The 53,822-nt window shown below is 62.5% G+C and carries 53 protein-coding genes (1 of these 53 running past the window's edge); 29 read left to right on the top strand and 24 right to left on the bottom strand.

What is annotated here, in order from left to right; all coding sequences use genetic code 11:
* Positions 1–350 precede the first annotated feature (350 nt).
* Positions 351–500, top strand: coding sequence for a hypothetical protein (locus tag ACFVSJ_RS21315; protein ID WP_387439084.1), 150 nt, complete (start codon positions 351–353; stop codon positions 498–500).
* A gap of 15 nt (positions 501–515) precedes the next feature.
* On the opposite strand, the gene ACFVSJ_RS21310 is transcribed toward ACFVSJ_RS21315, so the two are convergent.
* From ACFVSJ_RS21310 to ACFVSJ_RS21300, 3 genes are read right to left on the bottom strand one after another with little or no spacing between them, the layout of a single operon-like run.
* Positions 516–1,349, bottom strand: a complete 834-nt coding sequence (locus ACFVSJ_RS21310) for an alpha/beta fold hydrolase (protein ID WP_387439083.1) — start codon at positions 1,347–1,349, stop codon at positions 516–518.
* 49 nt (positions 1,350–1,398) lie between these two features.
* Entirely contained in the window at positions 1,399–2,253 is an 855-nt protein-coding gene (locus tag ACFVSJ_RS21305) for an alpha/beta fold hydrolase (RefSeq protein WP_387439082.1), read from the bottom strand.
* Positions 2,254–2,262: 9 nt separating this feature from the next.
* Positions 2,263–3,153, bottom strand: coding sequence for an alpha/beta fold hydrolase (locus tag ACFVSJ_RS21300; RefSeq protein WP_387439081.1), 891 nt, complete (start codon positions 3,151–3,153; stop codon positions 2,263–2,265).
* A 56-nt stretch (positions 3,154–3,209) separates the two neighbouring features.
* On the opposite strand from ACFVSJ_RS21300, the gene lysS reads away from it, so the two are divergent.
* The 6 genes from lysS (at position 3,210) to ACFVSJ_RS21270 (ending at position 11,783) form a co-directional block, all read left to right on the top strand.
* Positions 3,210–4,739, top strand: a complete 1,530-nt coding sequence (lysS, locus tag ACFVSJ_RS21295; protein ID WP_387439080.1) for a lysine--tRNA ligase — start codon at positions 3,210–3,212, stop codon at positions 4,737–4,739.
* A 2-nt stretch (positions 4,740–4,741) separates the two neighbouring features.
* A complete protein-coding gene (locus tag ACFVSJ_RS21290; protein WP_387439079.1) occupies positions 4,742–4,915 on the top strand; it encodes a hypothetical protein in 174 nt (57 codons plus the stop codon).
* Between the two features lie 127 nt (positions 4,916–5,042).
* A complete protein-coding gene (locus ACFVSJ_RS21285; RefSeq protein WP_387439078.1) occupies positions 5,043–5,372 on the top strand; it encodes an Lsr2 family protein in 330 nt (109 codons plus the stop codon).
* Positions 5,373–5,766: 394 nt separating this feature from the next.
* A complete protein-coding gene (locus ACFVSJ_RS21280; protein ID WP_387439077.1) occupies positions 5,767–8,259 on the top strand; it encodes an ATP-dependent Clp protease ATP-binding subunit in 2,493 nt (830 codons plus the stop codon).
* A gap of 84 nt (positions 8,260–8,343) precedes the next feature.
* Positions 8,344–9,579, top strand: a complete 1,236-nt coding sequence (locus ACFVSJ_RS21275) for a glycosyltransferase (protein ID WP_387439076.1) — start codon at positions 8,344–8,346, stop codon at positions 9,577–9,579.
* A gap of 107 nt (positions 9,580–9,686) precedes the next feature.
* Positions 9,687–11,783: a S9 family peptidase gene (locus tag ACFVSJ_RS21270; RefSeq protein WP_387439075.1), complete on the top strand. Its 2,097-nt coding sequence runs from the start codon at positions 9,687–9,689 to the stop codon at positions 11,781–11,783.
* A 1-nt stretch (position 11,784) separates the two neighbouring features.
* On the opposite strand, the gene ACFVSJ_RS21265 is transcribed toward ACFVSJ_RS21270, so the two are convergent.
* The 3 genes from ACFVSJ_RS21265 to ACFVSJ_RS21255 all read right to left on the bottom strand — a co-directional run bounded on the left by ACFVSJ_RS21265 (position 11,785) and on the right by ACFVSJ_RS21255 (position 13,303).
* Positions 11,785–11,937 carry a hypothetical protein gene (locus tag ACFVSJ_RS21265; protein WP_387439074.1) on the bottom strand — a complete coding sequence of 51 codons (153 nt, stop codon included), beginning with the start codon at positions 11,935–11,937 and terminating at the stop codon, positions 11,785–11,787.
* A gap of 143 nt (positions 11,938–12,080) precedes the next feature.
* Complete coding sequence (locus ACFVSJ_RS21260; protein ID WP_387439073.1) at positions 12,081–12,659, bottom strand: hypothetical protein; 579 nt, start codon at positions 12,657–12,659, stop codon at positions 12,081–12,083.
* A complete protein-coding gene (locus ACFVSJ_RS21255; protein ID WP_387439072.1) occupies positions 12,656–13,303 on the bottom strand; it encodes a TetR/AcrR family transcriptional regulator in 648 nt (215 codons plus the stop codon). The genes ACFVSJ_RS21260 and ACFVSJ_RS21255 overlap by 4 nt, the downstream gene beginning before the upstream one ends.
* Positions 13,304–13,383: 80 nt before the next feature.
* Between ACFVSJ_RS21255 and ACFVSJ_RS21250 the strand changes: the two genes are divergently transcribed.
* A complete protein-coding gene (locus ACFVSJ_RS21250) occupies positions 13,384–14,421 on the top strand; it encodes an NAD(P)-dependent alcohol dehydrogenase (protein WP_387439070.1) in 1,038 nt (345 codons plus the stop codon).
* Positions 14,422–14,644: 223 nt separating this feature from the next.
* Here ACFVSJ_RS21250 and ACFVSJ_RS21245 read toward each other — a convergent pair whose 3' ends face one another.
* The 4 genes from ACFVSJ_RS21245 to ACFVSJ_RS21230 all read right to left on the bottom strand — a co-directional run bounded on the left by ACFVSJ_RS21245 (position 14,645) and on the right by ACFVSJ_RS21230 (position 17,870).
* On the bottom strand, positions 14,645–14,995 hold the full coding sequence (locus ACFVSJ_RS21245) for a hypothetical protein (RefSeq protein ID WP_387439069.1): 351 nt from the start codon (positions 14,993–14,995) through the stop codon (positions 14,645–14,647).
* A gap of 100 nt (positions 14,996–15,095) precedes the next feature.
* Positions 15,096–16,529, bottom strand: coding sequence for a sugar porter family MFS transporter (locus ACFVSJ_RS21240; RefSeq protein ID WP_387439068.1), 1,434 nt, complete (start codon positions 16,527–16,529; stop codon positions 15,096–15,098).
* A 199-nt stretch (positions 16,530–16,728) separates the two neighbouring features.
* The gene (locus tag ACFVSJ_RS21235) at positions 16,729–16,998 is read right to left on the bottom strand and encodes a hypothetical protein (protein WP_179015024.1); all 270 of its coding nucleotides are present in this window, start codon (positions 16,996–16,998) and stop codon (positions 16,729–16,731) included.
* Positions 16,999–17,042: 44 nt separating this feature from the next.
* Positions 17,043–17,870, bottom strand: a complete 828-nt coding sequence (locus tag ACFVSJ_RS21230; RefSeq protein WP_387439067.1) for a sugar phosphate isomerase/epimerase family protein — start codon at positions 17,868–17,870, stop codon at positions 17,043–17,045.
* A 307-nt stretch (positions 17,871–18,177) separates the two neighbouring features.
* Here ACFVSJ_RS21230 and ACFVSJ_RS21225 point away from each other — a divergent pair, with 307 nt between their 5' ends.
* The 15 genes from ACFVSJ_RS21225 (at position 18,178) to ACFVSJ_RS21155 (ending at position 34,938) form a co-directional block, all read left to right on the top strand.
* The gene (locus ACFVSJ_RS21225; RefSeq protein ID WP_387439066.1) at positions 18,178–19,176 is read left to right on the top strand and encodes a substrate-binding domain-containing protein; all 999 of its coding nucleotides are present in this window, start codon (positions 18,178–18,180) and stop codon (positions 19,174–19,176) included.
* 70 nt (positions 19,177–19,246) lie between these two features.
* Complete coding sequence (locus tag ACFVSJ_RS21220) at positions 19,247–20,299, top strand: ABC transporter permease (RefSeq protein WP_387439065.1); 1,053 nt, start codon at positions 19,247–19,249, stop codon at positions 20,297–20,299.
* A 12-nt stretch (positions 20,300–20,311) separates the two neighbouring features.
* Positions 20,312–21,238 (top strand): ATP-binding cassette domain-containing protein, encoded by a 927-nt coding sequence (locus ACFVSJ_RS21215; RefSeq protein WP_387439064.1) that lies wholly within the window; start codon positions 20,312–20,314, stop codon positions 21,236–21,238.
* Positions 21,239–21,268: 30 nt separating this feature from the next.
* Complete coding sequence (locus ACFVSJ_RS21210; RefSeq protein ID WP_387439063.1) at positions 21,269–22,699, top strand: aldehyde dehydrogenase family protein; 1,431 nt, start codon at positions 21,269–21,271, stop codon at positions 22,697–22,699.
* Between the two features lie 19 nt (positions 22,700–22,718).
* Positions 22,719–24,668: a 3D-(3,5/4)-trihydroxycyclohexane-1,2-dione acylhydrolase (decyclizing) gene (gene iolD / locus ACFVSJ_RS21205; RefSeq protein ID WP_387439062.1), complete on the top strand. Its 1,950-nt coding sequence runs from the start codon at positions 22,719–22,721 to the stop codon at positions 24,666–24,668.
* Entirely contained in the window at positions 24,665–25,438 is a 774-nt protein-coding gene (locus ACFVSJ_RS21200; RefSeq protein WP_387439060.1) for an HpcH/HpaI aldolase/citrate lyase family protein, read from the top strand. The genes iolD and ACFVSJ_RS21200 overlap by 4 nt, the downstream gene beginning before the upstream one ends.
* Positions 25,439–25,468: 30 nt before the next feature.
* The gene (locus tag ACFVSJ_RS21195) at positions 25,469–26,680 is read left to right on the top strand and encodes a Gfo/Idh/MocA family protein (RefSeq protein ID WP_387439059.1); all 1,212 of its coding nucleotides are present in this window, start codon (positions 25,469–25,471) and stop codon (positions 26,678–26,680) included.
* A gap of 2 nt (positions 26,681–26,682) precedes the next feature.
* A complete protein-coding gene (locus ACFVSJ_RS21190) occupies positions 26,683–27,702 on the top strand; it encodes a LacI family DNA-binding transcriptional regulator (RefSeq protein ID WP_387439058.1) in 1,020 nt (339 codons plus the stop codon).
* A gap of 62 nt (positions 27,703–27,764) precedes the next feature.
* Positions 27,765–28,697 (top strand): hydroxyacid dehydrogenase, encoded by a 933-nt coding sequence (locus ACFVSJ_RS21185; RefSeq protein WP_387439057.1) that lies wholly within the window; start codon positions 27,765–27,767, stop codon positions 28,695–28,697.
* Entirely contained in the window at positions 28,694–29,716 is a 1,023-nt protein-coding gene (locus tag ACFVSJ_RS21180; RefSeq protein ID WP_387439056.1) for a Gfo/Idh/MocA family protein, read from the top strand. The genes ACFVSJ_RS21185 and ACFVSJ_RS21180 overlap by 4 nt, the downstream gene beginning before the upstream one ends.
* 14 nt (positions 29,717–29,730) lie before the next feature.
* A complete protein-coding gene (gene iolG / locus ACFVSJ_RS21175; protein WP_387439055.1) occupies positions 29,731–30,744 on the top strand; it encodes an inositol 2-dehydrogenase in 1,014 nt (337 codons plus the stop codon).
* 3 nt (positions 30,745–30,747) lie between these two features.
* Positions 30,748–31,527 carry an SDR family oxidoreductase gene (locus ACFVSJ_RS21170; RefSeq protein WP_387439054.1) on the top strand — a complete coding sequence of 260 codons (780 nt, stop codon included), beginning with the start codon at positions 30,748–30,750 and terminating at the stop codon, positions 31,525–31,527.
* Positions 31,524–32,411 (top strand): sugar phosphate isomerase/epimerase family protein, encoded by an 888-nt coding sequence (locus tag ACFVSJ_RS21165; protein ID WP_387439053.1) that lies wholly within the window; start codon positions 31,524–31,526, stop codon positions 32,409–32,411. Before ACFVSJ_RS21170 ends, ACFVSJ_RS21165 begins: the two co-directional genes overlap by 4 nt.
* Positions 32,408–33,445: a Gfo/Idh/MocA family protein gene (locus ACFVSJ_RS21160; RefSeq protein ID WP_387439052.1), complete on the top strand. Its 1,038-nt coding sequence runs from the start codon at positions 32,408–32,410 to the stop codon at positions 33,443–33,445. Before ACFVSJ_RS21165 ends, ACFVSJ_RS21160 begins: the two co-directional genes overlap by 4 nt.
* Positions 33,445–34,938, top strand: a complete 1,494-nt coding sequence (locus ACFVSJ_RS21155) for a CoA-acylating methylmalonate-semialdehyde dehydrogenase (protein WP_387439051.1) — start codon at positions 33,445–33,447, stop codon at positions 34,936–34,938. Before ACFVSJ_RS21160 ends, ACFVSJ_RS21155 begins: the two co-directional genes overlap by 1 nt.
* Before the next feature lie 154 nt (positions 34,939–35,092).
* On the opposite strand, the gene ACFVSJ_RS21150 is transcribed toward ACFVSJ_RS21155, so the two are convergent.
* From ACFVSJ_RS21150 to ACFVSJ_RS21130, 5 genes are all read right to left on the bottom strand, one after another.
* Complete coding sequence (locus ACFVSJ_RS21150) at positions 35,093–36,109, bottom strand: zinc-binding dehydrogenase (RefSeq protein WP_387439049.1); 1,017 nt, start codon at positions 36,107–36,109, stop codon at positions 35,093–35,095.
* A gap of 303 nt (positions 36,110–36,412) precedes the next feature.
* Positions 36,413–36,739: a hypothetical protein gene (locus tag ACFVSJ_RS21145; protein ID WP_387439048.1), complete on the bottom strand. Its 327-nt coding sequence runs from the start codon at positions 36,737–36,739 to the stop codon at positions 36,413–36,415.
* Positions 36,740–36,771: 32 nt separating this feature from the next.
* Positions 36,772–38,226, bottom strand: a complete 1,455-nt coding sequence (locus ACFVSJ_RS21140) for an MFS transporter (protein WP_387439047.1) — start codon at positions 38,224–38,226, stop codon at positions 36,772–36,774.
* Positions 38,223–39,146 carry a hypothetical protein gene (locus tag ACFVSJ_RS21135; RefSeq protein WP_387439046.1) on the bottom strand — a complete coding sequence of 308 codons (924 nt, stop codon included), beginning with the start codon at positions 39,144–39,146 and terminating at the stop codon, positions 38,223–38,225. The genes ACFVSJ_RS21140 and ACFVSJ_RS21135 overlap by 4 nt, the downstream gene beginning before the upstream one ends.
* 38 nt (positions 39,147–39,184) lie before the next feature.
* Entirely contained in the window at positions 39,185–40,822 is a 1,638-nt protein-coding gene (locus ACFVSJ_RS21130; RefSeq protein WP_387439044.1) for a flavin-containing monooxygenase, read from the bottom strand.
* A 178-nt stretch (positions 40,823–41,000) separates the two neighbouring features.
* Here ACFVSJ_RS21130 and ACFVSJ_RS21125 point away from each other — a divergent pair, with 178 nt between their 5' ends.
* Positions 41,001–41,945, top strand: a complete 945-nt coding sequence (locus ACFVSJ_RS21125) for an SDR family NAD(P)-dependent oxidoreductase (RefSeq protein ID WP_387439043.1) — start codon at positions 41,001–41,003, stop codon at positions 41,943–41,945.
* A 248-nt stretch (positions 41,946–42,193) separates the two neighbouring features.
* Here ACFVSJ_RS21125 and ACFVSJ_RS21120 read toward each other — a convergent pair whose 3' ends face one another.
* From ACFVSJ_RS21120 to ACFVSJ_RS21105, 4 genes are read right to left on the bottom strand one after another with little or no spacing between them, the layout of a single operon-like run.
* On the bottom strand, positions 42,194–42,901 hold the full coding sequence (locus tag ACFVSJ_RS21120; protein WP_387439042.1) for a TetR/AcrR family transcriptional regulator: 708 nt from the start codon (positions 42,899–42,901) through the stop codon (positions 42,194–42,196).
* A gap of 2 nt (positions 42,902–42,903) precedes the next feature.
* Positions 42,904–43,386, bottom strand: coding sequence for an HtaA domain-containing protein (locus ACFVSJ_RS21115; protein WP_387439041.1), 483 nt, complete (start codon positions 43,384–43,386; stop codon positions 42,904–42,906).
* Positions 43,387–43,389: 3 nt separating this feature from the next.
* Entirely contained in the window at positions 43,390–43,998 is a 609-nt protein-coding gene (locus ACFVSJ_RS21110; protein ID WP_387439040.1) for a carboxymuconolactone decarboxylase family protein, read from the bottom strand.
* Complete coding sequence (locus ACFVSJ_RS21105) at positions 43,995–44,792, bottom strand: SDR family oxidoreductase (RefSeq protein WP_387439039.1); 798 nt, start codon at positions 44,790–44,792, stop codon at positions 43,995–43,997. The genes ACFVSJ_RS21110 and ACFVSJ_RS21105 overlap by 4 nt, the downstream gene beginning before the upstream one ends.
* Before the next feature lie 186 nt (positions 44,793–44,978).
* Here ACFVSJ_RS21105 and ACFVSJ_RS21100 point away from each other — a divergent pair, with 186 nt between their 5' ends.
* From ACFVSJ_RS21100 to ACFVSJ_RS21080, 5 genes are all read left to right on the top strand, one after another.
* Positions 44,979–45,809, top strand: a complete 831-nt coding sequence (locus tag ACFVSJ_RS21100; protein WP_387439038.1) for an IclR family transcriptional regulator — start codon at positions 44,979–44,981, stop codon at positions 45,807–45,809.
* Between the two features lie 158 nt (positions 45,810–45,967).
* Positions 45,968–47,194 (top strand): NAD(P)/FAD-dependent oxidoreductase, encoded by a 1,227-nt coding sequence (locus ACFVSJ_RS21095; protein ID WP_387439037.1) that lies wholly within the window; start codon positions 45,968–45,970, stop codon positions 47,192–47,194.
* Positions 47,195–47,229: 35 nt separating this feature from the next.
* Complete coding sequence (gene fdxA / locus ACFVSJ_RS21090; RefSeq protein WP_387439036.1) at positions 47,230–47,556, top strand: ferredoxin; 327 nt, start codon at positions 47,230–47,232, stop codon at positions 47,554–47,556.
* Entirely contained in the window at positions 47,556–48,902 is a 1,347-nt protein-coding gene (locus ACFVSJ_RS21085) for an FAD-dependent oxidoreductase (protein WP_387439035.1), read from the top strand. The genes fdxA and ACFVSJ_RS21085 overlap by 1 nt, the downstream gene beginning before the upstream one ends.
* Positions 48,899–50,071, top strand: coding sequence for a P-loop NTPase (locus ACFVSJ_RS21080; protein WP_387439034.1), 1,173 nt, complete (start codon positions 48,899–48,901; stop codon positions 50,069–50,071). Before ACFVSJ_RS21085 ends, ACFVSJ_RS21080 begins: the two co-directional genes overlap by 4 nt.
* A gap of 220 nt (positions 50,072–50,291) precedes the next feature.
* Here the strand turns inward: ACFVSJ_RS21080 and ACFVSJ_RS21075 are convergent, their stop codons facing one another.
* The 5 genes in view from ACFVSJ_RS21075 to ACFVSJ_RS21055 are tightly spaced (at most 4 nt apart) and all read right to left on the bottom strand, a layout consistent with a single transcriptional unit that may run on beyond the window.
* Complete coding sequence (locus ACFVSJ_RS21075) at positions 50,292–51,521, bottom strand: CaiB/BaiF CoA transferase family protein (protein WP_387439033.1); 1,230 nt, start codon at positions 51,519–51,521, stop codon at positions 50,292–50,294.
* Positions 51,518–52,669: a thiolase family protein gene (locus ACFVSJ_RS21070; RefSeq protein WP_387439032.1), complete on the bottom strand. Its 1,152-nt coding sequence runs from the start codon at positions 52,667–52,669 to the stop codon at positions 51,518–51,520. Before ACFVSJ_RS21070 ends, ACFVSJ_RS21075 begins: the two co-directional genes overlap by 4 nt.
* Positions 52,670–52,673: 4 nt before the next feature.
* Positions 52,674–53,075, bottom strand: coding sequence for a Zn-ribbon domain-containing OB-fold protein (locus ACFVSJ_RS21065; RefSeq protein WP_387439031.1), 402 nt, complete (start codon positions 53,073–53,075; stop codon positions 52,674–52,676).
* Positions 53,072–53,281 carry a ferredoxin gene (locus ACFVSJ_RS21060; protein WP_387439030.1) on the bottom strand — a complete coding sequence of 70 codons (210 nt, stop codon included), beginning with the start codon at positions 53,279–53,281 and terminating at the stop codon, positions 53,072–53,074. Before ACFVSJ_RS21060 ends, ACFVSJ_RS21065 begins: the two co-directional genes overlap by 4 nt.
* Positions 53,281–53,822: the 3' portion of a cytochrome P450 gene (locus ACFVSJ_RS21055; RefSeq protein ID WP_387439029.1), read on the bottom strand. It continues 751 nt past the right edge of the window; 542 of the gene's 1,293 nt are visible here — the last part of the coding sequence; its start codon lies beyond the right edge, outside the window; its stop codon occupies positions 53,281–53,283. Before ACFVSJ_RS21055 ends, ACFVSJ_RS21060 begins: the two co-directional genes overlap by 1 nt.

Genomic DNA, 53,822 nt, shown 5'->3' with positions numbered 1-53,822 from the left:
GTGTGGGAGAGTAGGACACCGCCGGACACTAATTACAACGGGAGCCCCGACCACGACGGTCGGGGCTCCCGCCATTTAACACCACAAACCACACCAAACGTCGGCCAACGCACCGTTGCGGGGCCCGCACAACGCCCCAAAACCACGAAATACAACGCAGAACAGGCCCCACAAACCGACCCGGGTGGGCGCACTCGGCTCCGCCCCGTTCAGCGCTCAGGGCATTCGAGTACGGCCTCCAGCCGCAAAGGCACCTTCTTCGCTGTCCTGACGGGTGCCTCCATCTCGGCCTACACCCTGGTTGACGGTATGGGCGTCAGGCTTTCCGATGCGCCGCTGGCCTACATAGCGTGGCTGTTCCTGCTCCAGGGCTTGTTGATCCCCGTGGTGTGCTGGCAGGCATCATCGGCGCTTTGTTCTTCAAGGAGAGGTTCAGCGGGCTCCGGCTTGGACTCACGGCAATAGCTGTTGCCGGAATCGTGGCCCTCCAGTTGGGCTAACCCGCGGTAGGGGAGTCAGCCGGAGAAGAACCCTGACAATTCCGCGATCAGCTTGTCCGGTGCCTTGTTGGGGCCATCGTGCCCAAAGCCGGGAAGGATGGTGTAGCTCGAGCCGGACAGGACATCGTGGATCTGCCCACAGGCCACCCCGAAGTAGGCCGGGCTCTTCTCGCCCACTACGATCAGCGTTTCCAGCGGCAGCGCGAGGAATGGCTCGGCGGGCATGTCGGCGGCAATCACGGCCTTGATCTCGCGGACGCCGCACGTCATCAGCTCGCGCATCTGCTTTCCCAAGGGCGTACCGGCCGCCAGTTTGGTGGCGAGCGTGAGCATGGACAGCGGCATGCGTGCGAAGGCGCCGCCCGTCTCGACGCCCTTGATCAGCACGGCGAGGCCGCGATCGTAGTCTCCTGCCGCCGTCGCGCGCTCGTAGTCGTCCGTCCAGTCCGCCTTGACGCTCTGGTTGACGGAGACGGCGGGGTCGTACACGGCGAGGCGTTCCACGGGCAGCGTACGAGCGGCGTGCAGGGCCACGGCACCGCCGAAGCTGTGCCCGAAAACGTCCGTGCTGGAGGTGTGCTGCATGACGGCATCGAGGTCGCGGATGTCGGCTTCCAGCGTGTAATCCTCGGCCTGCGGTGACGAGTCGCCGCGCCCGCGGCGGTTGAACGTGTGGACGGGCCGGCCCAGCGCTTCGCTGAGTTTCTGCGCGAAACGCGTGTAATCGGAGGCCGTCACCATGGAAGCAGGCACGACGACGACGCCGGAACCTGCCGCCTTCAGGTCACCTCCCGTGGTGAGTACTTCGAGGTGTCCGCCGTCCGCTGTGGTGATGATCTCGCGCGTCATGACTTGAGCCTAGCCGAGCCACCTGAACGGCGGCCGGATACTGCAGGGATCAGCGTTTAAAGTAATCCGAAATGTCATGGACCAGTTCTTTCACGGCTGCCGGTACGGAGCCGTGGAAGCCCCGCGGCGAGACTTCCAGGGTGCTGCCGGGAACGGCCCGGTTCAGCCTTGCCGCCGTGACCTTGTAGAACTGCGGACTCCGCTTGCCCACCATGAAATGCGTAGTGGGCGGCAGGACGGAAAAGTCCCGGGGTGTCGCGTCCGCTTCGAAAGCGGCTTTCAGCTCGCCCACTCCGGAGGGAAGCAGTTCGCGGAAGAGTTTGTTGACCTTGGTCCGTGACACCACGGCCATCAGCCCCGCGAGGATTGGCTCGGGAACGCGTGCCAAGGCCGTTCCGGGCTGCATGCCGCGCTTCATCTTAGCCAGCGCCCGGCTCACGTCACCAGCGTCCACGGCGTCGGCAAATCCAGCCAGCCAGTCGGTGTCCATGCTGCCGTCGATGTTGACGGCGGCATCGTAGACGGCCAGCTTGGCAGGCTCGTGTTCCGTTCCAGCAAAGGCGAGCCCTGCGTTGAGGGCCACGGATCCGCCGAGGCTGTGTCCGAGGACGTTCCGCCCATTCGTGGCATCCATGATGGTGCGGACGTCCGCGATCTCTGTTGCCATGGAGTAGTTGTGTGGCTGGTCGGTGGACTTGCCACGGCCCCGCCGATCGTAGACGTCCACGGCCCAACCGTCCCCGAGGCCCTTTGCCAACGCGATGGAGAAGGGACGGTAAATCAATGCGGTCAGGAAGGCTCCGCCGATGACGATCACCCGGCGTTCCCCGGGGGCGTCTTCGGTGCCGTACGTATATAAGGCGAGTGTGCCGCCGTCGTGCGTCTTGATGTCGCGTTCCCTCACCGGATCATCCTAGGTGGCGACGGCCGCGGAAACGGGGTCACCGGACAGGAAGCGCGCGATTCGCGTCGCGAGGCGTTTGCCGGGGCGCAGGGGGCCTTCGTGGAACTGCAGCGGCACAACGGCAAAGTCGATCGCCGGCACGGCGCCCGCCAGGACCCGGCCGGTTTCGGCGAAGTAGGACGGGCTCCAACCGCCGCTGAGCATGAGCGTCGGCGTCTGCAGGCCGGTGAAATCGCCCAGCTTGGCATCGACGGCGAGGACTGCCCGCATCTCCGTGACGGCAGTGGGCAGGAGTGAGCGCATCTCCAAACCCAGTCGCGTCTGGGCCGAAATGATGCTGAGCACGCGCAGGGCGCCCATGGGCAGGTAGGAGATTGGCCCTGCCGTACCCAGCCCCTGGACCAGGTGCGCCCAGGCGTGATCAAGTTGGCCGGCCGTGACTGCTTCCTCCAACTCCGGGCGCCAGCGGCCGTGAAGGTTCCCGGACAACGAGACGGCGGCGTCGTAGGTCACCAGGCGGTTGATGCTGGTTCCGCGAACGGCGTTGAGGGCAACGAACCCGCCATAACTGTGGGCAACGACGTCGGACGAGCCGGTCTCGCGCAGCACGGCAGCCAGATCCGATACTTCGGTCGCAACAGAATAGTCGGCGGGCTGGGGAGCGGAGTGTCCGCGTCCACGCCGGTTATAGCAGTGGACCGGCCGCCCCAACAGGCTGCTGAGGTTCCGCGCGAATGGCCAGTAGAGCGAATCGGTCACCAGGGTGCCGTGCACAATAACGACGCCGGCTGGTTCGGCAGGTGCCTTCGAGCCTGGAATCGAGGCCGCGGACACCGGACGGAAGGTGTGCACCTCAAGCTGGCCACCGCCGTCGTCTGTTTCAACAGTCCATGTCTCCACAGCCCGAGTCTATGACCGGAAGTAGCGGGCCGTAATCGGCGGTAAACTTAAGGATTGTGACTTCCGCAAACACCTCCGCCCCAAACACCTCCGCCGAGCCTGTCGATGCCAGCGAGCAGATGCGCATCCGTATGGACAAGCGTGCCAAGCTGATCGAGCGCGGCGTCGAGGCCTATCCGGTGGGCGTTGAACGGACGCATTCGCTGGCTGAAATCCGCGAGAAGTACGCGCACCTCGAAGCGGACCAGACCACGGGCGATGTTGTGGGCGTCACCGGTCGCGTCGTGTTCGTGCGCAACACCGGCAAGCTGTGCTTCGCGACGCTGCAGGAAGGCGGCGTGGACGGCAAGGGCGTCCGGCTGCAGGCAATGCTGAGCCTTGCCAACGTCGGCGAGGAAGCCCTGGCCGAGTGGAAGGCCCTGGTGGACCTTGGGGACCATGTGTTCATCAAGGGCGAGGTCATTTCCTCCCGCCGCGGTGAGCTCTCCGTCATGGCCGATTCGTGGTCCATGGCTTCCAAGGCGCTGCGTCCGCTCCCGGTGCTGCACGCCGAACTCAACGAGGAAACCCGCGTCCGCCAGCGGTACGTGGACCTCATGGTCCGCGACGAAGCCCGCGAAATGGTGTACAAGCGGGCGGCGATTACGCGCTCGGTCCGCGACACCCTGGACCGCCATGGCTACGTCGAGGTTGAAACCCCCATCCTGCAGCTGGTCCACGGTGGCGCCACGGCCCGTCCGTTCGAGACGCACATGAATGCCTTCGACCAGAAGATGACGTTGCGCATTGCCACGGAGCTCTTCCTGAAGCGCGCAGTGGTTGGCGGAATCGACCGTGTTTACGATATGGGCCGGGTGTTCCGCAACGAGGGCGTCGACTCAACCCACAGCCCTGAATTCACCACGCTTGAATGCTATGAGGCCTGGGCGGACCAGTTCGTTATGGCCGAGCGCATGAAGGAAATCATCCTGAATGTGGCCGACGTTGTGGGCACGCGCACCATCCAAACGGATGCGGGCGAGATTAACCTCGACGGCGAATGGGCTTGGATTGCGGTATATCCGGGGCTTTCCGAGGCTGTTGGTGTCGAAATTACGCCGGACACCACGGTGGACGAATTGCTGGCCATTGCCGCCAAGCACGAGGTCAAAGTGGATCCCAAGTGGGACGCCGAGAAGCTGGTTGTGGAATTGTTCGGCGAGATTGTGGAACCCACGCTGCTCAACCCGACTTTCGTCTACGACTACCCGCCGTCTGCGCAGCCGCTGGCCCGTCCCCACCGCGAGGACGGCCGGCTCATCGAGGCCTGGGACCTGATCATTGGCGGAATGGAGCGCGGTACGGCGTTCTCGGAGCTCATCGATCCCGTGATCCAGCGCGAACGGCTCACGGAACAGTCACGCCGCTCTGCTGCCGGCGACGTCGAAGCCATGCAGTTGGATGAGGACTTCCTCCGCGCCCTCGAATACGGTGCACCGCCCATGGGCGGTATTGGCCTGGGCATTGACCGTTTGGTCATGCTCTTTACCGGGGCCGGCATCCGCGAAACCATTTTGTTCCCCTTGCTGAAGCCTGAAGGTCACTGATCATGGAGTACATCGCCGTCCTGGCGCCATCAGTTGTTGTTGGTTTGATCTTCTGGTTTGCCATGAAGTCCATATTCAATGCGGACAAATCCGAGCGCCAGGCGGAAGCCCGTGCGCAAGCCGAAGCGAATCTGCGCAATTCCGGCTCCGATGACGGGGAAGCGGCCGCTAAATAGCCCGGGAATAGGCGGGTCAAGGCAGTAATCCACATATGCCTTTGACGTGCGCAGGTGCCGTGAACGATAATCAGGAATAGCAACATGGGGATTTCTGAATATCAACCCTCCAAAAGAGAGGCTACTCATGGCACAAAAAGTAAAAATCATCCTCGTTGACGACTTGGATGAAGGGGCAGCTGATGAAACTGTCCGTTTTGGCCTTGACGGTGTGAGCTACGAGATGGACTTGTCCACCGCAAACGCAGCTTCCCTGCGTCAGGCTCTGGAGCCATACGTCGCCAAGGCACGGAAGACGTCTTCTTCCGGTCGGGCAACCCGGGGTCGCGCTACGGCTGCGCGGAGCCAGGATTCGGCCCAGATCCGCCAGTGGGCGCGGGATAACGGTTACACGGTCAACAGCCGTGGACGTATTCAAGCTGAAATTCAGGAAGCGTACCAGAAGGCGAATTCCTGATTCACCGCCTCAAAGCCCCGGCATCAGTGCCGGGGCTTTGGTGTTTAACGAGGTGCACCGGCGGCTGGCCCTAAACCTCCGCGTGGGTATTTTGCGGAATCACACTTCTGAAGTGCTTGAATTTTTTCGCCCTCCCTTGGATTCCGGGAAAGTGGGCTGACTGGGGAGGCGTAATCGGCTGCGCCGGTTAATGCCGATCGAGCCGGCCGGGGTGCGTGTCCCGGGCGTCAGGGGGCATGGGCTTCCACGCCGGATGGGGGTGGGTCGGGGCGAAGGGGCTGCAGCACAAGTTTTATTCCGCAAGCCCGTCATGTTTCCCCTGTGGCGAACACGCTCCAAAAGTCCCGCCCCGGCACGTAGCATCAAAGTACGTCGTAGCTAGGAGTGTGGCGAAATGTTTGAGAGATTTACGGACCGTGCCCGTCGCGTGGTCGTCCTTGCCCAAGAAGAGGCACGGATGCTCAATCACAACTACATCGGTACAGAACACATCCTCTTGGGTCTGATCCACGAGGGTGAAGGCGTTGCCGCCAAGGCGCTTGAGTCCCTGAGCATCTCGCTCGACGGCGTCCGCGAACAGGTCCAGGAGATCATCGGCCAGGGCCAGCAGGCTCCGTCCGGTCACATCCCCTTTACCCCGCGCGCCAAGAAGGTACTTGAGCTTTCCCTTCGCGAAGCTCTTCAGCTCGGCCACAACTACATCGGCACTGAGCACATCCTTCTCGGCCTCATCCGCGAGGGCGAAGGTGTTGCAGCCCAGGTGCTGGTGAAGCTTGGCGCCGACCTCAACCGGGTCCGCCAGCAGGTCATCCAGTTGCTGTCCGGCTACCAGGGCAAGGAAACCGCGGGTTCGGGTTCCGGCCAGGGCCAGCAGGAAGGAACCCCTGCCGGTTCCGTGGTGCTGGACCAGTTCGGCCGCAACCTCACGCAGGCTGCCCGCGAGAACAAACTCGATCCTGTGATCGGCCGCGAGCAGGAGATGGAACGCGTCATGCAGGTCCTCTCCCGTCGCACCAAGAACAACCCCGTGCTGATCGGTGAGCCCGGCGTCGGCAAGACCGCCGTCGTCGAAGGCCTCGCCCAGGCGATCGTTCGTGGCGATGTCCCGGAGACCATCAAGGACAAGCAGCTGTACACGCTTGACCTCGGTTCCCTGGTTGCCGGCTCCCGCTACCGCGGTGACTTCGAAGAGCGCCTGAAGAAGGTCCTCAAGGAAATCCGTACGCGCGGTGACATCATCCTCTTCATCGACGAGATCCACACGTTGGTGGGTGCCGGTGCTGCCGAGGGCGCCATTGACGCCGCGTCGATCCTGAAGCCGATGCTGGCCCGTGGCGAGCTCCAGACCATCGGTGCCACCACGCTGGACGAGTACCGCAAGCACATCGAGAAGGACGCCGCCCTTGAGCGCCGCTTCCAGCCGATCCAGGTCAAGGAGCCTTCGGTTGCCCACGCGATCGAAATCCTGAAGGGCCTGCGGGACCGTTACGAGGCACACCACCGCGTGACGATCACCGACGGCGCCCTCGCCTCAGCCGCGCAGCTGGCCGAACGCTACATTTCGGACCGCTTCCTGCCGGACAAGGCGATCGACCTCATCGATGAAGCCGGCGCCCGCCTGCGCATCCGCCGCATGACCGCTCCGCCGGAGCTCAAGGCCATGGACGAGCGCATTGCGGACGTGAAGCTGGAGAAGGAATCGGCGATTGACGCCCAGGACTTCGAGGGTGCCGCTTCGCTGCGCGACAAGGAGCAGAAGCTCATTGCCGAGCGCGCAGAGAAGGAGCGCAACTGGAAGTCCGGCGGCATGGACGATATCTCCGAGGTTGACGAGGACCTGATCGCTGAAGTCCTCGCGAACTCCACGGGTATCCCGGTCTTCAAGCTCACCGAGGAAGAGTCCTCGCGCTTGCTCAAGATGGAAGACGAACTGCACAAGCGCGTCGTTGGCCAGGACGAGGCCATCAAGGCCCTGTCGCAGGCCATCCGCCGCACGCGTGCCGGCTTGAAGGACCCCAAGCGGCCGGGTGGCTCGTTCATCTTCGCTGGCCCCACCGGCGTTGGAAAGACCGAGCTTGCCAAGGCACTTGCCGAGTTCCTGTTCGGTGAAGAGGACGCCCTCATCACGCTGGACATGTCCGAGTACTCCGAGAAGCACACGGTTTCGCGTCTCTTCGGTGCTCCTCCGGGCTACGTTGGCTACGAAGAAGGCGGCCAGCTGACCGAGAAGGTCCGTCGTCGTCCGTTCTCCGTGGTGCTGTTCGACGAAGTTGAGAAGGCCCACGCCGATCTCTTCAACTCGCTGCTGCAGATCCTGGAAGACGGCCGCCTGACCGACTCCCAGGGCCGCGTGGTGGACTTCAAGAACACCGTGATCATCATGACCACCAACCTGGGTACCCGCGACATCTCCAAGAGCGTCGCTACCGGCTTCCAGTCCGGAACCGACACCCAGACTGGCTACAACCGGATGCGTGCCCGGGTTACGGAAGAGCTCAAGCAGCACTTCCGCCCCGAGTTCCTCAACCGTGTTGACGACGTCGTGGTGTTCCCGCAGCTGACGCAGGACGAGATCATCGAGATCGTGGACCTGTTCGTTACCCGCCTGGAGCGCCGCCTCAAGGACAAGGACATGGGAATCGAGCTCACCAAGGCCGCCAAGGTCCTGCTCGCCACCCGTGGTTACGACCCCGCAATGGGTGCCCGGCCGCTGCGCCGCACCATCCAGCGCGAGATCGAGGACCAGCTGTCCGAGAAGATCCTGTTCGGCGACATCCACACCGGCGACATCGTTGTGGTGGACGTCGAGGGTGAGGGTGACGAAGCCAAGTTCACCTTCGAAGGCAACGCCAAGCCGCGGATCCCGGAGATTGCTCCCACCGCGTAAGGCAGAAGCGACACAAGCAGAGTGCCCCGCACATTCTCCTAGGAGTGTGCGGGGCATTCGTGTTTCCAGGAAGTGGGTCTCTTGATGCGGGTTTTGATGGTGGCTCCGGGCACGCGCGGAGACGTGGCACCCATGGCCGGGTTGGGTTCGGCGCTGCAGGAACACGGTTTGGAGGTGGCCATCGCGGCCAACCCGGCCTATGCCCCGCTCGTTGTGTCATCCGGCTGCGAATACAGGGTGCTTCCGGGCGACCTGACCCGGATCATCCAACGAACGGACCCGGAGGAAAAGCCCTCCTTCAACGACATCCGGACATCATGGCAGGCCCTCGGTGGCTACATGGAGCAAGCTGCGAGCGGGACGCTTGCCGCGGCAGAGGCGGGTGCGGACGTCATCATGGCGAACTCCGTGGCGCCGTACGCCTACGATGTCGCGGAAGCACTGGGCATCCCGGCCATCGGAGCCCACTTGCAACCGGTGGAGCCGAGTTCGGCGTATCCGCCGGTGCTGCTCGGTTCTGCCCGCGACCTGGGTGCAGTGGGCAACAGGGTGATTGGCAAAAGGGTTCTTGCAGGACCGGCTCCTTACGATGCTCCGAGTGCCAGGCTTCGCCGTGGGCTCGGCCTGCCCAGGCTGTCCCGCCAGGCTGCCCACCGCCGTCGTACGCGTCACAACGCCACCATCCTCCATGGCATCAGCCCAGCGGTCCTGCCGCGTCCGGCGGATTGGCATCCGGGGCTGGTCATGGCAGGGTACTGGTGGCCTCCGGCCCGGCCCGGCTGGCAACCGGGCGGGGACCTGATGGATTTCCTTGCGGATGGTCCACCGCCTGTGTTCGTTGGATTCGGAAGCGGTGCCACGGTGGATGCCGGGCTCGTCGTCGAGGCGACACGTCGTGCGGGCGTGCGGGCTGTCCTCCAGGGCGCGGATGGCGTGTCCGGGGATGACGTCCTTGGCATTGGCGACGTCCCGCACGAGTGGCTCTTTCCCCGGATGGCTGCCGTGGTGCACCATGCTGGTGCGGGTACGACGGCGGTCGGCCTCCGGGCGGGGGTGCCAACAGTTTGCGTTCCGGTCTTCACGGACCAGCCGCTGTGGGCCTCGCGTGTGGCCGCCCTTGGAGCCGGACCGCAGCCCATCCCGTACAAGGAGCTCACGGCGGAGCGCCTGGGCGACGCCATCGCGGAGGCGGTCAGGTCGCCGTCGTACGCTTTCCGGTCGAAGCTCCTCGCGGCGCGCATCGCGAGCGAGGACGGAACCCGGCCGGTACTCCAAGCCCTGGCCCAACTAAGTCGCAATAGTGCGCGTTTACACGGCTGAAAACGCGCACTAATGCGACCCAGTTGGGCACGGGCAATCTGAAAGTAGTGTTTCACTCTTAGTGAACCACCCTGTGATCCCCGGCACATTCCGTGTTGAATCGGAGCATGGATTCGACTGGCTCCCACACCCCGCAACCCAAATCTCCTTTCCACGATCTTGACCACTACCTGGCCATCCCACGGGTCAGTGGACTCGCCCTGAGCCCTGACGGCACGCGCTTGGTTACCACCGTCACGACGCTGAACAGCAAGGGCACAGAGTTCAGGGCGGCACTCTGGGAGCTCGATCCCACTGGGCAGTCGCAGGCACGCCGGATTACGCGCAGCGCCAAGGGCGAGGCCGGCGCCGCCTTCGCGGCCAATGGCGATCTCTACTTCACCTCGGCCCGGCCGGATCCCGACAGTCCGGACGATGATCCAGTCAACGCCCTCTGGCTGCTGCCGGCCGCTGGGGGAGAAGCGCGGGTTGCCCACTCGCGCGCCGGCGGGGTCGGCTCCGTCCTGGCCGCCGCCGATGCGGACGCAGCCTTTGTTGTCGCCGAGGTCCTGGCCGGTTCCACTGATGAAGAAAACGATGAAGAGCGCCGCAAGGCCCGCAAAGACAACAAGGTCTCGGCCATCCTGCACAGCGGCTACCCGGTACGCTATTGGGACGCCGACCTTGGCCCTTCGCAGCCGCGGATCTTCGCCGTCGAAACCGGTCCCGTTAGTGAGCCCGGCAAGCCCGCTACCGTTGACGCCGAACCGCCGGTGTCGCTGCGGAACCTGACACCCGGCGTCGGGGGTTCGCTCCGGGAAGCGAAAACCGTGGTGAGTCCCGACGGGAAGACTATCTACACGAGCCTCAGCAAAGCGCTCGCGAAGGCCGACAGTCGTGAGGTGCTGGCCGCCGTCGACGTCGCGACCGGCGCGGTCAAAGTGCTGCTGGACCACCAGGGCATGAGCTACTTCCCCGGCCCGGTCAGCCCTGACAACCGCACGCTGGTGGTGCAAAGCGAGAGCGACACCACCCCCACGCAAGCTCCGCAGGTCAAGCTGCACCTCCTGGATGTCTCCGGCGGCGAAACCACGGACCTGATGCCGCTTGCCCATGACTGGGACCGATGGCCGACGCCGGTTGCCTGGCTCCCGGACGGCAGTGGCCTCCTGGTCACGGCGGACGACGACGGCGCGTCGCCGGTTTTCCGGGTGGACGTCGCTGACGGTGGGGTCACGCGGGTGACGAAAGACGCGGCGGCGTACACCGACGTCGTGGTTTCGCGGGACGGAAGCACAGCGTATGCGCTGCGGAGTTCCTATGAGTTCCCGGCGGAAGCCGTGCGGATCGATCTTTCCACCGGTGAGGTGGTTCGACTTCCGGCACCTGCGGAGCGGCCTGTTTTCGCGGGGCGGCTGGAGCGGGTAGAGACGACGACGGCCGATGGTTCGCGGGTTCCTGCGTACCTGGCTCTGCCTTCGGATGCCTCTGACGGGGCACGTGCACCGTTGTTGCTGTGGATCCATGGCGGTCCTTTGAGTTCCTGGAATGCGTGGACCTGGCGATGGAACCCCTGGCTGCTGGTGGCCAAGGGCTATGCCGTGCTGCTTCCCGACCCGGCGCTGTCCACGGGTTATGGGCAGGCGTTCATTCAGCGCGGCTGGGGTGAATGGGGCAAGAAGCCATTCTCGGACCTGATGGCAATTACTGATGCCGTGGTTGCGCGTGCGGACATTGATGAGACCCGGACCGCGGCCATGGGCGGTTCGTTCGGCGGGTACATGGCCAACTGGGTGGCCGGGCAGACCGATCGCTTCAAGGCGATCGTGACCCACGCCAGCCTGTGGGCGTTGGACCAGTTCGGGCCGACGACTGATGCGGCGCAGTACTGGCTGAAGGAAATGACCGCAGAGATGGCCATGGAGAACTCGCCGCACTTGAGTGTCGGCAACATCAAGACGCCCATGCTGGTGATCCATGGCGACAAGGACTATCGCGTGCCCATCGGTGAGGGGCTGCGGCTTTGGTACGAGCTGCTTTCGAAGTCCGGACTGCCTGCGGGTGAGGACGGGCAGAGTCCGCACCGGTTCCTGTACTTCCCCGACGAGAACCACTGGGTACTCCAGCCGCAGCACGCCAAGGTTTGGTACGGGGTGGTGGAGCACTTCCTCGCGAAGCAGGTGCTCGGGGAGGACGTGGAGTTGCCGGGGGAGTTGGGGGTTTAGCTCAGCTGGCGGACATGCGGCGGATACCGGCGGCGTAGGCGTCGAGGACATCAAAGATGCCGCGGTGCTGCCACACGCGCTCGCGGTCGCGACCCGATGATTCGGTCAGCACGCCGCGCTCGGTCAGGGCATCGAGCGCGCGCAGTGCGGCCATTTCCCCGAGTCCGAGGGTGCGTCATGAGATACCTCGTGTTCACTGCCGGCTGGCCGATCAATGTGGGAAGTATTTTCCACGCCGCCGCATCCGAGCGCAGCCCTGTCAGCTTGGCCCGGGACTCCTCAAGCTGCTCGACGAGGTCATCGACGAGCTGTGATCCGGTGGAGGCAGCGATCCGGCTCGCCGTTGCGAACTCGCGGACGATCGGGCCGGCGTCGCCCTCGCGGAAGGAGCCCAGGGCTGCGAAGTAGCGCTCTGTGTGGACAAGGAGTCCCGCCGAGATTGGCGCCGCGGTGGAGCCGACGAGGCCCTTGTCTGATGTGATCGGCAAGCTGAAGGGCTGCCTCCATGTCCCGGACGTTGCCAATAACTGTCAACGCGTTGGCCTTGTTGCCCTCCTCGATTTCGGTGCGCTCGCCGATTTCGGCGAGTGCGAGCTGCTGGGCTGAGGTAGTCAGCTGTTCGATCTGGGAGCTGGAAGCCGACTCGGTCCGCAGAAGAATTGCCGTCATCGGCCCCAGTGCGGGGTTGTTTGTCCCCAGCGTGCGTTGGGCGTGCTTGTCGAACGCGACCAGTTGACGGGTGGCATCTTCGATGTCGGCAGAGTCCTCGCCTGAGATGTGGGGTGTCCAGTCCGCGATCGAGGCCGTCACGCTGGCCTGGTAAGGGCCGGCCTGCCGGTCCACCTCGGCTCGCGAGTACAACCCTCGGCTCGTCATTGAACTGGCTCCAGCGCGCCCAGGATCAGTTCGAGTCCATGGGCGAATTCGTTGCCGTAGTCGTAGCCCGGCTGCATGACCACCTCGGTGGCAATCTCCACCATGTGCGGGTACTCGCCAGTGGCGAACCGTTCCATGATGGGTGCGGCCACGTCGGCCATCGGTTCGGCGCCGGCAATGGGGAGCGCGGCTTCCTGGAGCGCGAAGCCGTAGATGTAGCTGTCCAGCAGCGAGTACGCCCGGGCCGTCTGCTGCACGGTGAAGCCGGCCGCCCTGAGAGTGGCCAGGGTTGCTTCGTGGTGCTTCAGCGTGGCGGGGCCGGGTGCTTTCCGTGATTCCAGAAGCCCGACGGCCCAGGGGTGCCGCCGAAGCACTTCCCTGGCTGAGTGCGCTCGCGTGCGCATCTCTTCCTTCCATGCGCCTCCGGCTGTTGGGGTGTGGATTTCTCCGAACACGAGGTCCACGAGTCCGTCCAGGATCTGGTCCTTGTTGGCCACGTAGTAGTACAAGGACATTGGCTTGGTGCCCATGCTCTGCGCGAGCGAGCGGATGGACAATGCCGCGATTCCTTCGGTGTCGGCGAGTTCAAGGGCTTTGAAAAGCACGTTCTCCCGGCTGAGATCCGGCCTTCTGCTGGCACCCATGAACTGACTCCTTCCGTTTTCGTACAGTGTACTGTAACGTCATTTTCGTACAGCGTACGAAGATGTTTGGAGGCTCTGTTATGAAAATTCCACAACGTACCCGCAGTGATCTTCGACAGTCCGCCAGCATGCGTGCCGTGGTCCGCGAAACCTACGGCGGTCCGGAGGTGCTGGAGGTGAAGCGGTTGCCGCGCCCGGTGTGCTCGGCGCGTTCGGCGGGTTCGGCGCGTTCGGGCAAGGAAGTGCTGGTCAGGGTCCACGCGGCCGGAGTTGACCGCGGCGCGTGGCACATGATGACGGGCCTGCCGTATCTGGGGCGTCTTGCCTTTGGTTTTGCGAAGCCCCGGGACCCTGCTTTGGGCATGGACTTGGCCGGGATTGTGGAAGCGGTGGGACCTGAAGTCACCAGGTTCAGGGTTGGCGACGCGGTGTTTGGTGCCGGCCGTGGTTCGTTCGCCGAGTATGCCGTGGCCCCTGAAGCGAAGTTGGCTGCCAAGCCGCTGGGTCTCTCCTTTGAGCAAGCAGCCACCGTTCCAGTCTCCGCGGTCACCGCCCTGCAGGGCCTGCGTGCTGGACGGGTTGCGGAAGGGCAAAGGGTCCTGGTCACGGGCGCGTCCGGCGGTGTGGGAAGCTACGCGGTCCAGCTGGCCAAGGCCTTCGGCGCTGAAGTTACGGGCACATGCAGTGCCGGCAAGATGGACTTTGTCCGCAGCCTTGGCGCAGACAGTGTTCTGGATTATGAAGCCGAGGACTTTCTTGATTCCGGACCGTACGACCTCATCCTTGATATCGCAGGCAACCCCCGGATCTCCCTTCTGCGCCGGGCCTTGACTCCTGCAGGGACGGCCGTAATCACCGGCGGGGAGGGCGGCGGTGCTTTCGCTGGCGGGCTGCAGCGGCAATTGGGAGCCGTTATGTTGTCGCCGTTCATCAGGCAGCGATTGACGATGTTTTTCGGAGTGGTGCGTGCTGGTGACTTGGAAGAGCTTGCTGGGCTCATTGATGCGGGGAAGGTTGTCCCGGCGTTGGATCGGACGTTCCCACTCGACCGTGCTGCGGACGCTCTTCGGTATCTGGAACGCGGGGGAGTGCGCGGGAAGGTGGCGCTCGCGGTTTGAGGGTGTGTGCGGGGGCGTCTTTCAGCCCCGGAGCTGTGTGGGGGCGTGGGTTGCGGCGAGGGGAATGGTCTTACCAAAGGATCCTTTGATGGGACACCGCGGATATGATCACTCGGCTTCCGGAGCCCCGTGGTTTCAACAGCGGTCACGTCCTACCGAAGTGTCTTACTTTGCCGTTCTCAAGAAAACTCTTCTTGAGCCATTGTTCGGACCCGAAACACACCTAGTTCTCTGCGCGGATGAAAAGATCAGCGTCGTCGTCGGCCGGGCAAGCTGCCGATATCAGCACGTCTCGCATGAAGATGCGCTTGCCTGCCGACCTCCCAGTCCAGAACCAGCAGATTTTTTCCCGCTCCGCTTGCGTCATTGCGCGGATGGTTCCACCCCCGTCCAAGCGCTCAAGATGTTCCCACATGTCACTGACTGTAGAACCTTCAAATTGTGTCGCCTGAGCTTCACGGGCAAGATCACCGACGGTGTCGGGCCGGTGTGCTTGCTCTATTAGAAAGGCAGCGAAAACTGGTTTCGGGGATGCCTTGCCTTCGGGGTATCTCCCCGGTGCTCGTTTAGCCATCAGGCTTCGCCGAGACTTATGAGCTTCATGCGCAAAAGCGTCCCTTCGTGAAGTGGCCTATGTGTCTTGGTGGTGGGGTACCCCACCACCAGGCATTGCGTCAGGCGTTTTGGACCTTGAAGCTCTCTTCGAACTCTTCCAGGCTGCGGCCGCCCGTTTCGGGCAAGAACTTTGCCGTGAAGGTGATGGCGATGATTCCGAGTATGGCAAAGAGGAGGAATGTTCCGAAGCCGATTGCAGCGACCACGGGCGGGAAGACGAGCGAGACGGCGGCGTTGGTGAGCCATAGTACGAGTGTCGACGCCCCGATCATCAATCCACGCATGCGTAGTGGGAAGATCTCTGAGATCATCAACCACGCGAGCGGGCCGATGGTGGCCTGCATCATGGCAATGAAGGCGAGGATGAAGACGAGGAGGAGCCAAGGGCGGATCGGGTCGTTTTCGGGGAGAAGGATTCCTACTAGTCCGACGCCGGCGTGGGCTGTCGTGGTTCCGATGAATCCTGTGAGCATCATGCTGCGGCGGCTGACACGGTTGATGATGTAGAGGGCTATGAGCATGGGAACTACCGAGGCGACGCCGTTGAGGACGTTGAAACCAAGTGCGGCGTTCCGGTCGAATCCGGCTTGTTCGAGGACCTGGGTGCCGTAGTACATCATGGAGTTGATTCCGGTCAGTTGCTGGAAGATTCCGATTCCGAATCCGATGAAGAGCAGTCGTCGTGTCCAGCGGTTGGAGAGGACTTCCTTCCACGAGCCGAGGTTTTCGAGCCGTTCCTGGTCTGCCAATTCCATGACTTCAGCCATTTCTGCGTCTGCCCGTTCCTTGGAGCGCATGGTGCTGAGCACAGTGTGGGCTTCTTCGTCGCGGCCCTTGGAGACGAGCCAGCGGGGACTCTCCGGCATGCGCAGCATTCCGAAGAACAGGACGAACGCGGGAAGGACGGCGACAGCAAGCATGTACCGCCAGACGTCAGGATGGCTGCCCCAGATGTTGCCGATGATGGCGTTGATCAGGAATGCAAGGAACTGGCCGCTGACGATCATCAGCTCATTGCGGGATACGAGGCTTCCGCGCTTTTCGAAGGGGGCGACTTCGGCAAGATAGACGGGCACGGTGACGGACGCGCCACCGACTGCGAGTCCAAGGATGAAGCGGAACGTAAGCAACACATCGTATTGCGTGGAGAGGGCAGACCCTATTGTTCCGATGAAGAACAGGACGGCTAGGACGATGATAAAAGGGCGTCGGCCGTACTTGTCAGAGATCTTCCCGCCCAAGAGGGAGCCAACGGCGGCTCCAATCAAAAGGACGAAGGTGATGAGGCCTTCTTCCCAAGCAGAAATATTGAAGTAGCTGCTCATGAAGCCCAGCGCGCCGTTCAGTACGCCGGTGTCGTAGCCGAACAGCAAACCGCCGAAGGTGGCTATGACGGTGATCATGCCCAGGCGTTTGTTGTACGCGCCCCGCCCCATGGCGGGAAGCTGCTTTCGTCTTCCGGTGCTGGAAGTGACTTCGAGGCTGTGGACCATTAGAACGCTCCTTCGCGTTTCCTTGATTTGAGGGCGCAGCTGAGGCGCCGGCTAGCCGGAGTGGATGAATCTGCGGCGTTAGAGATGCACTACTTCGTGTGGCAGTGGATCAGTTGCATGGGAATTGGCCGTCGTCCGGCTACGTCGTGGAGGATCTGCGGGGTGCGGACAAGGGCTTGGAAAAGCAGATACGGCGTTGCTATGCCGCGGGTTTGGAGTGCAGGCGTGCATGGGGCCTTTGGTGGGTGGGGGTCGATTCCCACTTGTATTCGATCCACACGCTGAAGCCTTGGGAACGTTCAAACATGGAGCGCGGTTCGGCCCCGTGGGCGGCCAGCCAAAGAATGGATCCGTCGGAAGTCACGCCGTCGACGAATCCTGCCCTGACGAATCTGTCTTGGTGACGGATTTCCACCAGCTCCCCGACCAGGGGAAGCCAGTCGTGTTGAAGATGAAGTTTGTCCTGCAAAACTGCTCCTCACGACCCCAGAGGCGTACTCCTGGAGTGCATGGTCAGGTACGTTCAAGTACGTTTTCTGGATGAGTGGTCGCTTTGAAGCACCGCTGCGCTGTTGAATAGGCCAGTTCAAGTGCTTCCCGGACCGGCAGCGAGCGGTGTTCGGTGGACAGAATTTCCACACCCCACGGCCCTTTGAAACCAATGCCTTGGAGCGTGTTGATGAAGCCTGTGACGTCTTGGTCGCCGTACCCGCAGAGGCGGCGGTGGTCGCGGGTGTCCTCGAAGAGACTGCCGCGGACTTCGGCGTCGGCGTCATTAAGTTCAACGGCGAAGATTTGGTCTGCCGTTAGCTTTCGGGCGAGCTCCTCCAGCGTGGTTCCGTATCGGAAGACGTGCCAGTAGTCGATGACAAGGCCACAGCCGGGGTGTCCAACGGCGCGCATCAGGTCCGCGGATGTCGGGATGGACTGGGCCATGGAGAAAGCTATGGGTTCCAGAGCGATCCGCGTGCCCCGGGATACCGCCTCCGTCGTGAGCCGGCGCAGCGGCACGGCCAAAGGGGTGTAATCGGGAAGTTCGTCCCCGAACGCGGTCCCCACTTTGATGAACTTAGCGCCCAGTACCTCTGCAGCTTCCAGCAACAGGTCGAACTGGGGCCGCCATTCGTGGGCTTTTGATTCGTCCCACCAGTTACTCAGGAACTCGACCTCGATGTGGCGGAAACCTGCGTTGTCAATGAGTTCCCGAAGGCCGCGGAAGCCGATGGTTTCCTTCACCTTTGCCAGATCATCGTGGGCGAGCCCGAAGCCCGACCAGCCGGTCGAGGCGAGAGCTTCTACCCGTTCGTCAATGGGGACGGGACTGGTTTCTGGAACTCTCAAGGGTGCTGTATCACCGGCGCTGGTCCAACAGGAGGCAACCAGTTCAGGAGGCGAAAAGTCGATCAATGGTTCTCCTTCGAAGCAGTGAGGCGTGGGTCACGCGATGTTCTGTAATCATGAAAGCACACATCGTTGGAACGGTCTATTGACATCGTGTAATCTCTAGTTCTAGTGTTGGACCGTTCCACAAAGAGAAGTGGATCACACTCCGTTCTAACATCCAAGACCTCCGTACTGGCCTCTCATTCCAGCAGGGCCTGGGCCTGCACATAGGTCGAGAATTTACGCGAATCAAAGGAGATTTCACGTGGCGAAGTTCAATTGGCGGCGAAGCGTTTTGGCGCTTGCCGTGGTACCGCTTTTGGCACTGGGGGCATGTTCAAGCCAGGGCGGCAAGACGGAAGCTTCAGGCGATGGCTCGGGATCGGGCGGCCAGGTCGCCAGCACCCCCCGCATGAAGGTCGCCCTGATTACGCATGCCGAAGCAGGCGATACCTTCTGGGATATTGTCCGCAAGGGTGCCGAGGAAGCGGCTGCAAAAGACAACGTCGAGATCCTTTACACCAACGATTCCGACGCCGGCCGCCAGGCGCAGCTGGTCCAGCAAGCCATTGACCAGAAGGTTGACGGCATCGCGGTGACCATCGCCAACCCTGGCGCGATGAAGGACGTCATGAAGAAGGCCAAGGATGCCGGGATTCCGTTGGTGAGCTTCAACGCCGGTGGAGATGTTTCAGCACAGCTTGGTGCCTTCACCCACTTCGGCTCCAACGAGACACTGGCCGGCGAAGCCGTCGGTGCCAAGCTCGCAACCGACGGATACAAGCACCCCATCTGCGTGATCATGGCCCAGGGGCAGGTTCAGCTCGAGCAGCGCTGCGCGGGTGTGAAGGCAAAGGTTCCTGCCACTGAGATTCTCTATGTAGATGGCAAGGACATGACGGCTGTGCAGTCCACGGCAACTGCCAAGCTACAGGCTTCCAAGGACGCTGACGTGATTGTCGGTCTCGGTGCGCCCTACACCGTCACGATCCTCAAGGCTGTGGCCGACGCGAACAGTCAGATCAAGGTCGCCAGCTTCGACCTCAACCCGGCCTTGGCTCAGGCCATCAACGATGACAAGGTCCTCTTCACCGTAGACCAGCAGCCCTACCTGCAGGGCTACCTCGCGGTTGACGGGCTGTGGCAGAACAAGCGCGGCGGATTCAAGGTCGGCGGCGGCCAGGCTGTCCTCACCGGGCCGTCCATTGTTGACAAGACGACCATCGCTGACGTTCTGAAGAACGTCCAGCAGGGCATCCGCTAACCCGAAGAGTTGCGGGCCGCGCGGTGCCTTGGAGCATCGCGCGGCCGGACCATCAAGGAGCCAAATCCTCATGACTACTGCAACTGCCCCCGCGCCCTCGTCGACTTCCAAAGACGAACGAGTCGGTCGCCGCAGCCCGATTCAGCAACTTCTGGCACGTCCCGAAGTAGGTGCTCTCGTTGGCGCTATCCTCCTGTTTGTATTCTTCTCGGTCGTCGCCCCGACGTTCCTGCAGCCCAACTCGTTCGCGACGGTGCTCTACGGTTCATCGACCATTGGCATCATGGCAGTCGGCGTCTCGCTGCTGATGATCGGTGGCGAGTTCGACCTCTCCACGGGTGTAGCCGTCATCTCCTCGGCCCTGACCGCCTCACTGTTCAGCTGGTACTTCTCCACCAACATCTGGGTGGGTGTCCTCTTGGCGCTGGTGGTCTCCCTGGGCATCGGCTTCATCAACGGGTGGATCCTGGTCAGGACCAAGCTGCCCAGCTTCATCGTCACGCTCGCCACGTTCCTCATGCTGACCGGCCTGAACCTGGCATTGACCCGGCTCATCGGCGGTTCCGTTTCTTCCCCGTCGATTGCTTCGATGGACGGATTCACACTCGCGAAGTCAATCTTCGCTTCTTCGGTCAATATCGCCGGCGTGGACGTGAAAGTCACGGTCTTCTACTGGATCGTCCTGGTCCTGATTGCTTCCTGGGTGCTCCTGCGGACCCGCATCGGTAACTGGATCTTCGCCGTCGGTGGCGACGCCAACGCAGCCCGCGCCGTGGGTGTTCCCGTGACCAAGACCAAGATCGGCCTGTTCATGGCCGTTGGGTTCTGCGGCTGGATCCTGGGCATGCACAACCTCTTCGCCTTTGACGCCGTGCAGTCCGGCGAAGGCGTGGGCAACGAGTTCCTCTACATCATCGCCGCAGTGATCGGTGGCTGCCTCCTGACCGGTGGCTACGGCTCGGCTGTCGGTGGGGCGATCGGCGCTTTCATCTTTGGCATGGCCAACAAGGGCATCGTCTACGCGCAATGGAACCCGGACTGGTTCAAGTTCTTCCTGGGCTTGATGCTGCTGCTGGCCACCATCGTCAACCTCATCGTCAAACGCCGGGCAGAGCTGAAGTAAGGGGCCGGACCAATGAATGCACAACAGATCGACCAGCAAACCCTGCTGAAAGACGAGAAAGACCCCTTGACCCACACACCCGTGCACCTGCTCTCCCTCGAAGCCGTGGGCAAGCACTACGGCAACATCATCGCCCTGCGGGACGTGACCATGGCCGTGGACAACGGCCGGGTCACCTGCGTCCTGGGCGACAACGGTGCGGGCAAGTCAACGCTGATCAAGATCATCGCCGGCCTGCACCAGCACGACGAAGGCACGTTGAACGTGATGGGGGATGCCAGGAAGTTCAACTCACCCAGGGAAGCACTCGACGCCGGCATCGCTACCGTTTACCAGGACCTCGCCGTGGTACCCCTGATGCCGATTTGGCGGAACTTCTTCCTCGGCTCCGAACTGACCACCGGCTTTGGTCCGTTCAAGAGCATGGATGTCCAGAAGATGAAGGACATCACTAAGAAGGAACTCGCGGACATGGGCATCGACCTGCGCGATGTGGAGCAGCCCATCGGCCAGCTCTCCGGCGGTGAACGCCAGTGTGTGGCCATTGCCCGCGCCGTGTACTTCGGCGCGAAGGTCCTGATCCTCGACGAACCCACCGCCGCGCTGGGAGTCAAGCAGTCCGGCGTCGTACTTCGCTACATCCTGCAGGCCCGCGACCGCGGCCTCGGCGTCATCTTCATCACGCACAACCCCCACCACGCGTTCCCCGTCGGTGACCGGTTCCTGCTGCTCAAGCGCGGCAAGTCGATCGGTTACTACGACAAGAAGGACATCACCTTGGACGAGTTGACGGCCCAGATGGCCGGCGGTGCCGAACTGGCCGAACTCGCCCACGAGCTCGAACAACTCGGCGGACACACCGAGGCACTGAACGAAGTCAAAGCTGAAGTGGCTGAGGTCACCGAGGCAGCGGCTGAAAGCACCACCAAGCGCCACTAAGCGCTGACGACCAACCTGGATGGAGCAACCATGGAAATGCTAGTAGCCGGAAACTGGCGAGGAGCCGCTGACGGCAGGACCGAAGAAGTCCGTTCGCCCTTTGACGGCCGGACGATCGACACGGTCCCTGTGGCGGCAGTTAAAGACGCCCAGGATGCTCTGGACAGGGCAGAAATCGGTGCGCACGTACAGCGGAACACTCCCGCGCACGCCCGGGTCGATATCCTCCTGCGCGCGGCTGCCTTGGCAGATGAGCGCGCGGAGGATATCGCCCAAACCATCAGCGCCGAGACAGGTAAGCCGATCACGGAAGCCCGCGGCGAGGCCTCTCGTTCCGGCAACATCATCCGGTTGGCGGCCTATGAAGGCAGCCAACTCTACGGTTCCACTCTTCCCTTGGACGCCAACGCCGGAACCGGCTTGGACAAGGTGGGTTTCACGCTTCGGCAGCCCGTGGGAATTGTTGTAGCAATCACCCCGTTCAACTACCCGGCGCTGTTGGTGTTGCACAAGATTGCCCCGGCACTGGCAGCCGGCAATGCGGTGGTACTCAAGCCCGCCAGGGCGACTCCGTTGACGGCATTAAAGCTCGCACAGTGCTTCGTTGACGCCGGCCTGGCGCCGGAGGCACTATCCGTGATCACCGGACCTGGAAGCTCGCTGGGCGATGTCCTGGTCTCCGATCCCCGGGTCCGCAAGGTTTCCTTCACCGGTTCGACCGGCACCGGCACGCATATCTCTTCCATCGCTGGGGTCAAGAAGCTGTCGCTGGAGCTTGGCGCTTCGTGCCCGGTCATCATCCTTCCCGACGCCGACCTTGAACTGGCCTCCAGCGCTGTTGCCGCCGGTGGGTACATCAATGCCGGCCAGGTCTGCATTTCCGTGCAGCGCGTCATCGTCGACCGTCGCGTGGAGGCGGACTTCCTTGACGCCCTGGTGCCGAAGGTCGAAGCCATCGCCGTAGGCAACCCGAAGGAAGACGACACACGGCTGGGTTCCTTGATCTCCGAGGAAGAAGCCACCCGCGTCCATGCCTCCATCACTGAGGCCCGCCATTCCGGAGCCCGTGTTCTGACCGGCGGCGACCGGGACGGCGCAGTTGTGACCCCAGCGGTGGTCGCCGGTGTTGACCCCCGGTCGAACCTGAGCCGCAACGAACTGTTCGGCCCGGCAGTCGCTGTTTCCTCAGCCCAGGACATCGAATCCGCCATCGCCTTGGCCAACGACAACGACTACGGCCTCGGCGCCGGGATCTTCACCAACGACGTCGCCGGAACCGTTCAGGCCATGCGGCAGATCGACGCCGGCAACATCCACATTAACTGGTCTCCGTTGTGGCGTGCTGACCTGATGCCCTACGGCGGTCTCAAAGGCAGCGGTATCGGCAAGGAAGGCGTCCGCTCCGCCGTCCAGGAAATGACCGAAGACAAGACAATCGTCCTGCACGGACGCCCCTGGTAACGACAAACGAAACAAGGCAATGACTACACCATCGCAGACCATCCGGCTGACCACAGCCCAAGCGGTCATCAAGTACCTTTCCGCACAGTTTTCCGTCGCCGACGGCGTCCGGCGCCGCCTGGTCCCTGCCGCGCTGGGCATTTTTGGCCACGGCAACGTCGCCGGCCTGTCCCAGGCACTGGACCAGCTCGCCGACGACATGCCGTTCATCCAGGGCCGCCACGAGCAATACATGGCCCACATTTCCACCGCTTACGCCAAAGCCACCCGCCGCCAGTCCGTGCTGGCCGTGACGGCCTCCATCGGCCCCGGCGCACTGAACCTTGTCACCGCCGCCGGGCTGGCCACCGTAAACCGGCTTCCGTTGCTCTTGCTGCCCGGTGACACGTATGCCACCCGCCACCAGGGACCGGTGCTGCAGCAACTTGAACACCCCACCGAAGCGGACGCAACGGTCAACGACGCCTTCCGCCCGGTCTCCCGGTTCTTTGACCGCATCAACCGCCCCGAGCAGCTGCTGACCGCCCTGCCGCAGGCCATGAGGGTACTGACGAGCCCCACCGATACCGGCGCCGTAGTGATCTCCCTTCCCCAGGATGTCCAGTCCCACGCCTACGACTTCCCGGCTGAATTCTTCGAGCCCCGTGACTGGAAGATCCGCCGGCCGCTGCCTGCCGCTGACGAGGTAAACGAGGTTGCTGAGCTGGTTCGCAACGCCAAGCGCCCGGTGGTTATCGCAGGCGGCGGCATCCATTACTCCGATGCCCATGCAGCCTTGGAGGCTTTCGCGGGCCAGACCGGCATCCCCGTAACGGAAACCTTCGGAGGTAAGGGCGCGGTTACCAAGGACGAGTGGTGGCAGGTCGGCGGTGTGGGACTCGAGGGCAACTTCGCTTCCAACGCCCTGGTCAAGCAGGCCGATCTTGTCCTCAGCGTCGGCACTCGCCTGACCGACTTCGCCACAGGGTCCCAGTCGATCTTCGAGAACCCCGAGGTCCGGTTCGCATCGCTGAACATCGTTGACGCGGACACCCGCAAGCAAGGCGCCACGGGCATCCTGGCCGACGCGCGCCTCGGCCTCGAAGCCCTCGCCCAGGCCCTTGAAGGACACTCCACGGCCGAAGCTTGGCAGGAAACCGTCCAAGCTGAGAAGGCTAAATGGGCGCCCATTCGTGCCCAGTGGCTCGACGCTGACACCGCCTACCGTCCCGAGGACCACCCACACGCCCCTGTCACCGAGGCAGTGCTGACCCAGCCGCAGCTCATTGGCCTCATGCAGGAGCATGCCCGCTCCGGCGACACCATCATCGCGGCAGCCGGAGGACCTCCTGGTGACCTGCAGAAGGTGTGGGACGCCACGGGCAACCGTAACTGCCACCTGGAATTCGGTTTTTCCTGCATGGGATACGAAATCGCCGCCGGCATGGGTGTCCGCCTGGCCGAAGGGAACAACGACAACCGCGTGGTCACCTTCATCGGTGACGGCACCTTCCTCATGGCCCCCACGGAGATCCTCACCGCGGCCCAGGAAGGCCTCAACGTCACCGTCATCGTGTCCGAGAACCACGGCTACCAAGTCATCCACCGCCTGCAGATGAACCGGATGGGACGCGAATTCGGCAACGAGTTCCGCTACCGCACCACCGCCGGAAGCGTCGCAGTTGACGACGCCGCCAAGGCCCGCCTGGACGGCGACTACCTCAAGGTCGACCTCCGACAGATCGCCGAAGGCCTCGGCGCCCTCGCCATCCGGGCCACCTCAGCAGCCGAAGTCCGCGAAGCCCTGGCCTCCACCCGTGGCACCGCAGGCCCCGTCGTCATCGTCGTCCCCACCGTCCCGCATGTGGACCTTCCCGGTGGAGACGTCTGGTGGGATGTTGCTCCCGCCGAGGTTTCCGAGCAGGAATGGGTTCAGGACCTCCGCGCCGACTACGAGATCGCACGCACCCGTCAGCGGTGGTTCGGATGAGCACCGGACCCCTCGACGGCGGGGCACTGCGCCGCCGCCTCACCGCAGGTGAGGTAACCGTCGGCACCTTCGTCGGAATGGCCTCCGCCACTGCAGCAGAAGTCTGCGCAGCATCAGGAGCCGACTGGGTACTGATCGACCTCGAACACGGCTCCGGCGGCGAAGACGCAGTCCGCGACGGCGTCATTGCCGCAGGCGCCTACGGTGTTCCCACCCTCGTCCGTGTCGAAAGCGGAGAACGCATCCGAATCGGCCGCGTTTTGGACCAGGGCGCAGCCGGCATCATGGTGCCGCGACTGAACTCAGTCAACGAGGCAGCCCAGGCCGTCAAGCACATGCTGTACCCGCCTTATGGGGACCGGGGTGTGGCCACCTACAACCGTTCGTGCCGTTGGGGAATGGACCGCGAACCACTGGGCGCGCAGGAGCAAAGCACGGTAGGCATCATCCAGATCGAGACCCTCGATGCCCTCGAGAGCGTGGAGGACATCGCCGCCCAGGACGGCGTCGACGTTCTTTTCGTCGGCCCCTTGGACCTGTCCTATGCGCTCGGTGTGCCGCTGCAACTGGACAGCAACGCTTTCCAGGAAGCTCTGCAAAAAGTAGTGGCAGCGGCCGAACGGCACCACAAAGCGGCCGGGATCCTCGCCGTGGACGGCGTCGCTGCTGCCAAGTACGTCCAGCAAGGCTTCCGCTTCGTAGCCATCGGATCGGACTCAACCATCATGGCGGCCGCGTTCCGTGACGCCTTCGACTCCGCCCGCAACTAACCAAGACTTACCAAAAAGAAAGGCATGAAAGTGAGCCAAGAATCCCGCACCGTCGGTGTCGGCCTCATCAGCGTCGGATGGATGGGAAAGCTCCACTCGCGCGCCTACCAGACCGTGCCCTACGCTTACCCCGAACTGGGCCTGACCACGAAGCTGGTTATCGCAGCCGACACCGAGCCCAGCCGTGTGGACTACGCCCGTGACGTTCTGGGGTTCGCCGAAGGCACCACCGACTACCACGATGTCCTGAACCACCCTGACGTGGAGGTCGTCTCCATCTGCGCCCCGAACTTCCTGCACGCCGAGATCGGCATCGCAGCAGCGAAGGCCGGCAAGCATTTCTGGATCGAAAAGCCCGTAGGACGCGGATACGAGGAGACCGCAGCGGTCCAGGAAGCAGCCGTGGAAGCCGGGGTTGTCACCTCCATCGGTTACAACTACCGCCACGCACCTGCCGTGGAGCACGCCCGCAAGCTCATCGCCGAAGGCCGCCTTGGCCGGATCACGAACGTACGGGCCGTGTTTTTCTCCGGATACGCCTCCGAACCCAACGGCGCCCTGTCCTGGCGGTTCAACCGCAAACTCGCCGGAACCGGCGTACTTGCGGATTTGTTCAGCCACGCCACAGACCTGTGCCAGTATGTAGTTGGTCCCATCGCCGAAGTAACTGCGCTGACAAGCACCGTCTACACCCAGCGCCCCAAACTGGCCATGGGCTCGGGTACACACTTCGCGGTAATCGAGAACGGTGAAATGGGGGAGGTCGAGAATGAGGATTACGCAGCAGCGCTGGTCCGCTTCGGCCCGTCCGCGGTTGGCGCCAGCGCCGTTGGCACGATCGAATCCTCCCGCGTCGCTGTTGGCCCCGAATGCGGCTACCAGATTGAGGTCTACGGCACCGAAGGCTCACTCAAGTGGGACTTCGAACGCATGAACGAACTCAAGATCTGCCTGGGACGCAATAACGACGAACAGGGCTACACCACGGTCAACGCCAGCCCACGCCACGGCGATTACTCGCACTTCCAGCCCGGACCCGGTAACAGCATGGGCTTTGACGACCTGAAGGTCATCGAGGCCAAGAAGTTCCTGCTCGCTGTCACCGGCGGCCCCCAGGAAAACTCCAACATCCACGACGCGGCCTCCGCGGCGGCCATCGTCAGTGCCGCCGAAGAATCAGCTCACTCAGGCCAATGGCAGAAGCTCGAGGAAATCCACGGCACCACGGCAGCTCGGGTGTAATGATGACCACCTCATCCGACCGGCGGCCCACGATCAAGGACGTGGCCGAACGCGCCGGTGTTTCCAAGTCCTTGGTCTCGCTCGTTCTGCGCGATTCACCCCGCGTCAGTGACGAGCGCCGCCAGCGGGTGCTGAAGGTCGTTGAGGAGATGGGGTACGAGCTCAACCTGGCTGCACGGTCCCTGGCCACACGGCACAGCGGCAACATCGGCGTCCTCGTCAGCGACCTGCACAACCCTTGGGCTTTCGATGTCGCCGACGCCGCGCGCCCCGTGCTCGAAGAGGCAGGACACACCGTCCTGTTCAGTGCGGTCACGGCCAAGGACAGGGGAGTGGACCAGTCCATCCTCCAAGCCTTCCGGGACCTGCGCGTCTCCGGGCTCCTCGTCATCGGAACGGTGCCCGATAAGGCACCGTTCAACCGGGCCGTCTCCGGCGGGGCTGTTGTCTTCGCCGGCGGCGGACCCGACTACATCGACACCGCCGACGTCGTCAGATCCGATGACACCCACGGCATGGTCATGGTCGTCGAGCACCTGATAGCCCAAGGACACGAGAACATCGTGCACCTTGGCGGCCTTGGGGGTTCGGTTGGCAGGGCACGTGTGGACGGGTACTCCGCGGCCATGGAAGAACACGGCCTCTCCAGGCACATCAGTGTCGTCGACGCGGATTTCTACCAGGAATCCGGATACGTCGCCGCGCAAAAAGCCCTGAACTCATCCCGCTCACAGCATCTGCGCCCGACTGCACTGGCCTGCCTGAACGATCTCGCCGCCCTGGGGGCGATGACGGCAGCCGATGAGTGCGGAGCCAAAGTCGCGATCACCGGGTACGACAACATCGCACTCGGGGCAATGCCTCGCCTCGGTCTGACCACCGTTGACCCGGACAGCAGCGCAATCGGCGTCACCGGCGCCAAGGCACTCCTCGAACGCATTCACGGCGAGGGCAACGGCTTCGTGCACCACCCCATCGCACCGCGCCTGGTCGTGCGGACTTCAAGCCTCACCGGGCTCTAAAAAACACCACCACATCCGGCACCTGAGGTGCCGCTCCATACTCCACATCTTCAAGGATGACGATGGCCTCGCCTAACAACACCCAAAAACTTGTCGCACTCGGCAGTGTCGAACCCGACCTCGTGCAGCCCCTCCTGGCCGAAAACCAACAGCTGGTGCTGAACCCCACTGACGAGGATCTGGCCACCGCGGAAGCTGCCATCGTCCGGGCCGCCTACCGCGTGGACAGGGACCTGCTGGACCGCATGCCAGCCCTTAAGGTCATTGCCCGCACCGGAGTGGGAACCGACTTGGTCGACGTCGCCGAGGCGGACCGCCGGGGCATCCCCGTTGTCATCACTCCCGGCAGCAACACCGCCTCCGTCGCCGAAGGAGTCTTCGCCCACCTCCTGGCGCTCGTGAAACGGCTCGCCCCACTCACCGCATTGGTACGGGAAGGCCGCTGGGACGAACGGTCAGGCGTTGATGTCGGTGACCTTGAAGGCTTCACCTTGGGCATCATCGGCTACGGCCGCATCGGCCGCCGCGTGGCACGGATCGCCGAAGCCTTCGACCTGAATGTTCTCGCCTACGATCCCTACGCAGAAATTCCCGAAGCCAACCGGTGCGACACCGTCGAAGAACTCCTCCACAACAGCGACTTCGTGACCCTGCACGCACCGCTGACAGCTGAGAACCGGAACCTGATCAACACTGAACGCCTGCACACGATGAGAAACGGTGCCGTCATCATCAACTGCAGCCGCGGCGGACTGATCGATCTTGATGCCGCCTATGCGGCACTGCAGTCCGGGCAGCTCAGCGGCCTCGGGCTTGACGTCTTCGACCCGGAACCCCCGACCCACCACCCCATCTTCGACCACAACAACGTGACCCTCACACCCCACCTCATGGGATTCACCAAACAGGGGATGGCTCACACCGTCAGGGACGCGGCCCAGGGCGTTGTCGACGTTCTGGCAGGACGCGCACCGATGGCGGTGGCGCAGCCATGACAGTCCGCGTAGGAGTCATCGGAACCGGTGTCATGGGCGCCGAACACGCCCGCATCCTGCAGGGCAGCATCTCCGGGGCGACAGTCACGGCCGTCGCGGACACCATGTACGACCGGGCACAAACCGTTGCCGCACACACCGGTGCCCGCAGTTTCGACTCGGCGGAGAAGCTCATCGCCTCCCCCTTTGTCGACGCGGTACTGATCGCATCTCACGACAGCGTGCACGCCGACCAGGTCAAGGCCTGCCTCGCGGAGGGTAAAGCCGTGCTCTGCGAGAAGCCGTTGGCCCCCACCATCGAGGAATGCCAGGCAATCGTGGACCTCGAAGCCCTGGGAACCGGCAATCCAAAAGTCTCCGTGGGGTTCATGCGCCGGTTCCACCCCGCGTACCAGGACCTGAAGGCCAAACTGCAGCAGGGCACCATAGGCCGGCCCCTGATGATGCTTAGCTCCCACCGGAACGTGCACTCCTACCCCGGAGGTGATTCGGCATCGACCATCACCAATTCCGGTATCCACGAAATCGACATCACCGCATGGCTCCTGGATTCACCCATTAATAAAGTCAGTTGGCATGCGCCGAGAAGCACCAGCGAAGACACCCGCCAGGATCCCCAGGTTTTCCATCTCTACACCGCAGACGGCGTACTGACCATCGTGGACGTCTTCGTCAACGCCAGGTACGGCTACGATGTCCGCTGCCAAGTTGTCGGAGAGCAAGGCAGTATGGAAATGGCCCGGCCGCAGCAGACCACGCTGCACCACGGCCTCCAACAGAGCCATGGTTATCCCGGCGACTGGCGGCCTGTTTTCGCCGATGCTTACCGCCGGCAAACCCAGGCCTGGGTCGACTCCCTCGCCACAGGCAGACCCTCACCGTTGGCAACGGCAACAGAGGCGATGAATGCCACCCGCGTCGCGCAGGCGCTCGTCACATCCATGGAAAACGATGGGATGACCGTCGACGTCGACCACGAACCAGCAACCCAACCCCACCCGGTGCGGGCCACCCGCTAGAAAGGACCCCAAACATGTCCACTGAACGACCTTTGAAAGTCGCTTTGTTCGGCTCCGGCCGCATCGGCCAGGTCCATGCCCGCAACATCGCCGCTCACCCGGACCTTGAGCTGGCCTGGATTGCTGACCCCTTCATCGAAGGAGCCACCAACCTCGCTGCGGGCACCGGAGCGGTTGCTGTCGAAACCGCTGACGAGGTCTTCGCCAACGCGGACCTGGATGCCATCATCATCGGATCCCCCACCAACACCCATGTGGAGCTGATCTCCCGGGCCATGTCCCAGGGAGTGGCAGCACTGTGCGAAAAGCCGATCGATCTCGACATCGACCGCGTCCTGGCCTGCCGCGATGAGATCCGAGGCAACAACACCCCGCTCATGCTGGGCTTCAACCGCCGGTTCGACCCGAACTTCGCAGCCATCCAAGCCCGCGTGAGCGCCGGGGAAATCGGACAGTTGGAACAATTGACCATCATCAGCCGTGACCCCGCTCCCGCGCCGGCCAACTACATCGCGACCTCCGGTGGCATCTTCCGGGACATGAGCATCCACGACCTCGACATGGCCCGGTTCTTCGTCCCGGACATCATCGAAGTCTCCGCCTCCGGCGCCAACGTCTTCTGCGACTACATCGAGGAGGCCGGCGACTTCGACTCGGTGGTCATCTCGCTGCGGGGACGCAACGGCGAACTCATCACCATCACCAACTCCCGGCACAGTGCCTACGGTTACGACCAACGCCTCGAAGCGTTCGGCAGCGAAGGAATGCTCAACGCCGGCAACGTCAGCCCCACCACGGTCCGCAAGTACAGCGCCGCCGGCACTGAAGAAACCAACGCATACCTGCCCTTCTTCCTCGAACGCTACGTCGACGCCTACCGAAACGAACTCGACGCCTTCGCCAAGGCAATCCGCACCGGAACGGCCTGCAGCCCCGGATTCGATGACGGTGTGCAGGCGCTCGTGCTGGCCAACGCCGCCGAAGAATCCGCACGCTCCGGCCGCGCTGTGAAGATCGGACAGGAGTAACCCATGGGATTGCTGAACGACAAGGTCCTCCTTATCAGCGGAGGCACCCAAGGGCTTGGAGCCGGAGTTGCACGCCGCGCCGCCGCCGAGGGCGCGGCCGGTATTGCCATCACCGGCCGCAACGCAGACAGCGGTGAAGAACTCGCAGCCGAACTGACCTCAGCCGGCGTCGAAACCAGGTTCATCAAGACGGACCTTGCCGACGTGGAGCAGGCACGTAACTCAGTGCTGGAAACCGTCTCAGCCTTCGGGAAGCTGGACTGCACCGTCAACGCCGCCGGGCTGACCACCCGCGGAACCATGCTGGACACCACCCCGGACCTGTTCGACGCGCACATTGCAGTGAACCTGAAATCACCGTTCTTCATCATGGCTGAAACCATCAAGCACCTGCGCAGCCGCCAAGCCCCCGGCAACATCCTGAACGTCATCTCCATTGCCGAGCTCGGCGGACAGCCCTACCTGGCGCCCTACGTCGCAGCGAAAGCCGGTCTTGCCGGAGCTACCCGCAACGCAGCGCACGCCCACCGCTGGGACAGGATCCGCATCAACGGACTCGACATCGGGTGGACCGCTACCGATGGCGAAGCCGAAACCCAGAAGAAATTCCACGGCGCAGGGGAGGACTGGCTTCAAAAAGCCAACGCATCCGTCCCCATGGGAAAGCTCGGCCAAGTGGACGAGATCGCCGAATTCATTGTCTTTCTCCTCTCCGACAGGAGCGGAGTTGTTACCGGCTCAGTCATCGACTGGGACCAGAACGTACTTGGAGGATCAGATTGAGCACCATCACGAGCCGTTTGGCCGCAGCCCCCATCTCCTGGGGCGTGTGTGAGGTCCCGGGGTGGGGCCACCAACTCGAAGCAGACAAAGTCCTGACCGAGATGACCGCCCTGGGCATCAGCGCCACCGAGTTCGGTCCGGAAGGCTTCCTGCCCAAAGAGGCGACCCAGCGGGCCGAGGTCCTGAAGCAGCACAACCTCCAAGCCATCGGCGGATTCTTCCCTGTCATCCTTCACGACCCGGCCAAGCGTCCCTTGGATGTCGTGGCTCCCGAACTCGATGCCTACGAAACGGCCGGAGCCAGCATCATGGTTCTTGCCGCCGAAACCGGCGTCGCCGGCTACGACCAGCGCCACGAACTCGATACAGAAGGATGGGACCTCTTCGGCAGGAACCTCAACGCCATCGTCAAGGCAGCGGCCGACAAAGGCATCCAAGCCGTGGTCCACCCGCACGTAGGAACCATGATCGAAAGCACCTCGGACGTCAACAGGGTGCTGAACGACACCGAAGCGAACCTTTGCCTGGATACCGGCCACCTGCTCATCGGCGGGACCGACCCCAGCCGGCTGGTCCGTGACTACGCCTCCCGCATCGGACACACCCACCTGAAAGACGTCCGCAAGGCCGTCGCGGAGCGGGTGCAGGCCGGTGAACTGTCGTACACCGACGGCGTCAAGAGCGGTATGTACGTGCCCCTCGGCCAGGGTGACGTGGGAATCGCCGGGATCGTGGGGGACCTTCTTGCTGCCGGTTACACCGGCTGGTTCACCATGGAGCAGGACACCATCCTGGAAGCCACACCGACCGGTGAAGGCCCCGTGCAGGATGTGCGCCAGTCTGTTGCGTTCCTTCGCGCCCTTGAACAGGAACTTCAGGGATGAGCGCTGTCCGATGGGGCGTCCTTACCACCGCACGCATCGCCCAGGACCGGTTTCTGCCTGCCATGAAGACGGCACGCAACGCCGTAGTCATAGCCATCAGCAGCCCCAATGGCAAAGCCGCCGGAGTGGCCGAACAATTCGGGATCCCGAGCGTGTACTCCTCGCACGAGGAACTCCTCGCAGATCTCAACGTCGAAGCTGTCTACCTGCCTTTCCCTAACGGCCTGCATACCGAATGGATCATCGCGGCGGCAGAGGCCGGGAAAGACATTCTCTGCGAGAAGCCGCTGGTGGCCAGCCTTGAGGACTACCAGCGGGTCCGCGAAGCATGCACCCGGAACAACGTGAACCTTATGGAAGCGTTCATGTACCGGTTTCACCCCCAGCACCAAAAGGTCCGGGAGTACATCAGCTCTGGACGCATCGGAAAACCCGTTTCCATGCATGCCCGCTTCCACTTTCCGATGAACCGCAGTGACGGCGAGATCCGGCTCCAACCCGGCCTCGACGGGGGCGCCATCAACGATGTCGGCTGCTACGCCATCGACATCATGAACATGATGATGGGGCGAGCCCCGCACACGGTCTACGGCAAAGGAACCAGCCCCAACGCCGCCGACCCGGTCGAGACATCCGCCGCAGCCATCCTTGACTACGGGGATGTCATCGGAACGCTCGACTGCGGCTTCGAAGGCGGCGGCAACCGCGCCCACACCTTCCACATCATCGGAACCGAAGGCCAAATCTTCCTCGACAAGGCCTTCGACCCTGCCCCATGGGAAACCGCGCAGGTCAGCGTCCAATCACGCGATGGACGCTCCGAAACCTCCGTCATCGGAGAAGACCAGTTCAAGATCGAGATCGAACGATTCAGCGCCTGGGTCCGTAATTCCAGCGCCGAACTCATCCACCGACCTCTGACCGAGGAAAACCTTGCAGTCCGCTTGGCACTGCACGAATCCATCGCCACAGGCCTGCCGCGGTACGTCACGGATGTCCACGCGGTCGAATACCACCTATCTCAGGAGCAGTAATGACCGTCATCAACCACTTCATCAGCGGTGCCGAGACCGCCGGTAACGGCACTGACACCAAGCCCGTCTACAACCCCGCCACCGGCGCCGTGACCGGAGAGCTGCGCCTCGCGAACCGGGACGACCTGGACAACACCGTAGCGATCGCCAAGAAAGCCTCAGAAACCTGGGGGGATATCTCCCTGTCAAAGCGGACCGCCGTGCTGTTCAAGTTCCGTGAACTGGTCGCCTCCCACGTGGACGAACTCGCCGCACTGATCACCGCCGAGCACGGCAAAGTCCTCTCGGACGCCAAGGGCGAAATCGGCCGTGGCCTTGAGGTCATCGAGTTCGCTTGTGGCATCCCCACCCTGCTCAAGGGCGAATACTCCGATCAGGTATCCACCGGCATCGATGTTTTCTCATTCCGCGAGCCTGTAGGTGTCGTTGCGGGCATCACCCCGTTCAACTTCCCTGTCATGGTGCCGCTGTGGATGGCCCCGATGGCGATCGCCACAGGCAACGCATTCATCCTCAAGCCCTCCCACCGGGTGCCCTCAGCGGCAATGCTCTTGGCAAAGCTGTTCAAGGAAGCCGGCCTGCCTGACGGTGTCTTCCAGGTCCTGCACGGTGACCGCGAAGTCGTCTCCGGCCTTCTGACACACCCGGACGTCGACGCGATCTCCTTCGTCGGTTCCACTCCTGTGGCCAAGCACATCAACGAGGTTGGAACGGCTCACGGCAAGCGCGTCCAGGCTCTGGGCGGCGCGAAGAACCACGCCATCATTCTTCCCGACGCTGACCTGGACAATGCTGCAGACCACGTCGCCGCCGCAGCCTTTGGATCCGCAGGGCAACGCTGCATGGCCATCTCCGTCGCCGTTGCCGTAGGCGACGCTGCAGACCTGCTCGTGAAGAAGGTCGAAGAGCGAGCTCTCGCAATCAAGGTCAAGAACGGCACTGAATCGGACGCCGACATGGGCCCTGTCATCAGCCCGGAGTCGAAGGCATTCATCACCAAGACCGTCACCGAAGCCGAACAAGCCGGTGCTGCCATGGTGGTTGACGGCCGCGACCTCCTCGTCCCCGGCCACGAAGAAGGCTTCTGGGTTGGCCCCACCGTCATCGACCATGTTCAAACCGAAATGAGTGCCTACACCGAAGAAATCTTCGGTCCGGTCCTTGTCGTTGTCCGCGTGGAAGACCTGGACGAAGGCATCAAGCTGATCAACGCCAACCCCTACGGCAACGGCACCGCGATCTTCACCTCCTCGGGAGCCGCCGCCCGGAAGTTCCAGCGCTCCGTTGATGTGGGCATGATTGGCATCAACGTTCCCCTGCCTGTGCCTGTCGCCTACTACTCCTTTGGCGGGTGGAAGGCATCCCTGTTCGGCGACAAGCACATTTACGGCCCCGAAGGCGTCTCCTTCTACACCCGCGGGAAAATCGTCACCTCGCGTTGGCCCGAAGCGGATCACGCCTCCGGCGCCTCCTACAATTTCCCTTCGACTTAGGGACGGAACGTCGGCCCGTTCGTCGCAGCCACTGGATCGACGGCTGCGACGAACGGGCCGCGCCCGGTAATCGGCTATCACGAGTAACGATGCGGCCCCTACTCGCCGTCCGCAACTGCCAACGGGCTCGTTGCCCTGGCAGCCATCGGAAAAGCTAGTCGAATGTCACGACCACTTTGTCAGTCGCGCCCGGAGTCCCTGCTAGTTCAACGGCTTTCACGGACTCGGTGAAAGGAATCGTGTCACTGATGATGTGCTGGTACTTTTCCCAATCGGCAATGATCGAATCTGTCACCTCGAAGATTTCGGTTGGATAACCCATGGCCAGGCGGATATCCGGCTCGCACGTGAGTATCTGCTGAAAGTCGATTTCGACGGGCTTCTTGTGAACAGCGACGATCGTCAGCACGCCGCGGTGCTTCATTGCTTCAAATGTTGTCGAGATAACGCTTGGCGCACCTGCGGCATCTAAGTATATGTCCGTCCCTGCTCGTTCACCGTGCCCCCTGAAGCCCGGGACCGTCCCGTGCAGTGCCTTCAATTGCTCCACGACGTCTTCTTCCGAAGAGTTGATGACGGCATCGGCCCCCACCGCTAGCGCTTTCTTCAATCGGTTAGGGATGATGTCCACCACAACCACATGAGCGGCGCCCTTGCTCTTGAACCCGATGGCGGCACCAAGCCCCACGGGGCCTGCCCCAAACACGACGACCTTCGAACCCTTGCCTGCTCCGGAGCGGTTTACGCCATGAAAAGCAACGGCCATCGGTTCATTAAGCGCCGCGACGGTCCAAGGAATGTTCTTGGGAATTACGCGGAAATGGACTCCGGCCTTCGCGTCGAGCAGAACAAACCGTTCGGATAACCCACCTTGAGCGCCGCCGTTCCCGATGATGCCATCGGCGTTGGGCATCGGGTTGATGACCACGTGATCACCCACGGCCACGTCGGATACATCGACTCCTACTTCAACTACTTCTCCGGCAATCTCGTGGCCGAGCCGAGTGTGTCCCTCACGCGGTGGGATGCCCCCACGATGTGCGTAATAGACGTCTGACCCGCAAATTCCGCAGGCCTTCGGAGCGACGACGATGTCCTTGGAACCGGCTGTGGGTTCATTGATGTTGAGTAGCTCAACAGTGTCAGGACCCGTGACGACGAGCGATTTCACATTGACTCCGTTCTATGGCGCGCTCAAGCGCGCGAATTGATGAGACCTTGGTAGAGCCGCAGAAATGGCCGGATCAGAACATTGGACTCAAGTCACCAACGATGTCGTCGGTGCTGATCATGCGCCTGCCTCGCCCACCGTCTGTCCAGATCCAGAAGGATGAGTTGTCCGGCATTACTGCGTCTACAGCCCCGGTTACTACATCGGGGCCGATACGCATGCTCACGCGGCGTCCGGGTAGAAGGATATGGCTGTAATCGGGTGTTGCTTCTTCGAGCGAAGCTTCCCCTGGAAGGGCATGGCTCATTGCTTGGGGCCGTGCATGGGAGCAAATGCTCCGAAGAACATCTGCTGGAGGTCCTGCGTATCGGTACCTCCCAGCCCGGCGCTGAAAAGCGTTGCCTGGGCTTCCGCCGCGGAACCCTCGATTTCATAGACGGTCGCGTAGCGGAATCCAGTGGCGCCTACGCTTGCAGTTTCATATCGCTGCGCGCTGACGAAGCCTGGCAGGGCCACCACCTGGGGGATATGCGTGTTCGAGTACCAATCATTGAACTCGTCATCTTTCCCTTTCACGGCGTTGACGAGCGCGATCAGGATCTCTCGTGGTGCAGCATTTGAATCGGTCATGATTGTTCCTTCGGTGGATGCTGGGCGGGTGCCTACTTTGATGTCATCGAATGAAGCTCTTCCGATGACAACAGGGTTCGGGGAAGGGGGCGCTTGGGTATGAATGCAGCGATAAGGGCGGACGCGATTGCGGCCAGTAGACCCAACGTGAAGGCGCCATCGAACCGCTCGCCAAGGGAGACCGGGGCACCGGATGAGGCGGGTACCGGACTCGCGAGCACTGCGGCGATAGCAGCGGCCGCCGTCGCGGTTCCGAGCCCACGCATGAGGGCGTTCAGACCGTTCGCTGCGGCGGTTTCGTTCCGCGGGACCGCCTCCATGATGAGAGTTGGCATTGCTGCGTAGCCAAGCCCGACACCGACTCCCGTAAATGTATTGATGACGACGATGTGCCAAAGCTGCAGGTCAAGCATCATTGAGGCGGCATAGCACCCGGCAATGATCACTGAGCCGGCGACGAGCGACGGTTTCGCCCCGAACCGCCGTTCCATACGGCCCGCGATGGGCGACATGGCGAGCATTGCGAAGCCCGAGGGCATCAGGGCGAGCCCTGCGGTAACCAAAGGCATGCCGAGTCCGCCGGCTTGGGTGGGAAGCTCAAGCAGCTGAGGAAAAGCAATGCTTGAAGCGAAGAGCGCGAAGCCCATTGCCACAGATGCAACGTTGGTAAGTAGTACCGCAGGACGGGCGTTAACTCGGAGATCGACCAACGGATCCCGGACCCGGAGCTCGTATGCGCCCCATATCAGGAATACTGCAAAGCCACCTATGAGCAGGGTGAGGGTAACCGGCGACGTCCAACCCCAGCTGTTTCCTCGGGAGATGCCCAGGAGCAACGCAACAAGACCAAGGGTTAGGCCGACAACGCCTCCGACGTCGATCGCGCCTCCCGGGCGCCCGCCGCGTTCGGGGACGATGAAAAACATCAGGGCGAGGGTTGCCACGCCCGTTGCGGTTGCAACCCAAAACAGCACGCGGAAGTCTGAGTTTTCGGTGACAAACGCGCTGATCGGCAGACCGAGAGAGGAACCAACACCGAGTGTGGCGCTGACGAGTGCGATGGACGACCCGAGTCGGGCGGGATCTATGGAGTCACGCAGGAGGGCGATCCCCAGCGGTATGACCCCTAATCCGGTACCCTGCAGGGCGCGGCCGATGATTAAGGGCAGCACAGTAGGAGACAGCGCCGCCACCACGGAACCTGCAATTAGCAGCCCGAGGAGCACTAGAGAAATGCGACGTTTGCCAAACATGTCGCCGAGCCGCCCGGCAATGGGAGTGCAGATCGCTGAGACCAGGAGAGTCACCGTTATGACCCAGGCTGTGTCGTCGGGCTCTGCGTGCAGCAATCCTGGAAGGGCTCCTTGGATGGGAATGAGGATCGTTTGCTGGAAGGACGCGCTCATTCCTGCGAACGCCAGAACGGCAACGATCAGGCGCTGACGGGTGCGGGATGGAAGCTGGGAGTCGGACGCCGCGGTGCTCATCGAACAAGATGCCTTGCTGGCGCAGTGGTGAATCCCCAAGCAATTCCAAGGCTGGTAGAGGGTTCGGTTACCAGCGACGTGGACGAGCGCTCCGCGATGCCGACGTGGTTGGCTTCCAAGTGCCGTGCGGTGCGCTCAAGGTCTCCGACCTCCCACGTAATGGAATGGTAGGTGTCGGTCCCCCCGCCGCCCTGTTGGAGAACATGCCCCGCTGTGTCCTCGGACGCGAAATGGAATACAGCGTCGGCCAGGCGCACGTACGGTCCGGAGAGGTCCCTGATGCTGTCGGCCCCGGTATGGATTACTTCCCCGCCCATGACATCGACGGTCAGGTTCAGTGCTCGTCCGAGCTGCGCCGTAAGGATGGTGTGGTGCGATACACCAACGATTCCCAGTGGGTCGCGGTCGGCAGGCTGTGGGGAGGCCCAGCCGGCGTCGAAACGTGGGTCCAACGGGAAGGGGAAAGTTTCAAAGAATTGGTATCTGAGGCCGGCGTCCTCGGGTGAGGAGTAGAACGGCGATGGACCGCCGCCCCACTCCTCACCGTCGAGGGGCGTATCGCGTGCATTGACCAGCCCGACGCCGGCGGATCGCAGAGTGCGATAGAGGCCTTTTGCTCCGTCGACGTACCAGCCGACTGTATCCAGATAGCCTTCGTCGGTGTCGGGGTACCGCTGAACTCCGCCCGTTAGGTATTTTCTGGGTTCCAGGCAGTCAATGAGCACATCAGCAACCATCGTGTAGTTCGAATAGTCCGTGGAATGGCCCGGTGCCGGCGGAGTTGTCATCACGGTGCCGATGTTCGTACTGGGCCGCCCGAATACTCTGGAGAAAAAGTCTTCCGCTTCGTCCAGGCTCGGCACATGGATGGTTGGATGGAAAATCGAGCGCACACTGAAGCTCTGGTTGGTGGCAGTCATTCCGATACTCCTTGACGTGTAGGTACGGTGTCGCCCACTTAGCTGGCGGCTACCCTTTCCAAGGCGCTTGAGAATGCGCCGCCGTAGTTTTCCGTGGAAGCTACTTCATTCAGAATCTCGTGGAGCTTTCCTCGACCTCCTGGATTCAGGAGGAACTTGCGGGGCTTGCCTTCGACATTGGCGCCGTAGTAGTGGCTGTGTTCGACGGAGAAGATGGACAGCGGTGCCAATGTCTCGATCATCGACATCCAGATGGCCTCCTGCTCAGCCGTCGGTTCGAAGGTGTCGTAACCGTGGTCCCGGGCGTAGATGATGGTGTCGAGGATCCAGTCAACCTGATCCTGTGAGTACCGGGGGTAGTTGCCTCCGCCGGCACCGTGCGGGCCGCCGGGGAAGAAGAAATTGGGGAGACGGTTGGCGCTGAAACCGCCAAAGTCTGAGGGACCGTCTTCCCAGTCGACGCTCAGGTCGAGGCCTTCGCGGCCTTTTACGCCCATGCGTGTGAGGGCGCCGGTTCCGAAGTCGAATCCAGTGGCGTAAACGATGATGTCGTAGTCCCTGTGTCCTTCGGTGGTTTGGATGCCGGTAGCGTCCACGCGGACGATGGGCGTTTCCTTCAGCGCGATCAACCCCGCGTTGGGCTTGTTGAAGGATTCAAAGTAGTTCGTCACGAACGGCGGTCGCTTGGCTCCGAACAGATGGTCCTTAGGGATGAGGCGGTCGGCCGTGACAGGGTCCTGGACGATGCTCCGGATCTTGTTGGCCAGAAATTCGCAGAACTCGAGGTTGACTTCACGGTTCGTGGTCATGTCGTAGTAATTGGAGGTGAGCTTGGCGAACCCGGGACTCTTCCAGATCTTCTCGTAGAATTCCTGGCGGGCTTCCGGGGTGTCGTCGGTGGAGAACTTTCCGGCCGGTTCGTGCAGGAACCCCGAGGGGGAGGTACTGAGTACTTTCGCGACGTGCTCGAAGTTGTCTTGGAGCCAGTCGTGCTTTTGGTCATCGATCGGTGCGTTGTTCAGGGGCGTGGTCCATGTGGGCGTCCGCTGGTACAAGTCCACAGTTTCGACGATGTCGACGATGGCCGGAAGCAGCTGGGCTCCGCTGGGACCATTACCGATGATGGCCACGCGCTTGCCGTGGAAGTCAATGGGGGTGTGCGGCCAGGCACCGGTGTGGTGGCCTTCGCCTTGGAAGTCCTCGAGTCCTTCGATCTCGGGCAGATGCGGCACCGAGAGACCGCCTGTAGCGGAGATGACCCAACGGGCGCGAGTAGTTTCACCCGTGTCGGTCGTGACCGTCCAAGCCGCGTCAGCCTCATCGTGGACGGCAGAGACGACTCGCTGGCCGGTGCTGATGTTCTTGCGCAGATCGAACCGATCGACGACGAAGTTCAGGTAGTCCTCGATTTCGGGCTGTGTGGCGAATTCCTCCTTCCAGCGCCACTCGCTGAAGAGCTCCTTCGAGAAGATATACCCGTAGGTATAGCTCTCTGAGTCAAAGCGAGCTTGGGGGTAGCGGTTCCAGTACCACACCCCTCCGACGCCGTCGCCGGCCTCGAGGGTACGTGCCGAGAACCCGGCCTGGACGGCGCGGTAGAGGGCGTAAATACCCACGACTCCGGCACCAATGACCAGAACATCCACGTCGACATCGTTGTCAGACTTCACTGTCATTCTCTTGCTCCCACTCCATCAGGAAGTTACTCTTGATCTATGTCCGATATATAAGCACGAGTGCTGAAAAAAGACAACAGTGGCCGATTTGGCCCCTGAATCTAGGGCAAGTTGAAGCTTCCATAAAATGAGCTTTCGTGTCTATATCTTGAGGACGATCACTTTCAAAGGAGAAATGATGGACGCCAACGAAGACCTCCGATACGACGGACGGGTCGCCATAGTCACAGGAGCCGGCCGCGGCCTCGGGCGGGCGCACGCACTGCTGCTTGCACAACGCGGAGCCAAAGTTGTCGTGAATGACTTGGGCGGCAGCAAGGAAGGCGAAGGCAAAGACTCAGGGCCCGCGAACGACGTCGTGCAGGAAATCATCGCTGCCGGCGGAGAAGCCATCGCAGATACCAACGACGTTGGCCGCGAAGACGGCTGCCACGCCATCGTCGAAACAGCCGTCAAGAACTTCGGACGGATTGACATAGTCGTCAACAACGCAGGCATTTCGCGCTGGGCCACCTTCCCGGAAGCCGACGCGGACAATCTCGAACGCACTCTCGACGTGCACCTGCGGGGTACCTGGCACACGACGAGGGCAGCGTGGCCGTACATGGAAAAGCAGGGATATGGTCGCGTCATCACAACGACGTCGACAGGCATGCTTGGCCTAGCCGACAACCTGGCCTACGCAACCGCAAAAGGCGCCCTGATCGGCTTCACCCGGAGCCTCGCCGTCGCCGCTGCGGGCAAAGGCATCCTGGTCAACTGCATCGCACCCAACGCCGTTACCCGCCCCAGCGAGTCGGCGAAGAAGCCAAATATCGTCACCGCCTCTGCAGCCGACGAAGCGCGCATGAGAGCCATGGACACCTCCCACGTTGCGCCCATGGTGGCCTACCTGGCACACGAGTCCTGCCAGGTCAACGGGGAAATACTCGTTGCCGGCGCAGGCCGATTTGCCCGCTGGTTCCTCGGCATCACACAGGGTTGGGTGCATGAGGGAGAAGGGGTCGCTCCACTGGAGGAAATCGCAGAACATTGGGGCGAGATCAATAACAGCGAGAACTATTACATTCCCAACAACCTTTACGATTGGGCATCAAAGTTCATGGGGCACCTGCCCTCATAGCTCCGGCAGCAGCTCATGCGTCAGGTGGGGTTGCCTTGCCCGTCAGGTCCGGCGGCGATGCAACCTCACCTCGACCACAGGATGCCTCGTCCGTACAAGGAACCTCTGCTTTCGCTGGCGAGCCGTCACCCCCGAGCGAAACAGATGGCAGCGGCCGCCATGGCAGATTTCGGACCCAGGCGCGCCTGAACGAAAGATCGAGGGCGCTCAGTCAGGCAGGGAAGACCTGTCCGCGCCTGCCCCCAGTGTCAGGAAGCGCGCGGATCCGTGCCGGCGGGCGTGGCGGTGATGCCTGCCGACAGAAAGAGAATCAGGTCGTCGATCAGCACTTCGATCGTGGCCGGCAGATGCTGGCGCATTTGTTGCGCGGACTGGTACCGTGCCAAGGCATGTACTGCGCTGGTTCGCGCCAGTGACCAGCGTTCCTCGAGAATCGCTGGCGGCAGATTCGTAATGAGACGCCCCAGCAGAGTTCCCAGAGTCAGAACCGATGCGCCGGCGTGGATATCCCGCGTGCTGAGGCCTTCATAGCCGCCCTGCTCGGTGATGAGCGAAGAAAGGAAGGCCAGGTAGTGGTTGTCCGGTTCGATGTGGATGGCCAATGGCCGGACGAAGGCGTCCACGACATCGGCAATGGTGGGTGTTCGGTTGCCCATCATGAGGTTAGCGACGACCTGTGCACGATGGGCTTCACTCTCGCCGCCACGGAACTCCATGATCGCCTTGACCAATTCGTCCCGGTCACCAAAGTGGTATTGCACGGCGGCATGGTTGCGCTGACCTGCCGCCACCCCGATGTCCCGAAGTGGAACGGCGGTGATGCCGCGCTCGGCGAAGAGGCGTTCGGCTGACCTGAGAATGAGTTGGCGGGTCGCCTCGCCACGCACATTGCTGCGCTCCATTGCGGGTCGTCGTTCGCTGAGTGCGGGCGGGCGGGCGGGCGCGTTACGTGGCATGGCTACGAATCTATCGCGATCCGGATACCAAGGGGGGCCATGTCAGTCCCAGCCGCGTACACAGTGCCAAACATCTCAACCGCGGAAGCGAGCAAACGTGTGGGAACGGCATCCCAGACGAGCTGGTCGCCCTCTTCCAATGGTGCGGCGGGACCCAGCTCCACGATTGCGGTTGTGTCGGTGGAGTCAGGCTCAGTGCGGGCCAGCAAGGACCCTGCGCCGGGCGAAACGACGATCTCGGGATCGATTATTCGAATGTCGAGGAGACCATGGTGGGCTTGGAAATGGAGCGAGCCCGTGAAAAACAGCCGCCATCCAGCCTCTGTGGACTCAGCCCGGACGAGCGGAAAAGTAAATACTCCGGCCTCGTCGACGGAGGCCTCGCCCGCCACATCGAATGACCCCTTGGCGATCACCGTGACATAACGCATGAGCGTGTCACGCATTGCCCAGGTCAGCGACCCGATAGAGCTATTGTTCGACATGCTTCAATCCCGACCCTCTGCGCGATGGCTGGAAGGAAAACCCTGCATTCCAGGTTCCAGCTGCAGACCAAGCGTAGCGAAAGCCATGGCATGCATGTCGTAGGTGCCAACCGTGAAAACTAGATCAATGAGTTGCTGACGCGTGAATTGCCGTTCCAGCTCAGTCCACACCGGAGATGTTACGTTCTTCGACTGGACCATCTGGTCCACCGCCTGCAGGACTGCGGCATCGTCCGCGGACCATTCGGGTGCCTCGGAGCCAAGCGATATCGCCTCAAGCTCGGCATCCGTGAGCCAACCATTTGCCCGGCTCATCCGCACGTGCTGTGCCCATTCGTACTCGCCGCCGCTGAGCCAGGCAGTACGGATAATCGCGAGCTCGCGTACGCGGTCATCGAGTGAAGAACGCCGCAAGTGGTTGGAAAACGGCATCCACCCGCGGATCAGATCGGGATGCCATGCGTAAATCCCGATGATGTGAGAGGACGGCCGTTTTGGAGCACCCGATGGTGCGCCGTGGCCTTGAACCGACAAGACCGACAAGGCCTGGTCGACGTCGTCGTCCCATTCATCGACGGGACGCGGGGGGATTCGTGGCTGGACACTGCTCATCCGATGAACGACCCTCCGTTGACGCTGATGGTCTGCCCCGTGACATACGACGCGCTGTCCGACACGAGGTACCGCACGGCCGCCGCGATGTCGTCACCGGTTCCCGTCCGGCCCACCGGTATGTACTTGGCCATATCCTCAGCAGAAGGGATCTTGCCGGCTTCGCGTTTCTTCTGCACGCTCGGCGTGTCAATGGATGAAGGAGCAACCGTATTGACGGTGATGCCAGCCTTGCCGAACTCCATCGCAAGGGCCTTGGTTAGGGCCATCTGTCCGCCCTTGGAAGCGGCATAGTGCGCCATGTTGGGAGCGCCCCGCTGCGCGCTGGAGGATGAGATCAGCACGATTCGGCCCCAGCCTCCGTCGACCAGATCCGGCAGGGCGGACTGGACAACGTTGAACGTCCCAGTGAGATTGATGGCGAGGGTACGGTTCCACTGCTCCAGAGTCATTTCAAGGAACGGCTGTTGGATCGCCACCGCAGCGTTCGCCACTATCGCCGAAATGGGACCGAGCTCCTTACGAGCGGCCTCAAGCGCAGCATCGACTTCCTGCCGCTTGCTGACATCGGCCTGATATCCGCGGGCAGTTCCCCCTGCTTCAGTGATGGCATAGGCCGCTTTCGCCGCAGAGCCCTCCCCGATGTCGAGCAGGACTACAGCAAAATCAGCTTCCGCGAGCCTGCTGGCAATAGCGAATCCGATCCCTGCACCGCCTCCGCTAACGACGGCGACACGCTTCCGCGCGCCCTCCTGACTGCTTTGATCCGGCTTGTGCTGCGCCGTCGTTGTCATGACACGCGTCCTCTACTGTTCGCGCAGCAGCGGGCTCCCTTGCCTCGCTGACTGGCTTTGTCGACTTTATGCTGACGGTGGATTACCGTTGTACTCAACGAAACAGGCGTTCCGTTATATCACCAAGGATTGCTGGCAGCGCGGCCAAAAGTCAAGCAGCTGTGCTGGCCAGGGGGAGAGTGGATGATGACCCAACGAACCGACACGCAACAGCGAGCGGCCGTGGACGAACAAAGGTTGCGCCACCCCCTTGCCCGGGGGATAGAGCTGCTGACGCTGATGGTCGACAGCCACCAAAGTTCATACGGTGTGCGCGAGTTGGCTGGTCAGCTGGGGGTGAGTCCAAGTACCGTGCATCGGCTGGTCACCGACCTTGAGCGGATCGGGCTGGTCAGGCGATCGACCAATGGGTCGTATCAGCTTGGTCTCGAATTCCTCAGGCTCGCCTGGACGACGACGGCCCGCTTTCCGCTTCATGAGGTCGCCAGCGACACCCTCCATGAGCTGGCGAAGGAGTCCGGCGAATCATCATTTTTCGGCGTCTACGGCGGTCAGCGGCGGGAAATGATGTTTACACTCACCGTTGAGTCACCGCACCCCTTGCGGTATACCCTGCCTGAAGGCGTATGGCTCCCGCTTCATGCCGGGGCCAGCGGTCTGGCGATCCTGGCATTCCTTCGCGAGGACGTCCGGGATGAGATTGCGCGGGGAACCCTCGACCCGGCGACCAGCCGCACCCTGGTGGATGCCGAAGCGCTATTGGCGCGTCTGGAAAAGATCCGCGAAGAAGGCTACGCCATAACACATGGTGAGCGGATCGAGGGTGCCATTGCGATTGCCGCTCCAGTCTTTGGGTCTCTCGGCGACGTGGTGGGCGCGACTGGCATCACGGTTCCTGAAACCCGTTTCAACGCCGCTCAGGCCTCATCGCTGGCGGCCATGGTACGGCGCGCCGCCGGTCAACTCACGGGCTATATCAGCGGCTCCGGCAGAACCCGCTCCGCGCTTGCGCGCTAAGGGTTGACACTGCTCTGGGGCAGGATCAATACTGACAGTGTTGCGTTACGCGATACTGGTGTTCTTTTAAACAGAACAGGCTTCGAAGTCGTTCATTCGTCGCGGAGGTCCCGGTATCCCTGTCCCCCGCGAACTCGATGAAGAGGAGAAGGACTCAAATGGCCCAAACACCTGATGGTCACATCGTTATTGTCGGAGCGTCCTTGGCCGGCACTCGCTCCGCCCAGAATCTGCGTGCCCTTGGCCATGCCGGCCCGATCACACTGATTGGCGCCGAACAGGAGCTTCCTTACGACCGGCCACCGCTCTCCAAGCACCTCCTGGCTTCGGACTGGTCGGATGAGGTTGTCGAGGGGAACCGCCTTATTACCGCCGCGGAACTGGATGAGCTTGGCATCAGTATCAGGCTTGGCGCGGCTGCGGTGAACTTGGACCCGGAGAACCGGGCTGTGACCCTGGAGGACGGCACGCGGATCGCTTACGACGTCCTGATCATCGCAACCGGAGCGGCAGCGCGGCCCTCACCGTGGACTCCGCCCTCGGGGGTCTTGCAGCTGCGCACCTTGGAAGACGCCAGGGCCATTTCGGAGCGGTTGTCGTTGAAGGAATCGGTTGTCGTTGTTGGGGGTGGATTTATTGGCACGGAAATCGCCGCAGCGGCCCTCAGCGCCGGATGCGCTGTCACCGTCGTAGATCCCCTGGCCGAACCGATGGCACGCCTGGTAGGCCCTGAAATCGCAGACATCCTCGTCGATCTTCACGTCCGCAACGGCGCCGAAACCCGTTTCGGCGTCGGAGTCGCTGACATCCAGGGCGAGGCCGGCGCGCTCACCGTCGTTCTGGACAACGGTGAGCGCCTTGCGGCTTCAACGGCGATCGTCGGCATCGGGTCAGTTCCTTCTACACAATGGCTGGAGGGATCCGGACTGACCATCGACGGTGGCGTGCTGACCGACCAGTACCTCCGGGCCGTCGGCGCAGAAGACATCTACGCAATCGGAGATGTGGCCCGTTGGCCGCATCCCGGCCGAGGAGTGGATCACCGGGCCGAGCATTGGACCAATGCCAGCGACCAGGCCCGTCACATTGCGGCCGCAATCACCGGCTCTGAGCCCGCACCCTACAACTCCTCAGACTATGTCTGGTCTGACCAATACGACTGGAAAGTACATTCGGTGGGCTGGCGCGATCCTGTAGGCAGCTCGATCGTTCTCGGAGACCTGCTTGAAGAGGGGCGCGTTGCGGTCATTCATGCCGATGCAGATGGAATTGCCTGCGGTGCAGTGACGGTCAACTGGGTGCGGGCGCTCAACCAGGCGCGGCGGCTGATTGGAGGCGGGCAAACAGCCGCCGCCCTGGTCGAGGAATTGCGGCAGCGGGCCTAGGGCCTGGCCGATAAGACTTAAGAGAGGAAGAAACCATGGTCTACGTCGTTACCGAGGCTTGCGTCGACGTCCAAGACAAGAGCTGCATGCAGGAATGCCCTGCCGACTGTATCTTCGAGGGCGGCCGCATGACCTACATCAACCCGGACCTGTGCATCGATTGCGGAGCGTGCGTCAGCCTCTGCCCCGTCGAGGCGATCTTCTACGATGCTGAACTCCCGGAGGGCCAGGAAGCATACGCAGAAATCAACGAGCGTTTCTTCAACGAAGTTGAAACGCCCAAGGGCGGGCGCAAGGCAGGCAAGATCGCCCACGACGTCGAAGAGATTCTTGCGCTGACAAATGTTGGAGGAAAGAAATAATGACTGTTCTCAGGGTTGCCGTGATCGGCTCCGGACCATCGGGATCGTACGCCGCCCAGCTGCTTACGGAAGAGTCCGAGGCCCCCGTTGAAGTCGACGTATTCGAGCGGCTCCCCGCGCCCTTCGGGCTTGTCCGCTATGGAGTTGCCCCCGATCACCCACGCATCAAGTCCATCATGACTTCCTTCGCCGAAGTCTTCGAAGAAACACCCGGGGTCCGGTTCCTCGGCAACGTCCACGTAGGAACGGACATATCGCTCGACGAACTGCGCACACACTATGACGCTGTCATCTTTGCCACCGGCGCACCCCTCGACAGGGCGCTGAACATCCCGGGAGAAGACCTGGGAGGTGTTCATGCAGTGCGTGAATTCGTCTCGTGGTACGGAGGCCACCCGGACAGCGACCCGGAATCATTTGCGCTGACCGGCCACCGTGCAGTCGTAGTAGGTGTCGGAAACGTCGCCCTGGATGCCGCGCGAATGCTCATGCTCAGTGTCGAGGAGCTCCGTGCCACAGATGTGCCAGAACACGTCGTCGATGCCTTCGCTGCGAGTTCGTTCCGGGAAGTTGTCATCGTCGGCCGCCGCGGTCCGGCCTTCGCCAAATTCACCAACAAAGAGTTCCTGGAGTTCCTGGAAGTGGAAAGCTGCGATGTCATCATCGACCCTGCGGATCTTGAGATCGACTCGGCCCAGCAGGCCCATCTGGATGCTGATCCCAACGCAAAGCGTCTCTTCGGCTCCTTTCAGAAAGCGGTGGACAGGGGCGTGCTCGGGCGCGACCGCCGTGTCCGGTTCGTGTTTGATCGCTCACCCGTCGAACTGCTCGGAGAGGACGGCAACGTCGCTGCAATCCGCCTCGAACAGACCAGCGATCCTTCGATCAGCGAAACGCTCGAAACCCAGCTCGTCCTTCGCTCCGTCGGCTACCGCGGCAAGGCCCTGGACGGACTGCCGTTCAACGAAATGACCGCCACAGTACCCCACGTCGACTCCCGCGTCGCCGACGACCAAGCTGTCGTCAAGGGCGTTTACATCGCAGGTTGGATCAAGCGCGGTCCAAACGGGGTCGTCGGCACGAACAGGCGGTGCGCGCTCGAGACAGTTACCTCCGTCCTCTCTGATATGGCGCAGCCCGAGCATGTCCCAACGGATTCCTCAGCGGCCGACGTCGACGCCTTGCTCGCCTCCCGGGGCGTTCGAGTCGTTGACTGGACTGCATGGAAAGCGATCGAAGCAGCCGAAATCGCAGATGGAGAGTCTGTGGGACGGGCCAGGGTAAAGCTCCACGACCGCGCTGACATGCTCCGCGTTGCCCACGGGGACGCTGTAGGAATCCGATGAGCCGGTTCCGGTCGGTTGACCTCGCCGACGCAGAAGTTGAGGCCGCCGTTCGAGCCGCCGTTGGCGGGGTCATCGATCCGGAACTCCGCCGGCCGCTTGCGGACCTGGGGATGATCGACGACGTCCGGTTCCGGGACGACGCGGCCTTTGTCAGGGTCCTACTCACGATTGCCGGCTGCCCGGCGTCCGAGCGAATCAAACAGGAAGTCGCCTCGGCCGCATCATCGGTTCAAGGAGTCACGGCCACCCATGTTGAACTCGGCACCATGACCGAAGAGCAGCGGTCTGAAATGGTGACCAAGTTGCGCGACGGCAAACCGCGCGCAGCCATGAAGTTCACGGCTGATTCGCTCACCCGTGTCATAGCGGTTACCAGCGGAAAGGGCGGGGTCGGCAAATCCACTGTCACCGCGAATCTTGCCGTGGCACTGGCCGCCCGGGGATTGCGTGTCGGGCTGATTGACGCTGACGTGTACGGGTTCTCGATTCCCGGCCTGATGGGACTGGTGGCCAAAGACGGCCGGGTCACCCGGCCCACCCGGGTGGATGACTTGGTCCTGCCCCCGGTCGCCCATGATGTGCACGTCGTGTCAATTGGCATGTTCCTGCGCGAGGGAGCCGAGGGCACCGCCATCTCATGGCGGGGCCCGATGCTGCACAAAACCCTGGAGCAATTCCTCACGGATGTCTACTTCGGCGATCTGGACGTGCTGCTGGTCGACATGCCGCCGGGGACCGGGGACGTAGCAATCTCGGTTGGCCACCTGCTTCCTCATGCCGAGGTGCTTGTGGTGACCACGCCGCAGCCGGCTGCGGCAGGCGTTGCTGTGCGCAGCGGACAAATCGCCCGACAGCTCGGCCAACGCATCATCGGCGTCGTCGAGACCATGTCTCCCATCACGCTTGCCGCCGGCACCACGTTCGACCCCTTCGGTGCCGGCGGCGCCGAAGCGGCAGCTGAGGCCTTGTCGAGCCCGGAAGAAACAGTCTCCCGGATTGCTTCAATACCCTTCAGCACGGTCCTGCGGGCCGACGGCGACGACGGCACGCCCGTCGTTGCTGAGCACGTCAACGATCCCGCCGCGGACGCGTTCCGGTCCCTGGCCGGGGTCATCGCCGCTAGGCCCCGAGGCCTGGCCGGACGGAAGCTTCCGGTTTCCGTGAGCTAGAAGGAAGCGCGCCACGCTTCCGCCGCTGCAAGGCGACCCTGAGGGTCCGGAACCCAAAGGAAGGCCCCATATCTCGACAGATATGGGGCCTTTCCTTTTGCTCAACTTCTCCCAGGTCCACCCGGGAGTCACGGGGACGGTACACAGGGTCCCGGGCACGGCAAGAGGGGGTGGGCCTGGTTCATGACAAACCAGGCCCACCCCCTCTCAGCACCGTCCGCTAACTGGCGTGCTCAACCTGCGCGGCTGCCCCTACGACTCCTTCGGTGACCAGGGCTGTGATGTCGTCTTCGCTGAAACCGAGGCCATCGCGAAGTATGTCGATGGTGTCCTTGCCCAGTTCCGGTGGATAGCTGGGCGCCACTTCCACGGAACCAACGAACCGGATGGGAGTGGCGACGTTCTCGAAGTCCACGTCCCCGTTGGAAACGGTGACCAGGGAGCCGTCGTTGGCTTCCTGCGCGTCGACCAAAGCTTCAAGGACATTCTTGACCAGCGCGACCGGCACGGACTGGGCCGTGAGCAGATCGACCCACTCGGCGGCGGACTTCTCGGACACGCGCTCTTCCAGGATGGCCCACAGGGCGTCCTTGTGTTTGAGACGTCCGGCCGCGTCAGCGAAGCGTTCATCGACGATCAGATCGTCGAGCCCGAGCACGTGGCAGAGCCCTTCCCACATCCTGGGCGTGTTGGCTGTGACGACGAATTCACGGCCGTCGCCGCCGCGGAACGAGCGGTAGGTGGCGATCGAGTCATGCGCTGCGCCCTGCGGTTCAGGGGCCACCTGATTGATGAAGGTGTACAGCGCCTGATAGGACAGCATGGCCAACTGGCCGCGCAGCATCGAGATGTCGACGATGCTTCCGCGTCCGGTCGCCTGACGGGCATGGAGGGCAGCGAGGATACCGATGACCGCATACAGGCCGGCGACGACGTCGCCGGCCGGTATGCCGAGCCGGGCTGCGGGGGATCCCGGATGCCCGGTCAGGCTCATGACGCCGCTGAGAGCCTGGACGACCATGTCGTATGCGGGCCGGTCGCGGAGTGGGCCTTCCTGCCCGAACCCGCTGATCGAGGCCCAAATGAGGTCCGGGTGCTTTTCCAGGACCGATTCCGGCGCCAGGCCAAGCCGTGCCGTGACACCGGGGCGGAAGTTTTCGATCACGATATCTGCGCCGGCGATGAGCTCGTGCATGATGTTCAGCCCCCGTGGGGACTTGAGATTGATCGCGATGCTGCGCTTGTTGCGGTTGTTGGCCAGGTAGTAGGCACTTTCTCCGCCCAACTTCGGCCCGGCGATCGCCCTGCTCGAATCACCTTCGAGTGACTCCACCTTGATGATCTCCGCTCCAAGGTCGCCCAGAAGCTGCGTTGCCGATGGGCCGGAGAGGAACGTGGTGAGATCGACAATCCGGATCCCTTCCAGCGGGCGTTCTGCGAGGGTGCTCATGCTGCAGCTTCAAAGATATGGACGGTGCAGGCACCATGGTCGAGACCGGCCGTACCCCCACCGGTCACGTGTGTCATCGCCCAGCGGGCATCTTCGACCTGCCGGGCGCCGGCCTGTCCTGTCAGTTGCCAGAATGCTTCGGCGACCTGGGCGACTCCGCTCGCCCCAACTGGATGGCCCTTGGCGAGGAGCCCTCCGCTTGGATTAACGACGACGTCACCGCCAAAAGTGGTCTTTCCGTCGCGGATCAGGTCAGCTGCGTGGCCGCGTTCGGCCAGGCCAAAGGCCTCGTAGTAGACCAGCTCGGCGATGGAGAACGCGTCATGGAGTTCGATCATGTCGAGGTCTTTGGGCTCTATGCCCGCCTGTGCGTAGGCATCCCGCGCGGACCGGGTGCTGATATCCGGCCGGGTCATATCGCGGAAACCTTCCTCTACATGACCGGAATGCAGGACGGACGCTGCGATGCGCATGCCGGCCGGGGACCCCAACCTGTTCCGTGCCCGGTCAGAGGCAAGGACGACTACAGCGGCGCCGTCGCCTGTTGGGCAGCACATCAACAACGTGAGTGGATCGGCCACGGCGCGTGACCCAAGTACCTCCTCGACGGTGACTTCCTTGCGGAACTGTGCGAACGGGTTGAGCGCGCCGTGCTTGCGCGCCTTGACGCTGACGAGTGCCAGATCCTCAGCGGTTGCTTCGGTCTCGAAAAAGTACCGTGTCGCCCGCATCGCGTAGACGGCGGGCATGATCATGCCCTGTTTTACTTCACGGTCCTCCGATGACAGCGGCAACGCGCCGCCGCCAAACTGGGTCAGCTTCTCGACGCCGATAACGACGGCGACGTCGATGAGGCCCTGGGCGATCGCCGTCGAAGCTTCATGGATGGCTGTTGCGCCGCTGGAACACGCGTTGTCGACGTTCACCGTTGGTACGTCACCGAGGCCAATCTCCTTGCAGATCCGCTGGCCTGTCATCATTCCACCGTACGAGTGCCCCACGTAGACGGCATCGACATCGGATTTGTCGACGCCGGCGCTCCGCAGCGCATCGATCAGCGGTGGTACGGCGAGGCCGACGTACGAGGAGGTGCGGTACTTGGCGAAGGGGATCATCGCCGCTGAGATCACATGAACGTTCTCAGTCATGGTCCTATCCTTTCGTCTCAGTGTTTGCCCGGGCGAAGAACCAGTTCTCGCCTTCGACTGCGAGTTCGACCCGCATGCCGGGCTCAAGGGGAGTGTCGCCTTCCCGGAGGTCTGCGAGGGTGCGCACATCATTGTCGAGGTCTACGTATCCGAGCGCACGAACACCGTCGCCTCCCACGTGCAGTCGCGTGAAGGAGTACAGAGTGCCCGTGGACGGCAGAGCGAAGGGCGTGACGTTGGAGCTGACGCAGGAGCTGCAGACGACACGGTTACCGATCATGTCCCGCCCGCAGTCATCACAGTGCGTGCCACGAAGGCGTGGCCCCTCGGGGAAGGCCACCAGAAGCTCGTCTGTCTCCAGGTCGGCGATGACCACGGAGACTTTTACGTCCGTTTTTGTCTTCAACTGTTTTCTCCTTCTTGGTTTGCCCGGGCGATGGCGCGCGTCGGGCAGACCTCAATGGCCATTCGGATTTGCTCATCTCCGTCGCCGTGATCGTCGACGACAACGGCAATGCTGTCGTCGTCGAGATCGAACGTGGCCGGTGCATAGAAGGTGCACTGGCCCGACCCCATGCAACGGTCCCGGTCGACGCTTAGCTTCCCGGACATCAGGATTCAGCCTGGTTGTAGGTGATGTAGAGCTGGCTGTGCCCTCGGAATTTGTAGCTGCGGATGAGGTCCCATTCGCGGGCACCGCTCGGGCCGTGGTGTTCCTCGCTGATCTGGATGCTGCTGGTCCGCTCAAGGAACCGTTGGAGGGAGAAAACGGCTTCGGCCCTGGCCAGTGGGGCGCCGGGGCATGTGTGAATGCCCCGGCCGAAGGCCAGATGCTGGCGGGCGTTGGCGCGGGTGACCTCGAAGTCTTCGGGGTTCTCGAAAACCCGTGGATCGCGCCCGGCTGCGCCGTGGAGGAGCATGACGTTGGTACCCGGTGCCAGGTCCAGCCCGCCAAGGGTTGTGGCTGTCTTGGTGATGCGGAAAGATCCCTTGATCGGGGCCTCGATACGGAGCGTCTCTTCCAGGAACTTCGGCAGGAGCGAGGTGTCGTTGCGCAGAAGCTCCTGCAGCTTGGGATCGTCGGCGATGCGGGCCATCGAGATGCCCAGCAGCTGGACTGTGGTCTCCTGTCCGGCGGAGAAAAGGTTGGCAG

This window comes from Paenarthrobacter sp. NPDC058040 (assembly GCF_042885775.1).
GTDB lineage: Bacteria > Actinomycetota > Actinomycetes > Actinomycetales > Micrococcaceae > Arthrobacter.
The sequence above is the reverse complement of the archived record's forward strand: the minus strand, read 5'-3'. Positions and strand labels throughout refer to the sequence as shown.

Coding starts and splice junctions, on each gene's coding strand:
- ACFVSJ_RS21075 (WP_387439033.1), bottom strand. CDS start 51,521: ATGAGCACCCTCGCAGAACGCCCGCTGGAAGGGATCCGGATTGTCGAT.
- ACFVSJ_RS21130 (WP_387439044.1), bottom strand. CDS start 40,822: ATGACAGTGAAGTCTGACAACGATGTCGACGTGGATGTTCTGGTCATT.
- ACFVSJ_RS21095 (WP_387439037.1), top strand. CDS start 45,968: ATGGCCCAAACACCTGATGGTCACATCGTTATTGTCGGAGCGTCCTTG.
- ACFVSJ_RS21100 (WP_387439038.1), top strand. CDS start 44,979: ATGACCCAACGAACCGACACGCAACAGCGAGCGGCCGTGGACGAACAA.
- ACFVSJ_RS21310 (WP_387439083.1), bottom strand. CDS start 1,349: ATGACGCGCGAGATCATCACCACAGCGGACGGCGGACACCTCGAAGTA.
- ACFVSJ_RS21080 (WP_387439034.1), top strand. CDS start 48,899: ATGAGCCGGTTCCGGTCGGTTGACCTCGCCGACGCAGAAGTTGAGGCC.
- ACFVSJ_RS21155 (WP_387439051.1), top strand. CDS start 33,445: ATGACCGTCATCAACCACTTCATCAGCGGTGCCGAGACCGCCGGTAAC.
- ACFVSJ_RS21115 (WP_387439041.1), bottom strand. CDS start 43,386: ATGTCGAACAATAGCTCTATCGGGTCGCTGACCTGGGCAATGCGTGAC.
- ACFVSJ_RS21240 (WP_387439068.1), bottom strand. CDS start 16,529: ATGGTCCACAGCCTCGAAGTCACTTCCAGCACCGGAAGACGAAAGCAG.
- ACFVSJ_RS21135 (WP_387439046.1), bottom strand. CDS start 39,146: ATGACTGCCACCAACCAGAGCTTCAGTGTGCGCTCGATTTTCCATCCA.
- ACFVSJ_RS21285 (WP_387439078.1), top strand. CDS start 5,043: ATGGCACAAAAAGTAAAAATCATCCTCGTTGACGACTTGGATGAAGGG.
- ACFVSJ_RS21215 (WP_387439064.1), top strand. CDS start 20,312: ATGAATGCACAACAGATCGACCAGCAAACCCTGCTGAAAGACGAGAAA.
- ACFVSJ_RS21110 (WP_387439040.1), bottom strand. CDS start 43,998: ATGAGCAGTGTCCAGCCACGAATCCCCCCGCGTCCCGTCGATGAATGG.
- ACFVSJ_RS21180 (WP_387439056.1), top strand. CDS start 28,694: ATGACAGTCCGCGTAGGAGTCATCGGAACCGGTGTCATGGGCGCCGAA.
- ACFVSJ_RS21190 (WP_387439058.1), top strand. CDS start 26,683: ATGACCACCTCATCCGACCGGCGGCCCACGATCAAGGACGTGGCCGAA.
- ACFVSJ_RS21170 (WP_387439054.1), top strand. CDS start 30,748: ATGGGATTGCTGAACGACAAGGTCCTCCTTATCAGCGGAGGCACCCAA.
- ACFVSJ_RS21140 (WP_387439047.1), bottom strand. CDS start 38,226: ATGAGCACCGCGGCGTCCGACTCCCAGCTTCCATCCCGCACCCGTCAG.
- ACFVSJ_RS21085 (WP_387439035.1), top strand. CDS start 47,556: ATGACTGTTCTCAGGGTTGCCGTGATCGGCTCCGGACCATCGGGATCG.
- iolG (WP_387439055.1), top strand. CDS start 29,731: ATGTCCACTGAACGACCTTTGAAAGTCGCTTTGTTCGGCTCCGGCCGC.
- ACFVSJ_RS21105 (WP_387439039.1), bottom strand. CDS start 44,792: ATGACAACGACGGCGCAGCACAAGCCGGATCAAAGCAGTCAGGAGGGC.
- ACFVSJ_RS21220 (WP_387439065.1), top strand. CDS start 19,247: ATGACTACTGCAACTGCCCCCGCGCCCTCGTCGACTTCCAAAGACGAA.
- ACFVSJ_RS21185 (WP_387439057.1), top strand. CDS start 27,765: ATGGCCTCGCCTAACAACACCCAAAAACTTGTCGCACTCGGCAGTGTC.
- ACFVSJ_RS21200 (WP_387439060.1), top strand. CDS start 24,665: ATGAGCACCGGACCCCTCGACGGCGGGGCACTGCGCCGCCGCCTCACC.
- ACFVSJ_RS21070 (WP_387439032.1), bottom strand. CDS start 52,669: ATGACTGAGAACGTTCATGTGATCTCAGCGGCGATGATCCCCTTCGCC.
- ACFVSJ_RS21125 (WP_387439043.1), top strand. CDS start 41,001: ATGGACGCCAACGAAGACCTCCGATACGACGGACGGGTCGCCATAGTC.
- iolD (WP_387439062.1), top strand. CDS start 22,719: ATGACTACACCATCGCAGACCATCCGGCTGACCACAGCCCAAGCGGTC.
- ACFVSJ_RS21260 (WP_387439073.1), bottom strand. CDS start 12,659: ATGACGAGCCGAGGGTTGTACTCGCGAGCCGAGGTGGACCGGCAGGCC.
- ACFVSJ_RS21210 (WP_387439063.1), top strand. CDS start 21,269: ATGGAAATGCTAGTAGCCGGAAACTGGCGAGGAGCCGCTGACGGCAGG.
- ACFVSJ_RS21145 (WP_387439048.1), bottom strand. CDS start 36,739: ATGACCGATTCAAATGCTGCACCACGAGAGATCCTGATCGCGCTCGTC.
- ACFVSJ_RS21255 (WP_387439072.1), bottom strand. CDS start 13,303: ATGGGTGCCAGCAGAAGGCCGGATCTCAGCCGGGAGAACGTGCTTTTC.
- ACFVSJ_RS21250 (WP_387439070.1), top strand. CDS start 13,384: ATGAAAATTCCACAACGTACCCGCAGTGATCTTCGACAGTCCGCCAGC.
- ACFVSJ_RS21280 (WP_387439077.1), top strand. CDS start 5,767: ATGTTTGAGAGATTTACGGACCGTGCCCGTCGCGTGGTCGTCCTTGCC.
- ACFVSJ_RS21275 (WP_387439076.1), top strand. CDS start 8,344: ATGCGGGTTTTGATGGTGGCTCCGGGCACGCGCGGAGACGTGGCACCC.
- ACFVSJ_RS21290 (WP_387439079.1), top strand. CDS start 4,742: ATGGAGTACATCGCCGTCCTGGCGCCATCAGTTGTTGTTGGTTTGATC.
- ACFVSJ_RS21060 (WP_387439030.1), bottom strand. CDS start 53,281: ATGTCCGGGAAGCTAAGCGTCGACCGGGACCGTTGCATGGGGTCGGGC.
- ACFVSJ_RS21160 (WP_387439052.1), top strand. CDS start 32,408: ATGAGCGCTGTCCGATGGGGCGTCCTTACCACCGCACGCATCGCCCAG.
- ACFVSJ_RS21245 (WP_387439069.1), bottom strand. CDS start 14,995: ATGGCTAAACGAGCACCGGGGAGATACCCCGAAGGCAAGGCATCCCCG.
- fdxA (WP_387439036.1), top strand. CDS start 47,230: ATGGTCTACGTCGTTACCGAGGCTTGCGTCGACGTCCAAGACAAGAGC.
- ACFVSJ_RS21265 (WP_387439074.1), bottom strand. CDS start 11,937: ATGGCCGCACTGCGCGCGCTCGATGCCCTGACCGAGCGCGGCGTGCTG.
- ACFVSJ_RS21120 (WP_387439042.1), bottom strand. CDS start 42,901: ATGCCACGTAACGCGCCCGCCCGCCCGCCCGCACTCAGCGAACGACGA.
- ACFVSJ_RS21270 (WP_387439075.1), top strand. CDS start 9,687: ATGGATTCGACTGGCTCCCACACCCCGCAACCCAAATCTCCTTTCCAC.